Origin of the sequence: Devosia elaeis, from assembly GCF_001650025.1 — a bacterium.
In the GTDB taxonomy this organism is placed as follows: Bacteria; Pseudomonadota; Alphaproteobacteria; order Rhizobiales; family Devosiaceae; genus Devosia; species Devosia elaeis.
The window spans coordinates 53,269-96,357 of record NZ_LVVY01000067.1 but is presented as its reverse complement, the minus strand read 5'-3'; the positions used below and the strand labels follow the sequence as shown (position 1 = coordinate 96,357).

Below are 43,089 nucleotides of genomic sequence, written 5' to 3'. Positions count from 1 at the left end.
CTGAGGCGGAATCCGCCTCGGGGCTTCCATCGACGTTTCGAACCCGGAGGTTTTTATGCCGTCCGGCGCTTCGGCACGCGTTGCGGAAGGATGTTTGAAAGAGCTGGAGACGATCGGCGCCTAGCCGCTTTTCCCCGCATCCTGCGTCACCTTGACCAGTTCGGGGATGAAATCCCGCACCATGGGCTGGGGCAGGGTTTCGAAGGGCAGGGGACGGACGACGCGCATGGCAGCGATGCCGACGCGCACGGTCATCAGGCCGTTGACGACGCCCTCGCCGAGGCGGGCCGAGAGCTTGGCGGCCAGGCCCTGGCCGACGAGTTGCTCCACCACGCCATCGGTGAGCACGAGGCCGCCGGTGACGGCCAGATGCGCCAGCACCGAGCCCGACAGGCGCAGGAAGCCGAAAAAGCCCGGACGCGCGCCGTAGAGCGCGGCGATGGCGCCGGCGAGGCGGATGCTTTCATAGATGACGAAGGCGATGTCGATGAGAGCGCGCGGCGAGACGGCGGTGACCAGGGCCACCCGGCGGGCGGAGGCCGCGGTCAGCGCCTTGGCGCGGGCATCGAGCGGCGCCATGAGGCTGCGTTCGGCCAGAGTGACGACCTCGTGCCCATCGAAGAGATTGGGCAGGTGGCCATTGACGGTGTCGCGGGCGCGGGCGAGATCGGCGCGGCCGGCATAGACGCCGTTGAGATGATCGACGACGGCGCCGGCGCGCTTGCGGTCATTGTCGGCCACGGCGCGGGCGGCATCGGCCTTGAGCGCATCGAGGACGCGCAGGCGGCGCAGGGCGAGGAATTCGCGCAGGACCAGGGCCAGGATGGCGATGATGAACGCGCCGAGCACGCCCAGGCCGATATAGCCGAGATATTCATTGCTCGCGAAGAGGTCGCGGATCAGCCGGTCGGCGGCCAGGCCCAGGCCGGCGGAGACCAGGATGCCGCCCGTGGTCCAGGCGAGCCGCGATATCCAGCCCATGCGGCGGGGTGGGGGAGCGATCAGTTCCGGATCAGGCTCCGGCTCGAAGGCGATCTCGACGATTTCGGCGCGGTCGGGGGTGAAGGCGCGGGGCGCGCGCGTGGTTTCGCCGGCTTCGTCGTTCCGGGTAATGGTATGTGCCACGGGCCGCTTCATGCCATCCAGTCTCCGATGAGATAATCGAGCGCCCGGTCGAGCCTTATATGGGGCAGGACCGGATCGCCGGCGGCATTGCGTTCGAGCCGCTGCGGCGGGGCGAAGCGCAGGAAGTTGAGCGCAACGGGCTGGCCGTTCTCGAACAATGAATCCGGACGTTCGGGCAAGTCACCGGGAAAGAGAGCGATTTCGGTCTTGCCGTCATAGGTCGTCCCGTCGAGCATTTCGCCCGCGAGGGGTGTGCCGATCAGCGTGGGCAGGGTTTCGCCATGCTCGCGGATCGTGCCCTCGCTGGTGGCGCGGATGCCGGCCATGGCGATGGAGCGGGTCTGGGCGCCGGCGAAGCGGGCGCGCTTGGCCGCGCTGGCCACCAGCCGGTTGAGAATGGCTTCCAGCCGGTCGTGACTGGTGTGGTGGACGTGGTCGGCCTTGGTCGCGGCGAAAAGAATGCGGTCGATGCGGCGGGAGAAGGGGCGCAGCAGCGGATTGGCTTCGCCCTGGCGGAAGCAGGCGAGAACGGCGGTGAGCGCTGTCTCGAGGTCGCTGACAGCGGCGGGGCCGGTATTGAGGGCGCGCAGCGTATCCACCAGCACCACCTGCCGGTCGAGGCGGGCGAAATGGTCGCGGAAGAAGGGCCGCACGACCTGCGCCTTATAGGCCTCGTAGCGGTTCTCCAGCATGGCATGGAGGCTGTTCCGCGCCTGTGCCGGGCGCTGCGGCAGGGGCGCGAAGGTGAGGGCCGGGGAGCCTTCGAGGTCGCCGGGCAGCAGGAAGCGGCCCGGGGGCAGCGTCGAGAGCGCGCCATGCTCGCGGGAGCGCCGCAGATAGGTGGTGAAGGCATTGGCCAGCCGCTCGGCGTCGGGATCGTTGGCCTGCTTGCCGATATCGGTGCCGTCCAGCTCGCGCAGGAATTCGGCGGCCTCGTCGGCATGGCCGGGCTGGCGGGCCCGGTCCAGGGCCTCGGCGCTCCATTCGGCGAAGCTGAGGCCCAGCAGGGGCAGGTCGAGCAGCCATTCGCCGGGATAATCGACGATGTCGAGATTGAGCGTCGCCGGGCCGGTCATGCCGGACCACCATTTGGCCGATTGGTATTTGAGCACGATGCGGAGCTGGGAAATGCGGCGGGTGCTTTCCGGCCAGGTCGGGGGATTGGCCGTCAACGCGGCCAGGTGCTGCTCATAGGCGAAGCGGGGAATGGTGGCGTCGGGATATTCGGCCAGCCGGGCGCCGATGAAGCGGCCATCGGCCAGCGGCGCGAAGCCGGGCAGGCGCCCTTGCGTCAGCAGGTTATGGACCAGGGCGGTGATGAAGATGGTCTTGCCGGCGCGGCTGAGCCCGGTCACGCCCAGGCGCAGGGTCGGCGTGAAGACGCCGGTGGCGCTGTCGGCGAGGTTGGACAGGGCGATGCCCAGTTCGTCGGTAATATGGGTCGGCGGCTGCGGCAAGGCTGAATTCCTCTGGTTTCTGCAAGGTAGGGCCTGGCACCGGCAATGCAAGGGCGATGCGTCGTCATGCAATTGTCATTGCGCTGTTACGGGCGTGTCAGGCGCAGCGCCTACCTCCTGCCGGTCCGCCTCGACAGGCGGTTGCTGTGAGGAGCACCCGATGAACGACCAGACCCCGATCTTCAAGACCTCCCAACTCGAAGCCGCGGACGCCGAGCCGCGCAACATGTCCGCCAATCCCACCATGGGCGAGCTGATCAGCGCGCGCTTTTCGCGCCGTGGCTTTCTTAAGGGGTCGCTCGCCGTCTCGGCCATTGCCGCTACCGTGAGCCCGCTGGCCATCCTGACCGCCGGCGACGCCAAGGCCGCCGGCAATTCCGCCTTCTCGTTCACCGAGGTCGAGGCCGGCATCGACGAGACCCACCATGTCGCCGAAGGCTACGACGCCGATGTGCTGCTGCGCTGGGGCGATGGGCTGTTTGCCGATGCCCCCGAATTCGACCCGGCCAATCAGAGCGCTGCCGCCCAGGCGCGCCAGTTCGGCTACAACAACGATTATGTCGGCTATATCCCCCTGGACGGCTCGGACGAGCATGGCCTCCTGGTGGTGAACCACGAATATACCAATCCGCATTTGATGTTCCCGGGCCTTGTGACCCTTGCCGAAGGCGAGATCACCATGAACCCGCTCTCCAAGGAGCAGGTCGATATCGAGCTGATGGCCCATGGTGGTACCATCGTCGAAATCCGCAAGGTCGACGGCAAGTGGCAGGTGGTCAAGGACGGCCAGTACAACCGCCGCATCACCGCCGAAACCGAGATGCTGCTGACAGGTCCGGCCGCCGGCCACGACCGTCTCAAGACCAATGCCGATGCGACCGGCACCAAGGTCTTCGGTACCATCAACAATTGCGCGGGCGGCGTGACCCCCTGGGGCACCTACATCATGGCCGAGGAGAACATTCACGGCTATTTCGGCGGTGAACTGCCTGCGGATCATCCGGAAGCGGCCAATTACGATCGCCTGGGACTGCCGGAAGGCTCCTATGAATGGGCCAATTTCTACGACCGCTTCGATGTCTCCAAGGAGCCGAACGAGCCGAACCGCTTCGGTTATATCGTCGAGGTCGATCCCATGGACCCCAACTCGGTGCCCAAGAAGCGCACCGCGCTTGGACGCTTCAAGCACGAAGGCGCCGAGTCGATCGTCAGCAAGGACGGCCGGGTGGTGTTCTATCTCGGCGACGACGAACGCTTCGACTATGTCTACAAGTTCGTGACGGCGGGCACCTACAACCCCGACGACCGGGCCGCGAATATGGACCTGCTGGACGAAGGCACGCTGTACGTCGCCAAGTTTGCAGAAGACGGCAGCATGGAATGGATGCCGCTGGTCCACGGCCAGGGTCCGCTGACCGAAGAGAACGGCTTTGCCAGCCAGGCCGATGTGGTCATCGAAACGCGCCGCGCCGCCGACCTGCTCGGGGCAACCAAGATGGACCGTCCGGAAGACATCGAGCCCAATGGCAGCAATGGCAAGGTCTATGTCATGCTGACCAACAATACCCGCCGCGAGGCCGATCAGGTCGACGCCGCCAATCCGACGGCCAAGAACGCCTTTGGCCACATCATCGAGATTGCCGAAACCGGTGGCGATTTCGCTGCCGAAACCGGCACCTGGGAAATCCTGCTCAAGTGCGGCGACCCCTCGATTGCCGAAGTTGGCGCGACCTTCTCGACCGACACCACGGCCAATGGCTGGTTCGGCATGCCGGACAATTGCGCCGTCGACAGCGATGGCCGCCTTTGGGTTTCGACGGACGGCAACAGCCCTTCGGCTACGGGCCGCACCGATGGCCTCTGGGCCGTGGACACCGAAGGGGACGCGCGCGCGACCTCAAAGCTCTTCTTCCGCGTGCCGGTAGGCGCCGAAATGTGCGGACCGGTCTTCACCGATGACGGCGAAACCCTGTTTCTTGCCGTGCAGCACCCGGGCGATGGTGGCGACGACTGGGAAGGTTTCGGCCGTCCGTCCTATTACGAAGACCTGTCCACCCGCTGGCCGGACTTTGACGATGCGATGCCGGTTCGTCCGTCCGTTGTCGTCGTCACCAAGCAGGGTGGCGGCAAGATCGCCGTCTGATCGGCCGCATGCCGCAAAGGAGAAGGGGCCCTGCAGGGCCCCTTTTTATGCGCCGATCTCATCCAGCCTGTAGGGCGTCGTCTGGTAAATCTCGTTGATCCAGTTCTGGAACAGGAGATGGGCATGGCTGCGCCAGCGGTTTTCCGGCTCACGGCTGGTGTCGCCATTGGGGAAGAGATTGGCCGGTGGTGGCGTATCGAGCCCGGCCCGGATGTCGCGATCATATTCGTCGGCCAGGGAGCGGTTGTCATATTCCAGGTGGTTGAGGAAATAGACCGCCCGCCCATCCTTGCGTTCCAGCATGCACAGGCCAATCTCGGGATTGTCGATCAGGATATCGAGCCCGTCGCCGAGGCTGTCCCGGTCGATGTCGTTATAGCGCGAGACCGGGATCATCGGGCTGTCGGACAGGCCGCGCAGCCAGGGCGAGCCGGGCTTCAGGACCTGGTGACGGAAAACGCCGAAAGCCTTCTTGTCCATGCGGTAGCGGCGCGTGCCGTGGAAATGGTGCAGCGCCGCCTGCGCGCCCCAGCAGATGAACATGGTATGGTGCACATTGGTGCGCGTCCATTCCATGATCTCCAGCATTTCAGGCCAGTAGCGCACCTCCTCGAAGGGAATGTTGGCGACGGGCGCGCCGGTGACGATGAAGCCGTCGAACTTGCGCTCCTTCACCTCTTCCCAGGTCTGGTAGAAGGAATTGAGATATTCCTCCGGGGTGTGCTTGGACTGATGCTCGGTGATGCGCACGAGGCTGAGATTGATCTGCAGCGGGGTGGAGCCGATCAGCCGGGCGAACTGGGTCTCGGTGCGCTCCTTGTTGGGCATCAGGTTCAGGAGCCCGAATTCGAGCGGGCGGATGTCCTGCCGCGCGGCGCGGCTGGAATCCATGACATAGACGCCCTCCTGTTCGAGGGTCTTTCTGGCGGGCAGGTTATCGGGAATTCGAATAGGCATGACAGCCTCTTAGCTGGGTGCAATGAGAAAACGATTCAAGCCTGGCGCGTCTTCCGGGTGTCCCGGAAGACGCGCTAGCGCATTCGCTTCTCGATTGCAGCGGCGACCAGATCGACGAATTCGTCGCCATCGCGGACGATGGCGAGGTCCGAAGCTTCCACGACATAGCCGAAATTGTCAGCCAGCGCCTGGTAGCGGGGCAGACGGTTATGCAGCAGCGCCTCGAAACCCCAGGCGCCGAAACCGGCGGGGTTCACGTCATTGTCGTCGTGGATGCCCTGGATCAGCTTGTATTCGGCCCATTTCTCCAGGAGGAATTCCGGCCGGTAATACATCGGCTTCGGCGATTTGCGGAACCGCTTCACCAGGTCGGCCGCGTTCTCTTCCGTGCCGCGGATGTAGATCAGCGCCGTATGCTCGGCGAGGGTCCTGACCACGGGGTCTTCCGGGTCGGCGGGATCGATGACTTCGATCAGCGAACCGCCGGTATCGGCGATGAAATTGTCGTAGTCGTAGAGCGCCTTGGCGCGCTCGATGAAATAGGGCAGGTCGCCCAGGGCGGCGATCTCGGCGACGCGGTGCTGTTCCTGCCGGCGCTGATATTCGGGCAGGGGCAGGCCGCCGCGATTGGGATCGCCGGGAGTGCCGAGATAGGTCGACAGCGGGTCGAGATTGTCGAAGGTGATGTTGGACGAAATGTAGATCGAATCCGTACGCAGCAGCTGCGCCAGGAACGGCACCTTCATGGCTTCGCGCTTGAAGTTGTCGACGATGAATTCGCCCATATAGCGCGTGCCGATGCGATAATCGGCGGAATAATGGAACCAGTGATTGGCGCGCAGCATATTGGAAAGCCGCGTCTTGCCGACGCCGGCCATGCCGAACACCGTCACGGCGCGGCGCGGCGCTTTCACGAATTCATCGACGCTGGAAAACAGCATGGCGGCCCGGTTCGTCCCTTTGGCGTGTCAGCAGCCGATTTACGCGAATGGTCCGGCTTTCACAAGCAGGCGGCAAAATCTGCCCCATGGCCCGGACTCTCTTGCCGCCTTGTTGCCGCATTTTGCGCGGCGCCCCGCGAAAAGATCAATGAAATCAATGCTTGGGTCACTTGGCACTGCCTTTGCATTGATCGGTCCGAATGCGTCACGGGGCGCGACCGGGTTTACGGAGTGACAGATGGGTATCTATGGGGCTCTTTCCAGTGCGGTGACCGGCCTGCGGGCGCAGGCGCACTCGCTGGAGAATATTTCGGGCAATATCGCCAATTCGCAGACCGTGGGCTACAAGCGGATGGAGACCAGCTTCATGGATCTCATCCCCGATGCGCCGCTGAAGTCGCAGGTGCCGGGCGCCGTGCTCGCGCAGTCCCGTGCCACCAACAATCTCCAGGGCGACATCCAGACCAGCGCCAACGAGACCTATATCGCGCTCAATGCCAATGGCTTCTTCGTGGTCGAGCCCAAGGTCGGCCAGTCGGACGGCAATTCGGTGTTCGCCGGCACGAACTATTTCACCCGGCGCGGCGATTTCGAGATCGACAAGGACGGTCTGCTGGTCAATGGCGCCGGCTATTATCTCAAGGGGCTGCCCATCGATCCGGCCACCGGCAATATTTCCGGCTCCGTGCCGGAAGTGATCAAGCTCTCCAATGCCTATCTGCCGGCCAACGTCACCAAGACGATCAACTACCAGGCCAACCTGTCGCAATTGCCCAAGACGGCCAATTACAACAAGAACGTCTATAACAGCGAGCTTCTCCAGTCCGCTCATTACGGCTCCGGCCCCTGGCAATCCGCTGCCGTTGCCGGCACCACGGCCGTCGTGGGGACCGATCCGGCCATCAATCATATTGCCGATCTGAGCAATATGAGCTTCACCATCAACGGTAAGCCGACGAACTTCGTCTTCCATGACAATGCCGATCCGGTTCCGTCCGGCGGCACGGCCATCAACCTGGCCGGAAAGACGCTGGAGGAGGTGGCCGCGGAAGTTCAGACCGTGCTGCGGAATACGGGTGGGGCGGCGCAGGACGTCAATATCAGCGTGGCCAATGGTGTCTTCGAGGTCGATCTCGGATCGGATTATCACGCTTCGTTCAGCGTTTCCGGCACGGCCGCGGATGCGCTGGCGGTAACCGGCGTTTCGTCCACGCCGTCGCGACCCGACGTGCTCGCCATCACGGCTGACGAGGCCGACAATTTCGTTGCCCAGTCCATTTCGGGCGGCGCCATTACTGTCTATGCCCATAACGGCGCGCCCGTGAACGTGCAATTGCGCTGGGCCAAGGTCGACAGCGCCGCCGCCGGCGGACAAGACACCTGGCAGCTCTTCTATATGTCCGACAGCAATGCGGCTGGCTCCGGCGTCGAGTGGAAGGCGGTGACCGCCGGCGATCCGCCCACGCCCGAGCAATACAAGTTCAACAGCAGTGGCTCGCTGGTGGGCGCGGGCAAGCCTTCGGTCACCATCGAGGACCTGACCGTCAATGGCGTCTTTATCGGCGATGTCGAATTGGCTCACCAGGTCAATGGCATTACCCAGTTTGCCGACGTCAACGGCACGGTGAGCGTGTCCACGCTGAACCAGAACGGCTATGGCGCCGGCGAATTCCTTTCCGTGGCCATCACCGATTCCGGCCGCGTGGTCGCCACCTATTCCAATGGCGAACGCATCGAAATGGCGCAGGTGGCCACGGCCCAGTTCAATGGCGTGAATTCGCTGAAGCGGCTGGATGGCGGCGTCTATCAGTCGACGGCGGAATCGGGCGAACCGATCTTCGACCTGTCCGGCTCGGGCATTATCGGTGGGGCGCTGGAAGCGTCCAATACCGATATCTCGGACGAATTCACCAAGCTGATCATCACCCAGCAGGCCTATTCGGCGTCCACGCGCATCGTCTCGACTGCCGACGAGATGCTGAAGGAAGCGTTGAGCATGGTGCGCTAGGCGCGTGCTGAATAATGGGTTCGGGGCTCTGGCCCCGGACCGTCTTTGGTTCGGGGGCATGCAATGGGTCTGATTTCGTCGCTTTCCAATGCCGTTTCGGGTCTGCGGACCAGCCAGGACTCGATTTCGATCCTGAGCCGGAACGTGGCCAATGCCGGCACGCCGGGCTATCACAGGCAGACGCTGAACGTCGTCGACTACAGCTCGGCCAATTCGTCCTATGCGCGCACCGTCGGCATCAACCGGGCCTTCAATCAGAGCCTGCAGACTTATTACAATCGGCAGGTTTCCGACGCCTCCTCAGCGGCGGTGACCGGCGATTATCTCAACAAGCTGCAAGGCTTCCTCGGCAAGCCGGGTTCCAGCGGCTCGCTGGATACGATGTTCGGCTCGTTCAAGAATTCGCTCCAGGCACTGGCCACGAGCCCGGACGATTATCCCGCGCGGGCTAATGTCGTTGCCGAGGCCCAGGCCATGGCGCAACGGCTCAACATGCTTTCGGGCATGGTCCAGGAGCTACGCCAGGAGACGGAAACCCAGATCACCAACAATGTCACCGAAGTTAATGCGATGCTTGTCTCGCTCAACGAGGTGAACAACCGGCTGCTCGATCTGGGAATGACCGATACAGCGCGCGCCGCCTTGCTCGACCAGCGCGACCGGCTGGTGGCCGGCGTGGCCGGCATTATCGACGTGCAGGCCGATTATCGCGCCAACGGCACCGTGTCGCTGATGACGCGGTCCGGCGTGGGGCTGATCGACAATGGCGTCAGCACCTTCCAGTTCACCTCGGCCGGTGCCTTGTCGCCGAGCGCACTAGCTGACACGAACAGCGCCGACAGCCGCGTCGGCACGCTGCAATTGGTCACGCCGTCGGGGCTGACCATCGACCTCGTGCGCCAGGGCGTATTGCAGGGCGGCGAACTGGCCGGCCTGGTCGAGTTGCGCGACAGGACGCTGGTGGAAGCGCAGAACCAGCTCGACGAAATCGCTGCCGCTCTCGCATCGGCCTTTTCGACGATCACCACGCCTGGCAGCGCCGCCAGCGATGGCAGCGGCCGCACCGGGCTCGTGTCCGAAATTTCCCATCTCCAGCCGGGCAACGACGTCTCTCTGACCTATACCGTCAACGGCGCCGAGCAGCGGGTTCGCATCGTCCACAGCACCGATGGCGAGGATTTCATCGATTCCAGCGGGCAGCGGGTGATCTCGGTGGACTTGTCCGATGCCGGCGCTGCGGCGGCTATCCTCAATGCCAAGCTGCCTGGCCTCGAGATCACCAGTCCCGGTGCGGGGCAGTTGCAGGTGCTCGACGACGGCACTGGCGGCATTCGCGATGTGACCGGCCTCACCAGCCGCGGCACTGCGGGGGGCATGCAGACCGGCGAATTGGCCATGGCACTGTTCGTGGACCAGAGCGGCACCCCCTTCACCGGCAACCGCAACACCAATCCCCCGCAAATCCTCGGTTTTGCCGCGCGGATCACGATCAATCCCGCGGTCCTGTCGGATAATCGCCTGCTGGTGCAATACGATATCGACCATACGCTGGGCGATGCCGCCCGGCCGGAATATGTGCTCAAGCAGTTGAGCTCGATGAACTTCGTTTCGGGCACGACGCCGGCGGCCAATGCCGGGCGCCATCCGCTCAATGGCAATGTCGAGCAATTGATCGGCCAGGTGTTGAACTATCAGGGCACCACGATCGGCTCGGCCCTGTCGCAACGCGATGACCGCCTGCTGACGCTGGACACGATCACCAGCCAGATGGAAACTGAGTACGGCGTCAACATGGACGAGGAAATGGCGCGGTTGACCGAGCTTCAAAGCGCCTATGCCGCCAATGCCCGCATCGTGGCGGTGGTCAAGGAATTGCTCGATACGCTGTTCCGGTCGACCTGAGGGAGTAGGGCATCATGATCGTCAACAAGTCGATGTTTCCCCTGCAGACCGGTTTTGGGGTCATCTCCAAGATGCAGGACAAGTTCGCCATGCTGCAGATGCAGCTTGGCACGGGGATGAAGGCTCAGACCCTGGCCGATATGGGGCGCGACCTGCCGGTTTCGCTTTCGGTGCGCTCGCGGCTCAGCACCATTTCCGGATACAATGCCAGCATCGAGCAGGTGTCGCTGCGCCTGACCTTCTACGACAATGCGCTCAGCCGCATGGACAAGATCGAGAGCGAGGCGCGCAATGCCGCCCGCCAGGGTCAATACGGTACCAACAACATCAACATCTCCACCATCGCGGCTCAATCGCGGGCGCGGCTGGACGAGATGGTGACCATGCTCAATTCCGACGTCGGCGGGCGTTACCTGTTCGGCGGTGCGGTGACCGACAAGGCGCCGCTGCCCGATACCGATACGCTGCTTTTCGGCGCCGGTGGCCGGGCGGGCTATCAGACCATCGTGACGGAGCGCAAGGCAGCCGATGCCGGTGCCGACGGGCGGGGGCGCCTCGGGGCCAGCATCGACCCCCTGACGCCCCATATCGTCTCCGTGGCCGAGGATGGCGTGCACCCCTTCGGCTTCAAGCTCTCCACCATCAGCACGACGAGCGGCGCGGTGAGCGTCACCCAGCCGCAGCCGGGCGTCGCGCCGCAGGGCGACCGGGTCTCCATCACCTTCGCACCGCCGCCGGCCGAGCAGATCCGTCCCGGCCAAACCATTACCATGGGCTTCACGCTCCCCGATGGCACCGAGACGCAGATCACCCTGACCGCGACCGATGCCGCCAATGCCACCGGCGCGCCCGGCGAGTTCGTCATCGGTGCGGACGACGATCCCGATATCGCCGCGGCCCAGACCGCGCAGGCTTTCACCGATGCGTTTCACGCCAGGCTGGAACAGGTCGCCGAGAGCGAGCTGGCGGCGGCCTCGACCTTCGCGGCCGCGGAGAATTTCTTCAACGCGGCGGGCGAGCCGGTGCTGCGCGTCAGTGGCGATCCGGCGACGGCCACCGCCCTGCGCGTGGCCAGCCCGAATGACACGATCATGTGGTATACCGGCCAGAGCGCTGCCGTTTCGGCCGTAGGCATGGGACGCCTCGAGGCAGGCCGTACCTATGATGCGCTGACCGCCACGGCTCAGGTTTCGCTCACCGAGAAAGTGCCCGTTTCGGCGGCCCATGGCTTTCGGATCGCCAATGCGGTGACGACGGTTTCCGATGGCGGCACCAGCCCGGCCACCACCCATGTGGCGGGCAGCCCCGCCTCGATGTCCGTCGCCTTCGATGGCACCGAGCAGCCCGGGGATTCCATCACCCTGACGCTGCGGGAGCCTGCGCCCAGCAATCGCAGCCGCGAGGTTACCCTGACCGCCGTGTCGGGCAAGGCCGGCCCGGGCCAGTTCACCATTGGCGGCTCGGTCGAGGAAACGGCGGCCAATTTCGAAAAGGCCATGCTGCGGTCGGTGACCGAGGCGGCGGCCGATGCCGAGGGCAATCCGCGTCAATCGGTCAGCGCCTTGGTGGAGGATTCCGGTCGTGTCAATTACGGCATGCAGGCCAATGAGAGCGGCTATCTGCGCATGATGCGCTCGTTCGCGGCCATGTCAGTGGAGACCTATCCGGAAATCACCAATGCCAGCGATCCGAACGCGCCCGATCTCGATCCGGCCAAGCATCGGTTCGACGCCATGGCGCGTCGCCAGCAGCTCGAATTGTCCGAAGCGCGCAATGTCGAGCGGGGGTCGATCGAACTCGTCGCCATGGAAATCGGCGTCGCCTGGTCGGCCATGAATGCCGCCCAGGAGCGTCACACCAATTACAAGGCGCAGCTGGACAACCTGCTCAGCGACGTCGAAACGGTAAGCAAGGAAAACGTGGCCATGGAGATCATGGCGCTCCAGACACGCCTGACCGCGAGCTACCAGGTGACCGCGATGGTCAGCAAATTGAGCCTGGTGAACTTCCTCTAGCGCACCACCAAAGCCACAAATGAAAAGGCCCCGCATTGCGGGGCCTTTGTGCATTCGATGGAGGCTCGGCTCACATGCCGCGCAGGCCGGCGGCGATCTGGCGATTGAGGCGGACCAGCACCTCGAGCTGCCGGGGCTGGGGATTGATGTCGATAAGAATTTCGCGGGTCTGGTTCAGGATGAACATGCCCAGATTGGCGATGTTCTGGCGCACATCGTGGGGCAGGGGACTATCCTCGCGCGTGACCGAGGTCATGAAGATGGTCCATAATTTCCGATTGAAGGTCAGTGCCGCCTTGAGGTCCTCGTGGGTGGCGTGGTCCCACTCGTCCCGGATCTTCTGCAGGCCGGCCGCCGCCTTCATCAACAGCGCCGATTCACGTTCACGCGGGGACTCAACGACCTTCGCCGTCTGTTGGTACGCCTGAGCGCCCTGAGGATACATGATTGAGCAGGTCCTGTTCGTATTCGATAAGCTTTTGTGCGGCTTTGAGTGCCTTGTACAAAGATCCGGTTAATATCTCGTTATTGATTTGGTCGAGATAGCGGTGAGAACTGGGCACGGCTGCCAAAAAGTCCTTGGCGAGATCGAGAAGCGCCTGCCGCGCTTCGTTGGAATCCTCGTCGATATACATCAGCTGCACCGCAAGATAGATGCGCTTTGCCGGTGTATTGGCGGTCTCCGCTGTCAGGATGTCCTTTTCCCGGAGGATGGGGGCATTGCCGTCGATGAACAGGCGGGTGCGCTGATCGGAATTGGTGACGATGCAATTGCCGATAAGCAGCTTTTCGCCGGGCTTGAGTTCGACCTTGAGCGCCATACCGCATTTCTCCGGGTGAATCGGACTGGATAATGTTTCCTAGCCCTACATTGCCGCAAAAACAACGAAGGCGGGCATTGGCCCGCCTTGCTGTATAAACCGCGTTCGGGGCCCTGCGGCCTATTGGAGCAGTTGCAGGACGCTCTGGTCGGCCTGGCTGGCCAGGGACAGCGAGGAGGAGCTGAGCGACTGGCGGGTCTGCAGGGCCAGCAGATTGGCGGCTTCCTCGTTCATGTCGGCCAGCGTCAGGTTGGCTGCGCCGGTCTGCAGGGTATTGGCCATTTCCTTGGTGAAGTTCTGGCGGTTCTGCACGATCGACAGGTTGTAGCCGAAGGAAGAAGCCTGGGACCGCACGCTGGCCAGGGCGTTCTTCACCCCATTGAGCAGGCTGTCGATATCGGTGTCGGCGTCCAGGTCCTTGGCAATCAGGTCGTAGAGGCCGAGATTGGCGGAGTTCAGCGCATCGCCATCCTTGGTCTGGATGTCGATGGAAGAGGTGCCGTTCTCGTTGAACGTGATCTTGAGGTTGTCGCCACGCAGCAGGTTGATGCCGTTGAACGAGGCGTCGTCGCTGAGCTTGTCGAGCTGGTCGCGCAGCTCGTTGAACTGCTCGGCCAGGTCGGCACGGACGGTGTTGCCGGTGATCTTGGCGGCGCCGAACGACGTGCCGTCGATAATGCCCGAGGAGGTCACGCCGGCGATATCGAGTTCCTTGGTCGACAGGTTCTCGATGCGCAGCTGGCCATTGTCATTGCTGGCGCGGATCTTGGTCTTGAGATTGGAATCACGGTTGATCTCTCGAACCAGCTCATCGACGGTCTTGACGGCAAAGCTGCCGGTGCCCGGATCGACGGCGGTGCCCGAAGCGGGGATGCCATCGGTGGTCGCGCCCGCCGCGATATTCATCGTCGAGAGGCCGGTGCCGTTCAAGGTGAAGTTCTTGCCGTCGGCGTTGGCCAGCTCGATGGTGCCGGCATTATTGGTGGCGACGACGCCGGCGGCCTGTGCGGCGGCGGAATTGTTGATGGCGTCGCGAATGGCATCGCCGTTCTGGGTCGCGTCGTTCGCTGCGGCGGTGGCCGGCACGTTGACGGTCAGGCCATTGATGGTGAAGGAGAACGCGGCCAGCGCGCCGCCGGCAACCGGGCCGGTGCCGTCGCGGGTGGCAGGCGTCGCGGCTTCGTCGGTGCCGCCAAGGCCGATATATTCCAGCTCGGTTCCTGTAACGACGACTTCCTCGGCCCTGGCGCTGGCAATTTCAAGCTGGCCGTTGGAGACGCGGGCGGAGACGCCGCCATTGTCGCTCAGGGTGGCGATATGGGCGTTGATCTTGGCCGACAGGGTCTGCACCGTATCTGCGGCGGTGAAGGCGACGGTGATCGGCGTGCCGCCGTTCAGGCTGTCGGTCTGGATTTCCAGGGTGCCGGCCTTACCGGCGGTACCGCCATTGATGAAGCCGTTCTGCCCGGTCACCGCGTTCTTGTGCAGGCTGATGCTGCCGGGCGTCTCGAAGGCGCCACCGGTAAAATCGAGATTGCGCTGCAGGCCGACGCCGATCGTGTTGGGATCAAGCGTGAAGGAATCGGTCTGGAAGCTCTTGTCCTGGCGCGCCTGGCGCAGCGTGGACTGCATCGATTCCAGGGTCTTGGTGATGGCGGTGAGGCCGTTGTCGGCGGCTTCCAGCGTCTGGATGCCGTTGGCCATCGAATCCATCAGGGCATTGAGGTCGCCGGCACGGGCGTTCAGCGCCGAGGCGGTGAAGAAATTGGTGGGATTGTCCAGCGCCGAATTGACCTTGTTGCCGGTCGCGAGACGCTCCTGCGTCTTGGCCATCAGGCTGGCGGTGTTCTGGAGGGAAAGCAGGTTCGACCGAACGGCTTTCGAAAGTGAGATATCGGACATGGTGCTTCCTTGACTGCAGCGCCGACAACCGGCCCATCCTCTACTGAGGCTGCAACATTGGTACCGCATCGAATCCTAATGCAGCGTTAACCATGTTTGTTGGCGAAGCGGTAACCATGCCGATTAGGACATTTTTTGGCTTCTCGCGATGCCTGGGGCAGGGGCCTGGGCCAAAAAGAAAAGGCGGGCCGAAGCCCGCCTTTCCGATTCTTGCTGAAGCGCTTGCGCTTAGCGGATGAGCTGGAGCACCGACTGGTCGGCCTGGCTCGCCAGGGACAGCGAGTTGGACGACAGCGACTGGCGGGTCTGCAGGGCCAGCAGGTTGGCGGCTTCCTCGTTCATGTCAGCCAGCGTCAGATTGGCGGCGCCAGTCTGCAGCGTGTTGACCATGTTCTTGGTGAAGTCCTGGCGGTTCTGCACGATCGACAGGTTCGAGCCGAAGCTCGAGGACTGCGAACGGACGCTGTTCAGCGCGCCCTTCAGGCGAGCCAACTCATTGTCGATATTGGTATCGCTGTCCAGGGTGGCCTGCTGCATGAAGGTCTCGATGCCGAGATTTGCAGAATTGATGGCCTCTTCACCCTTGGTGTTGATGTCGATCGACGAGGTGCCGGTCTCGTTGAAGGTGATGGTCAGCTTGTCGCCGCGCAGCAGGTTGATGCCGTTGAACGAGGCGTCGTCGGCCAGCTTGTCGAGCTGGTCGCGCAGCTCGTTGTACTGGTCGGCCAGCCCGGCGCGAACCGAGTTGCCGTCGATGGTCGCAGCGTTGGCCGTGCCGACGGTGACGTCAAGATCCTGCGTCGAAAGGTTTTCGATGCGCAGCTTGCCGTTGTCGTTGGAGGCGCGGACGAGGCCCTTGGTGTTGCTGTTGCCGTTGATGGCGGTCACCAGGTCATCGACGCTGGCCGAGGTCGGGGCAGTGGCATCGGTGGCGGTGGTGGCAAAGCCGGTACCGGCAACGTCTGCCTGGACCGAGAGAGCCTCACCATATTTCGACACGATTTCGATGCCGTCACCGTCGCTGTTGAGGCGAGCGGTGAAGCCCTTGCCACCATCGGCCGCCTTGAGAGCGGTGTTGATGCTGGCCATGGCCTCTTCCATGGTGGCGCCCGTCTCGATGGTGACGTCGAGAGCGTCGCCGCCGTTGAGGTTGGCGCTGGTCAGGCTCAGAGTGACATCGGCAGCCGGCTCTGCATAGGTGCCGCCCGTCACGGCCAGCGGGCCGACATCGGACACGTCGCTCGCGAAGGCGCCGCCAGAGAAGGACACCGAAGCAGTCGAATTGTCGATGGTGAAGGACTGGGTCTGGAAGCTCTTGTCCTGGCGCGCCTGACGCAGGGTCGACTGCATGGATTCGAGCGTCTTGGTGATGGCGGTCAGGCCATTGTCAGCGGCTTCCAGGGTCTGGATGCCGTTGGCCATCGAGTCCATCAGCTGGTTCAGGTCGCCGGCGCGGCTATTCAGGCCGGCGGCGGTGAAGAAGTTGGTGGGGTTGTCGAGGGCGGAGTTCACCTTGTTACCAGTAGCGAGACGCTCCTGCGTCTTGGCCATCATGGCGGAGGTGTTCTGAAGGGAAAGCAGGTTCGAGCGAACGGCCTTCGAGAGCGAGATATCACCCATGGTACTCAAGTCCTTTTCTAGGATTACGCATACTAAGACACCTCTTCCTGAGGCTGGGCCAATCCTGCCCGCGCGGCCTCTAAAGAAGCGTTAAGCGGCTGATTAAGACTTAGGCAAATTCGCGCGCCATGAGCCGGGCGCGGGCAGCAAAAAGCCCCGCGTGGCGGGGCTTTGACGCGTGGCGGCTCCAGCCGCGTTCACGCGTCGTTAACTATACGAGAATGTCCCGGAGGCGGGCGGCGGATTCTGGGGGAATTTCGCTGGCGCCGATGCGGCGCATCAATTCGTTCATGGTCTTGGGCACGGGGGGCAGCGCGCCGGCGATGACGGCGGCGGCGAAACTGGCCGAACCGCTGCGGGCGGGGCGCGGTGCAGGCGGGTCGTCCTGCTTTCCGGGATGCTGACGCCGTTCTTCCTCGCGCGACAGCACATCGCGCTGCCGGGCGGCATTGCCGTCGGGCAGGGCGGGGCGACGCTCTGCTTCGGCGCGTTGACGGTAGCCTTGCAGATGCGTGGTACTCGACGAAATGGGCGTAACATGGGTCGCAGCCATGGACCTTCCCCCGAATGCACCTCTTCAGGGGAAGGCTAGGATTGCATGTCCTAGCTATGCGTGAGCATCGGCCAGGGCATTTAAGTCAAATTGGTCGCGATCACAGCGCGCGGTTGACGGTCAGGCCCCGCGCGGCGGCTGCGGGGTCGGCCGCTACCTGCCCGCCCGTGCCATAGGTCTTGGCGCGGTCCTGCTGGCCCACCAGGCGGGCGACGTCGGTGAGCACGTCCTCGGTCACGGTCTTGGCCGTGGCCAATACACGCAGGTTCTCGGCCATCTGGGTGGCAAGGCTTTCATGGCCGGCGCGCAGCCGTTCCAGCGCGGCCGGGGCTTCGGCGGCGAGGCGCTGGTTCTGGCGCTGGACGGCGCGAGCCAGGGTCACATAGTCTTGTGCGAGGCGCGTCTTGTCCGGCGTCAGCCGCCCGGCCTCGCGCATATGGCCGGCGCGCAAAAGCGTCGTTTCCTGGTTCATCACATCGACCAGGGCAGCCAATGCCGTTTCGGCATGGTTGCACAAATCTTCGGCCGGCAGGGCGTCGAGGGCGGCGAGGCGTGCGGCAGCGGTCATTTTCCATATACTCCGGTACTGGGAAACATCATTGTTCTTGAGGCATTGGCGGCTTCCTGGGCAGCAAGCATTTCGCCCATCAATTGATCGGCGATGCCGACGCCGCCGCTGCGGGCCATGGCATTGGCAAGCTCCTCGGCCTGCATGGAGCGCCAAGTCTCCTCGCCGAAGCCGCCGCCGAAATTCTCGTCGGCACCGAGGCCGGAAAACATCTGCTTGGTCAGAAGGTTGAGGAAGACGCCTTCCAGCTCCTCCGCCTGCTGACGGACCTGCAGGATTTGTTGCGGGCTGAGCGAGCCGGCCGAACCGATCGGGTTCATCACAGCACCTCGATTTCGGCCTGCAGGGCGCCGGTGACCTTGATGGCCTGCAGGATGGCGATGAGGTCGCGGGGCGAGATGCCCAGGGCATTGAGGCCGTCGACCAATTGCTGCAGCGTCACCGATTCCGGCACGACCTGGAGCGCAGTGTCGAACTGGTTGACGTTGAGCGTGGTATTGGGTTCCACCGCGGTCTGGCCCAGGCTCAGCGGATTTGGCTGCACCACTTCGGGATTTTCGGCGATGGTCACGGTGAGGTTGGATTGGGCCACCGCTACGGCCGAGACGCGCACATCCTTGCCCATGACGATGATGCCGGAATTCTCGTCGATGACGACCTTGGCCGGCTGGTCGGTCTGCACGATCAATTGCTCGATATCGGTCAGCAGGTCGACGATATTGCCATTGAAGCCGCGAGGCAGGGTGAGGCGCACCGTGGCCGGGTCTTCGGGCACGGCGGTGGGTACGCCGATAAAGTCGTTCACCGCCAGGGCGATCCGCCGCGCCGTGGTCAGGTCGGGATTGCGCAGGGCCAGGCGCAGCGAGTGTTGCGAGCCGAGATGGAAGTCGATTTCGCGCTCGATCAGTGCGCCGGCGGAAATCCGGCCGGTCGTGGGTACGCCGGAAACCACGCTGGCTGCGTCGCCCTGGGCCTTGAAACCGTTGATCGAGACCGGCCCCTGCGCGATGGCATAGACTTCGCCATCAGCGCCCAGCAGTGGCGTCACCAGCAAGGTACCGCCCTGCAGGCTTCCGGCATCGCCCAAGGCAGACACGGCCACGTCCATACGCGAGCCCTGCGTGGCGAAGGGGGGCAGGTTGGCGGTAACCATCACGGCGGCAACATTTGCCGTGCGCACATTCTCGCCCTGCGTATTGACGCCGAGCCGTTCCAGCATGGATTGCAGCGATTGCTTGGTGAAAGGCGAATTGTTCAACCTGTCGCCGGTGCCGTTGAGGCCGACCACCAGACCATAGCCGACGAGCTGGTTCTCGCGGACGCCCTCCATGTCCACGATATCCTTGATGCGCGCCGGGGCGGCCTGGGCGGCCGAGAGCGGCGTCAGCACCAGGGCCGCGCTCAGCGTTGCGGCGATAATGGATCGGAACAGGCGGTTTGGCATTTTCTTCCCCGGCTGATGCCGCTCCATCCCCATGGTGCGGCCTTCGCCAGGATCAGTGCCAAAAGCATGCCAGTCTCGGTTCTATCCTGTTAACTTATTGCAATTTCAGAGTTTTCTGTTTCGGAATGGCCGAAATTTCCGCGCGATGCCGGCTGGGTGAGCAATTCTTGCCGGGCAAGTTAAGGTCCTGTTAACCCTGCCCCGGCAGATTTTGCCCAGGTTCCCTCCGTGAGCGAGTCCGTCTTTTTGCGTATCGATGCCACCAATCGTCCCAACAGCGTTGCGGGCCGGCCCTCGGCGGGGCGGGCGGGCGGCGCGCCTGCTTTCATGCCGGCGGGGGACCAGGGCGCCGCGCGCATTGCCAGTGCCGGGCCGCTGGCGCCGGCGGCGGGACTCGATGCCATCCTGGCCCTGCAGGCGGTGGGCGATTTCCGTGAGGGGCGTCGGCGGGCGGTCAGGCGCGGAGCGACCTTGCTCGATCTGCTGGAAGAATTAAAGGCGGACCTGCTGGTCGGGCAGGTCGGAGCGGGGCAACTCGACGCCCTTGTCACCCAATTGCAGGGCCTGCGCGAGCGGGTCGAGCCGGGCCTCGACGCGATCATCGACGAGATCGAATTGCGCGTCCTGGTCGAGCTCGCCAAGCAGGGGCGCTACCCCCAATCCTGATCTTGCGTCATCAACTTGTCGTCACCTTGCCGCTATGGGCGTCTTGCGGGACGATTCAGACGTTAACGAGTCGTAACTTGCATGCTTGCCGGGGGCTTTCGACCCGCCTATATAGGCCGCCGAGGGGTATTGGAGTTGAGTCTGCTCATGTCTTCGGTTGACGTTACGGACTATCGGCCCAGCGAGGACGAGACGTTCATGAACCCGCGGCAGCGGGAATACTTCCGGAACAAGCTTCTGGGCTGGAAGGATGAAATTCTGCGCGAAAGCCGCGTCACTCTCGAAAATCTGCAGGAAGAGAGCCAGAACCATCCGGACATGGCCGACCGCGCCAGTTCGGAAAGCGACCGCTCCCTGGAATTGCGTACGCGGGACCGGCAGCGCAAGCTGATTTCCAAGATCGACGCGGCGCTCAAGCGCATCGATGACGGCACCTATGGCTATTGCGAGGAAACCGGCGATCCGATCGGCATTGCCCGGCTCGATGCCCGGCCCACCGCCACGCTGAGCCTGGAAGCGCAGGAACTGCATGAACGGCGCGAAAAGGTCTATCGCGACGAATAGGCCGAGCAGCAAGCAAATAGGAAAGCCCGCAGCGATGCGGGCTTTTATTTTGGCGCTCAGCGGCCGGCCCGCTCGCGGTTGCGATCGTGGATGGCCTGGACCTCGGGGGTCATCTGGGCGTTGAAATCGTCCAGTTCATAGACGGGGCGAATATCGATGGCGCTGTCCTCGAGCATGGGATTGGGGCAGCGCTTCACCCATTCGACCGCCTCGTCCATGTCCCGGACTTCCCAGATCCAATAGCCGGCCACCAATTCCTTGGTCTCGGCAAAGGGGCCATCGATCACCGAACGGTCGGAGCCGGAAAACATCACGCGCTTGGCGGCGCTGGTCGGCTTGAGGCCGTCACCGCCCAGCATGATGCCGGCATTGATCAGTTCCTCATTATACTTGCCCATGGCCTCGAGCATTTCGGTGGGCGGCATGCGGCCATTTTCGCTGTCTGCAGTGGCCTTTACGAATACGACGACGCGCATTTGTCGATCTCCTGTCCCGAAGGCGAAATTGCCTTCCTGCTCAACCGACGAACACGCATTGTCGGCTTCGACATTTTTTCTGCGCCATTTTTGCGCGCCTCAGGCCAAAACGAAAGGCGGGGCCGTTTGCCCCGCCCTTGCGCCGTGATCCGGTGAAGATCAGAAGCCGAAAACCGTGGTGATGCCGGACTGGCCATTGCCGTTCTGCACGCATTGGGCATTGGTCGCCTGGCCGAACTGGAACAGCCCGCAGGAATTGTTGTTGCCGTTCTGGCTGATCGTGCCGTTATGGCCGTTGCCGTCCTGGAAGATCAGGCCATGATTGCCCCAACCGTTCTGGCTGATGCCGGCCGAATTGCCGGAGCCGTTCTGGTAGGCATTGGCGCCGGTGCCCGAGAGGCCCTGGAACAGCGAGAATATCTTGAGGCCGGTGCCCAGCGCCTGGGCCTGGTCCGGGTCGGATGGCGAAAAGCCGATGGCGATCTGGCCGCCGGCCATGGCGGGGGCGGCGGCGAGGCCCAGCATGGCGGCGGTGAGGGCGGCGGCGATGTTGCGGGTGAAGCGTGTGGTCATTTCTCTCTCCGAAGTGGTTTCGTTCCCTGTCTGCTGGTCTCTCCAGCGCATGGTGAGAGATTGCCCGGGCGCGCCTGAACTCATCCGGAGTGGCGTGTTCAGACGGCGTTCACCATTTTCGCCCGGCAAGAAAAAGCCCCGCTCGATGGCGGGGCAGGTGGTGAGGCGCGTGAGAAAGCGATTCAGGTCTGGGTCGCAAATTGCTGGGAGCAATCGTATTTCTTGCCGCCGGTGGTGATCGTGAAGTCCACCTCGATATTGGCGCCGGCATTGACGCTGACCTTGCCGAGCGAGACCGGCATGCCGGGCGTGGCGGAAAACTGTCCCCCCTGGTTGATATTGCTGGAGCCCCCCGCACCCTGGCTCTTGAGGGCAAAACGATAGTCGCCGGTCAGTGCCTCGGGGCTTTGCAGCACGCCTTCGACCGACAGCATGCCGTTCGCATTGCTGGTGCTGACGCCGCAGGCCAGGCCGTCGGCGGCGGTGCCATAGGCATTGGCGGCCATGCCGGCGCCGCCCAGGGCCAGAAGGGCGATCAGGCCAAGTTGAGCCGTGGAATGAAGCATCTTTTCCTCCTCTGGGAAAAAGCAGGCCGGCTATGCGCCGGCCCGGTTCGGTGCTGTTACGGGCAGGCCTGCACGAAGGCGCTGACATTGCCCGAGCCATGCTGGACCACATTGGCCGAGCAGCCATTGCCCACCTGCACGCCGGCCGCGACATTGCCGTTGCCGTCCTGGGTCAGGATCGAGGTGTGGTTGCTGCCGAACTGGCCGATACCGGCGGCATTGTTCCAGCCGTCCTGGCTGACGTCGCCATAATTGTTGTTGCCCTGCTGGCCGATGGCCGAGGTGTTGTTGCCGCCATTCTGCTGGCTGATTGCATTGTTCCACCAGCCATGCTGCATGGTGCCGAAGGTATTATTCCAGCCGGACTGGCCGCCACCGACCTGATTGCCGAAGCCATATTGGTCGATGAAGATGTCGTTGGACATGGCGGGCGCAGCCGAAACGGCGATGGCGGTGGCGGCCAGGGTGGTGATGATGAACTTGCGGATCATTTTGGTCTCCTGTGTTGCGGTCCCTCCGACCGCGTTGATGGAGACGTTTCTAGAGGGGTGATTTGGAACCGGTCCTGAAGCGGGGCTTCAGAAAGTGTTCATCATCGTGGCGACCGGGCGGCCTGCCGCCCAAGCCCTGTCAGCGGTTTTCCGCCTGCTTGAGTCCGAAGATCGTGCCGTTGGGGTCGCTGGCATAAGCCAGCCGGCCCTGGCCGGGAATGGCGTTGATGTCGCCGGCCTGCCGTCCACCCGCCGCCACGATCGCGGCCAGGCTCGCCTCGATGTCCTCGACCCCGAACCACACGATGGTCGATTGGCTCTGGAATTTCCGATCCATGACCGCGCCCAATGGCCCGGCCGCATTGCCGAGCAATGTATAGCCGGGCAGGAAGGGCGATGGCGTGGCCACGAGGCCGAGCGCTTCGGCATAGAAGCCGGCAATGGCCTCGACATCGGCGGCGGTGATTTCGAAATGGACGAAAGTGGTCATGGCGATCTCCTGATTGGAACCGGAGACAGCCTAGCGGCCTAGCCATCCGCCTTCTTGGATAAATCCGGGCCGTCATGCATCATCCGGGCGATGCCGTTGAGCGTCTGTCGGAACTGGCGGGGCGAGACGCCGGTGAAGCGCCGGAAATCGCGATTGGCATGGGCCTGGTCGTAATAGCCTTCCAGCAGCGCCAATTGCGCGAGGCCGCCGCCACGCTCCTCCCCCAGCACCGAACCGACCAGGGCCTGGTAGCGGGCAATCATCAGGGCAGTCTTGGGCGAAATGCCGATATGGACCTTGAACAGGCGATAGAGCCGGTCTTCGCTCACCCCGGTCCTGTCCGCCCAGCTCCGCGCATCGGCCGGCTTTTCGCCGAGCAGGGCATAGGCACGACGCAATATTTCCACGATCCCGACAGGGATGGGGTTGAGCCGGGCCAGCAGCATGGTGTCGAGCCGCTCCACCGCGGCGCGCGAAATGCCTGCGGCGCGGATGCCCGCCAGCAGCGGGGCTCCATCGGGCAAGGTGTCGAGCGCCATATGCCGGTCGATCGCGCAGGGCAGGCCAAGCGCGGCCGGGCCGAACGGACTGAGTTGGGCGGCCACAAGATGCACCTGTCCGGTCTGCCCGATCAGCACCGGGCCCGTGGCGATGCCGGTCAGGCCGCTGCAATTGGGCTCTTCGCCGCCGGTATGCGGGTCCTTGCGCCAGCCCTCGTCGCCGAGGCTGAGCAGCAGGGTCGGCCTGCCATTGGGCACCAGGATTTCCTCGTGCCGGCGTTCGCCGAGATCGGCTTCGATCAGCCAGAAATGCTCGACATAATCGGCCAGACCCGGCGACGGCGGAAACCGCTCATAGCGCATCGGCCCTAGCCGCCATAGCGCCGGATGAGATGCGCCTTGAAATGATCGGCATTGAGCGCTTCGCCGGTGGCGCGGGTGATGAGGTCGGGGGTGGAATAGCGCGAGGCCTGGTTCCACACCTTGTCGGCGCGCCATTGATTGATGGCGGCGAAATCGCCCTGCCGCATCTGCGCGCCCATGTCGGGAATATCCTTGGCCATGGCGGCCCCCAGTTGCGCGGCGATCATGGCGCCCAGCGTATAGCTGGGGAAATAGCCGAAGGCGCCGCCGGGCCAGTGCACATCCTGCATCGGGCCGTCCTTGGGATCGTTGATGGTGGAGATGCCCAGATATTCGGTCATCTTGGCATCCCAGGCCTCGGGAATCTGGCTGGCCTCCAGCTTGCCGCTTACCAGATCCTGCTCCAGCTCGTAGCGCAGGATGACGTGCAGCGGGTAGGTCACCTCATCGGCATCGACCCGGATATAGCCGCGCTCGACGAAGTTGACCTCGCTCAGGATGTCAGCGATGTCCCAGCCGGGAATGGCGTCTTCGCCCAGATGCTGATGCACCAGTGGCAGCATGAATTCCCAGAAGTCGCCGCTGCGGGCGATCTGCATTTCCACGAACAGGCTCTGGCTTTCGTGCATGCCCATGCCGCGCGCCTTGCCCAGCGGCCAGTGCGACCAGTCTTTCGGCAGGCCCTGCTCATAGAGCGCATGTCCGGTTTCGTGCAGCACGCCCATCAGCGAGGACAGGAATTCGTCGGTGCGGTAGCGCGTGGTCATGCGCACGTCTGTCGGCACGCCGCCGCAGAAGGGGTGGTGCGATACGGCCAGCGAGCCATGGGTGAAATCGAAGCCGGTGGCGCGCATGGCGGCCAGCCCCAGTTCGCGCTGCTTCTCGATTGGATAGGGGCCGTTGAGGGGCTTGCGCGGGCGCCGGGACAGGCGCTCCTGCTGCACGTCGAGGGCCCTGGGCACGAAGTCCTTGAGGAAGGTCTTGAGATCGGCAAAGACCGCGTCGATGTCGGCGGTCCTGTTGCCCGGGTCATATTGGTCCATCAGCGCGTCGTAAGGCGCAAGGCCCGTGGCGGCGGAACGCAGCGCGGCTTCCTCGCGCACCAGCGCCACAACCCCTTCCAGCGCGGGCAGGAAAGCGTCCCAATCCCCCTTGGCGCGCAATTCGCGCCAGAGCTGTTCGGAGCGCATCGTAGCGGCGGTCCGGCGCTGCACGAATTCGGTGGGGAGACAGGTGGCGTTGATGTAATTGCGCTCGAACTCGCCCAGGGCCAGCTTCTGATCCGTGTCGAGATCCTCGGATCTGGCAGCCGCGATCCAGTCGGCTATCTCGGGGGCCGTGGCCTGGGCGTGATACATGCCGGCCAGATGCGACATGGCCTCGGCCCGCTTCTCGCCGCCGCCGACCGCCATATGGGTCGCCTCGTCGGCCCCGAGAATGGACAAGGCATGCTCTAGCGCCTCCAGCCGGCGGCCGAGATCGTCGAGTTTGGCAAAGGACATGGAACGCTCCTGACAACAGAGCCCGATGTCTCCCACAGGCGTTTCAGGGGATCAAGCTCAAGGATCGGACTCGTCCTTGCGCTTCTTGCCGTCGTCATCGCCGACCGCGAAATAGAAGGCGACGGCCATGGCGATGCCGAACCCGATACCGACGCCGACATTGTCGAACAATAATGTGCCGGCCCCCACGCCCACTGCGATGCCGATAGCGATGGCGCCGCCCAGTCTCATGCGCTTTCCTTTCCGGTGCTCAAGGTCAATCCGGAAGCGGGCTGGGGGTTCCCGTCGGCCTGAACGGAGAGAGGCGCAGCCGGGGAGCTGCGCCTCGTGGGGAAAGGGACCGCCATTGGGGAATGAAGGGCCTTGCTGTCTGGTCCGGCGCTTTCTGCGGCCCGGACCATGCCGGTGCCTCCTGGCGCCGGCCGGTAAAGCGGCGATGCCACGGGGATGAGGCATCGCCGGATGGGGGGGGACCTCAGAAGGGCAGGATGGCGTCCATGACCTGCTGGCCGTAGCGCGATTGCTGCACATCGGTGATCTGGCCGCGGCCGCCATAGGAGATGCGGGCCTCGGCGATCTTGCTGGACAGGATCGTGTTATTGGCCTGGATGTCCGAGGGGCGGACGATGCCGGCCACGATCATGTCGCGGACTTCGAAATTCACCCGCACTTCCTGGCGCCCCTCGATGACGAGATTGCCATTGGGCAGCACCTGGGTCACCACGGCGGCGACGGTGGTTTCGAGGCTTTCCTTGCGGTTGACCGAGCCATTGCCGGCGTCGCGGATGCCGGAATTGAAATCGATGGCTGCCGCGGGATCGACACTGGTGCCGACCACATTGGTGAACCCGGCGCCGAAGATGCCGCCCATGCCCATGGAATTGGTCGAGGTGCGGTTGCGCTGGGTCTGGTTGTTGATCTGGGCGCTGTCGTCGATGGTGACCAGGACCGTCAGGATGTCGCCGATGCGATGGGCGCGCTCGTCCTTGAAGAAGCCCTTGGCCGAGGTGCGGTAGAGCGAGTTGGGCTGGTAGGTGTCGGCGATGGGCTCGGGCATAGGCATCCGCACCGGCTGGTAGCCCGCCATCGTGGTGGGATCGTTGATGGCGGTCAGGGCAGGGGCCTGGCCGACATTGGCGAGGCGATCCATGGTGCTGCAGGCGCCGAGGGTAGCGGCGAGGGTCAGGATGGTGGCGATCTTGGCGATGTTCATTTCGTGCGATCCCGAATTAGAGGCCGGCCAGGGCGATCGGCCCGGAAGAGACTTCCACGGCGCCCGGGGCGATTGCTTTGGCGGTGATGACGCGGCGGGAGCTCAGATTGAGCACCTGGAGCGGCGCGCCCTCGGCGGCGCCGGTGACGGCCTGGCCGCGAACGGTGAGGGTCATGGGACCCTGGCGATAATAGATGGTGACGAGGTCGTTCTTGGCGACGGCCAGCGGTTCGCTGACATCGCTGGCCCGCACCAGCATGCCTTCCCGGCTCTGGCGGTTGAGGGCCATGCCGACCAATTGGCCCTGCGGCGCGACGCCCTGCGCGTCGGCCTGCTGCACCGGGACCGGCCGCATGACGAAGTGGTCGGGCCGCAGGACCGTGCCGGCCGGCAGGTTGGCGGACAGATGCGGCGCGTCCACGACCAGCTCGATCGTGCCGGCGATTTCCAGCGGCCGCTCCACACCCTCGATGAGGAAGCGGGCGGAGAAGGAGCCGTTGCCGGGCAGGTAGCGCAGGCTGTCGAGCCGGGCGGGCTGATCGCCTGCGGCGGCGCGGACCGGCTCGAGGGCATAGGAAAGATGCACATTGGCGCGCAGATCGCCCGTCAGGATGCCGCGGCTGCGCAGATTGTCGGCGATCAGGCCCGAAAGCAGGGCCTGATCCACCAGGATGGCGGCGCGCGAGACCCTGACCTGGCTCAGGCCATTGGTTTCGAAGGCATCGAGGCCGATACGGGCGGCGGCGGCGCGAATGGCCGAAAGCTCGACATTGCCGGTCGTGCCGGGCAGGGGAGAGCGGAACAGTGGCTTTTCGGCCAGCGCGCCGGCATCCTCGAACATGTCGCCCATCGTCACCACGGCGGCACTCACCGTGATATCCGCCCTGAGCAGGGGCGCGGCGAGCGCGGTGCCGGCACTGAACGCCAGGGCCAGGACCGAAAGGAAGGGGCGGGACATTTTCATGATCATCCTCCCGATCAACGAAGCTGGCTCGTGGCCTGCATCATCTGGTCGGCGCCGGAGATGATGCGGGCATTCATTTCATAGGCGCGCTGGGCCGCGATCAGGTCGGCAATTTCGGTCACCGAATTGACATTGGCCAGTTCCAGATAGTTCTGCAGCAGGTCGCCGGTTCCATCGACATTGGGCACGCCCACCTGGGCCGGGCCGCTGGCGGCGGTTTCCAGGAACAGGTTGTCGCCCATGGATTCGAGGCCCGACTTGTTGACGAAGCGGGCGAGCTGGAGCTGGCCGAGCTGGGTCGGCACCGTGTCCGTGCCGATATAGGCCTCCACCGTGCCATCGGGCGAAATCGAGACGCCCCGGGCATTGCCGGGAATGGCGATGCCGGGATTGACCGTATAGCCGGACGAATTGACCAGGGTGCCTTCCGCGTCGCGCTCGAAGGAGCCGTCGCGGGTATAGGCGGTGCGCCCATCGGGCAGCTCGATCATGAAGAAGCCTTCGCCGCGAATGGCCACGTCCAGTTCACGTTCGGTCAGGTTGACCGAGCCCTGGCTCATCACCCTAGGCGTCGAGACCGTGCGGACGCCCGAGCCGATCTCGAGCCCGGCGGGGACCATCGTGCCCTGGTCCGACGTCTGCGAACCGGCGCGGGTGACCTGTTGATAGAGCAGGTCCTGGAATTCGGCGCGCTGGCGCTTGTAGCCAGTGGTGCGCATGTTGGCGATGTTGTTGGAAATGACTTCGACATTGCGTTCCTGGGCGCTCATGCCGGTCGATGCGATATAGAGTGCTTTCATGGCCTTGGCTCCTCAGGATCAGGAATTGGTGTCGCCGAGGCGCTGGATGGCAGTGCGACGAAGCTCGTCCTGCTTCTGCGTCAGCGAGGCGATCGATTCATAGGCGCGGGTCACCCGGATCAATTCGGCCATTTCCGAGACGCCCGAGACATTGGAGCGCTCGACATGGCCCTGCATGACGCGGGTATTGGCGTTGGCGACGGGCGTGCCGCCGGAAAACAGGTTGCTGCCCTCGCGGACCAGCGCCTGGGGATTGTCGAACTCGACGATGCGCAATTGCCCCCTCGGGCCGGCATTGGTGGAGATGGCGCCGTCGGTGGCGATGGAAATGCCGGTTTCCTCGGGGCCGAACTGGATCGGCCCGCCAATGCCCATGACCGGGTTGCCGGAGGCGTCGACCAGGGTGCCGTTATTGTCGATCTGGAAGGAGCCGGCGCGGGTCCAGCGCTCGCCGGCGGCCGTCTGCACGGCGAAGAAGCCGCCGCCATTGAGCGCCACGTCGAGCTCGTTGCCGGTCTGGGTCATGGCGCCGCCGGAAAGGTCGTGGATCGTCGCCCAGTCCTGAACATAGGAGAGGGGCTGGTCGAGGCCGGGAAAGGTGCGGTCCCGCGCCACCGGCATCTCATATTCTTCGAACAGGATTTGCTCGGCCTTGAAGCCGGTCGTGTTGATATTGGCGACGTTGTGGGCCACCACGTCCATCTGCCGCTGCAGGGCGATCTGCCGTGACAGGCTGATGAGTTGCGCGTTTCCGATCATGACAATCCCCGTATCGGTCCCCGAAACGCCCTGCTTCCCCAAGCCGGTCGCCTCGCCATTTACTTTGCATCAACCATGCCAGTGCGCGAATGTGAGTTAAATCAAAGGCTTAGATGGAAAGTGGTGCGTCAGCCCGGCAGAGAATGTCCGCCCTGCCGGCAAAAGCTGCCCGGCAAAAACTGCCGGGCCAGGGCTTAATCGTAACTATTCGTTAACCAAGTGGCCCTTAGCTGGATGCCGAGCCGGAATCGTCCGGAACTGCTGGGTTTGGTGGGGCACGCAATGGCTGCGGATGCAGAAGTGGGATCCGAAGCGCCTGCCAAGAGGGGCGTTCCCAAACTCTTCCTTATCATCGGTGCCGCCGTGATCGTCGTGCTGCTGGGCGGGGCGGGCGCGTTCTTCTTTCTGTCCTCGTCCGCGTCGGGCGATGGGGAGGCGGCGTCGGCTCCGGCCGGGCACGACACGTTTATTTTCAACCTTCAACCCATGATGGTGAATCTCAACAGTGAAGATGGCGCGTCCGCCGTCATGAAGCTCACCATTGCCCTGGAGGTGGCGGATGAGCAGATGATGAATGAGATCCAGCCGCGCCTGCCCAAGGTGATCGACGCGTTCCAGGTCTATCTGCGCGAATTGCGCAAGAGCGACCTCGAAGGCTCGGCGGGCATCTATCGCCTCAAGGAAGAGCTGCTGCGGCGGGTCAATATCGCCATCTATCCCGCGCATGTGCAGAGCGTGCTCTTCCGCGAAATCCTGGTGCAGTGATGGCCGGGCCGAGCGACCAGGACAAGCTGAGCGAGGATTGGGGCCTGGAAGGCCTCGATATCGCCGCACCCGACGAAGCGGCCATGTCCGAAGAGGAACGCGCCGCCGCTGCCGCCGCCGAATGGGCGGCCATGCTGGAAGGCGGCGATGGCGGCGAGGATGGCGGGCCGGACCGGGTGCTCAACCAGGATGAGATCGACAGCCTCCTCGGCTTCGATGCCAGCGCGGCGGGCAATGTCGAGCTGTCCGGCGTCCAGGCGCTGATCAATTCGGCGCTGGTGTCCTATGAACGCCTGCCGATGCTGGAAATCGTCTTCGACCGGCTGGTGCGGCTGGCGACGACATCGCTGCGCAATTTCACCTCGGACAATGTCGAGGTGACCATGGATTCCATCTCCTCGGTCCGCTTCGGCGATTACCTCAATTCCATTCCGCTGCCGGCCATCCTCTCGGTCATCAAGGCCGAGGAATGGGAGAATTACGGCCTGCTCACCGTCGATTCCAATCTCATCTATTCGATGATCGACGTGTTGCTGGGCGGCCGCCGCGTCGGCGGCAATATCCGCGTCGAGGGGCGGCCTTACACGACCATCGAAATGGCCCTGGCCCGCCGCATGATCGAGGTGATCCTCGATGATACGCACCGCGCCTTCGAGCCGGTGACGCAGATCAATTTCAAGCTCGAGCGCATGGAGACCAATCCGCGTTTCGCCGCCATTTCGCGGCCGGGCAATGCGGCCATCCTCATCGAACTCCGGATCGAGATGGACGACCGCGGCGGCAAGATCGAAATCCTGTTGCCCTATGCGACGATCGAGCCGATCCGCGAACAGCTCCTGCAGATGTTCATGGGCGAGAAATTCGGCCGCGATCCGATCTGGGAAGGGCATTTGGCCACCGAGATCTACCAGGCCGATGTCGAGATCGAAGCGGTGCTGCACGAGCAGGATCTGCCGCTCTCCAAGGTGCTCAATCTCCAGCCTGGCCAGACGCTGATGTTCGAGCGTGCGCCGACCGATCCGATCCGGCTGCGCTGTGGGGATGTCGAACTCACCGAGGCCATCATGGGCCATATCGGCAAGAACGTTTCCGTGCGCGTCACGCGCCCGCTCAACCCGCCCAAGGTCACCATGGCGGCCTTCGAGGCAATCGACGAAACGATGGAAGGACGATGATGTTCGGGCTGCCGCTGGGAATTTTCGTGGAAGGCGCCGTAGCGATCCTGCTGGCCCTGACGATCGGTTATTGCGTGGTGCTCAATCAGCGCCTCAAGCGCCTGCATCAGGACAAGGATGCGATGCGGCAGATGGTGGCCGATCTGGTGGGCGCTACCAATCTGGCCAATCAGGCCATTAAGGAACTCAAGTCCAGCGCCGTCGAGGCCGACCTGGCCCTGACCGCGCGGCTGGAAGAAGCGGAACGCTTCGGTATCGAGCTGGCCAATCACGTTACCGCCGGCACCGCGCTGATGGAACGCATTGCGCGCATCACCAGCGTGGCGCGCCATAGCCAGGCGGTGGAGCAGGTGGAGGAGCCCAACAAGGTGCAGTCCGCGCTGCAGCAATTGTCTTCGCGCGTGCGCAATCGCGGAGCCGCCGCGTGACCAATATCCGCCTGTTGCCCATCGTCATCATGGCGGTCGCGGCCCTGCTGGTCCTCAAGACGCTGGGCCTCGCGACCAATGGCGGCTATGTGCTGACAGGCGTAGCCCGGGCACAGGCGGCTGGCGATGGCGCCTCAGGCGGTGATCCGGGGCAGGGCGAGCCCATTACCTTGCCGGCCGAGCCGACGCTTGCCGACACCACCCCCACGCTGAGCGATGGTGCGCCCACGATCGGCGAGGTGCTCGATGCCGCCGGCGGACATGGCGCGCCTGGTGTTGCCGAGGGCGACGATACAGGCGGCTACGTGGCCAACAGCGTTGCGGCCGAGAATGCCTGCGATCCGCTGCCGGTCGCCGGAGCCGAGCTCGAGGGCGGGGAATTGCTGGCTATCGCCGCCGATTGTCCGCCGCTGGCCGATGCGATGCCGCTTCTGGTGACCCCGGAGGGGCCGGCGCCGCTCATGGCGGGCGATGCCACGCAGACCGAACAGGCCGTGCTGGAGCGGCTGGCGGCGCGGCGCACCGAGCTTGAATCCTACGAACAGCAATTGGCCATGCGCGCTTCGCTCGTCGAGGCGGCCGAAAAGCGGATCGAGGAACGCCAGACGACCCTGCAATCCATCGAGGATCAGATCGCCTCGCTGGTAGAGCAGCGCAAGCAGATGGAAGAAGGCCAGTTCGCCGCCATCGTGGCCATGTATGAATCGATGAAGCCCAAGGATGCGGCCAAGATTTTCGACAATCTGGACATGGACGTGCTGCTGCGCGTCACCCGGATGATGAGCCCGCGCAAGATGTCGCCCATCCTCGCCGAAATGAACACGACCCGCGCGCAGGAGCTGACGGTGCGCATGGCCTCGGCCGATTCCGACCCGCTCGAAAGCATGAGCCCCGACGATCTGGCCGCCCTGCCGCAGATCGTCGGACAGTAAATGTCGCCGATCGCCTTAGGGGGACGTTAAGCCGGGCTGATTAGGGTGACGCTGAAACAAGCGTGTAATCCTCGCGTTTTGAGGCTTTGGGGGAAGAATACCCCGTCCGCAAAACGTGTCATCTTGGCGTCGGGCGGGCAGAAAGCCGGTGAAGACCGCATTGATCGCAGGTTGGCGACGGGCAAGAACTGCCTTGGTCGCGGCGGCATTGGCCAGCGTGCTGGCAATGACTGCCTCTGCGCATGGCCAGGAACAGGGCCAGCTTTTTGCTGCCGAGCAGGAAGGCTATGGGCGGCTGATCCTCAGCTTCCCCGGGCGCGATGAATTGCCCCGCCACGATTTCCGCGTCGAAAACGGCGTTCTGTCCCTGCAATTCGACGATCCTGTCGATATTCTGCTGCCCGATGTCGGGCTGACCATGCCCAATTACCTGACCATTGCCCGGGTCGATCCGGATGGCCGGGGCCTGCGCATCGGGCTGCGCTCCAGCTTCAATTTCAACCGCATCGATGCCGGCGAGCAGCTTTATATCGACCTGATGCCGCCGAGCTGGCAGGGCATGCCGCCGCCGCTGCCGCAGGACGTCATCGACAAGCTGGCCGAACGGGCGCGCCAGGCCGCGATCAGGGCCGAACGCGACCGCAAGGCGCGCATGGCGGCCGAACTCGATCCCCGAGTCGATATCCGCGTCGGCCAGAACGCCACCTTCCTGCGTCTGCAATTCGACTGGTCGGTGCCGACCGACGCGCAATTCACCAAGAAAGGCAATATCGGCGCCGCCACCTTCGAATGGCCGGTGGACATGGATATCGGCGCGCTGCTGGGCGGGCTGCCGGACGAGGTAGTGTCCGTGCAGGCGGGGACTTCGCCCGATGGGGCGGTGGCCACCTTCCTCTTCGCCGAAGGAGTGGAGCCGCGCTTCTACGAGATTTCGCCCAGCCAATATGTGCTCGATATCGACATTGCCGGGCAAGGCCTGCCCGCGTTGATGCTGGCCGACCTGGCCGCGACGGCCGAGCAGGAGGCGCCCGCCGAAGCCGAGCCACCACGCATCGCCGCCCTGCAACCGGAGGCCGCCGAGGCCGTCACGCCGTTCGTGAACGTGCTGGGCTCCACCGTCCGGCTGGTTTTTCCCTTCGAGCAGGATATTCCTGCAGCCGTGTTCCGGCGTGGCGACACGGTCTGGATGATCTTCGATACCGTCACCGGCATCCGGCCGCCGCAATCCTCGGACGATCTTGGTGCCGTGGCCTCCGAATTCGCCGTCATTGCCTCGGGCGACACCCAGGTGGTGCGCATCGATCTGGCGCAGGAGCGGCTTGCCACCCTGGGTTCCGAAGGCATGGCCTGGGTGCTCTCGCTCGGCGACATGATGCTGAGCCCCACCGAGCCGATGAACCTGTCGCGCCGCCGCGACATCGAGGGCGCCTTCGAAATGGTCGCCGACGTGGCCCGGCCCGGCCGCATCCACGATTTCCGCGATCCGCTGGTGGGCGATGTCCTCAAGGTGGTGACGGCCTATCCGCCGGCGCGGGGGCTGACGCGCAATCTCGATCATGTGGATTTCACCGCGCTGCGGAGCGTGCATGGCCTGGTGGTCAAGCCGAAATCGGCCGGGCTTGAAGTGGCGCTTGAAAGTCCCTTGGCGGTGATTTCCAGCAATGGCGGGCTGACCGTTTCCGCCTCCGACACCTTGCGCAGCGCCGGCAGCCAGGCGCAGGAAGCCGTCCGCGCCGGATTTATCGACCTGGCGGCGCTCGAACAGCGCGACCCGCAGCAATTCATCGCGACCCGCGATGCGCTGGAAGCGGCGGCGGCGGCCAGCGAAGGCGGCAATCGCGATGCCGCCCGCCTCGACCTGGCGCAATTCTACTTGGCCAATCGCATGGCTTTCGAAGCCCTGGGCGTGCTGCGGGTGCTCGAGGCCGATCTCAAGGCGGAGGATCTGACCAGGCAGGTCCGCATGACGCAGGCGGTGGCCAATGTGATGGCCGGGCGCCCGCGGGAGGCCCTGCAGACTCTCAATGCCGCCGTTGTGGCGCAGGAGGTCGATGCGCTGTTCTGGCGGATGCTTGCCCGCGCGGCGGAGAACGATTATCGCGGTGCGCGGCTCGATGCGCTGGAAGCCCAGCCCTTTGTGGATGCCTATCCCGAATGGCTGCGCAACATGTTCCACCTGGCCGCGAGCCGCGCCGCCGTGGAGGCGGGCGATGCCGATTTCGCCGAAAGCCTGCTGGAAAAGGTCGAATTCGCCGCCCTCAGCGTCGAGGATGCCTCGCTCTATCACCTGCTGTCCGGGCGCATCGACGAGGCCGAAGGGCGCAACCAGGAGGCGCTCGACCTCTATGGCCAGGTGATCGCCTCGGAAGTGCGGCCCACCCGTGCCGAGGCCGTCTACCGGACCCTGTTGCTGCTGGACCGGGAAAACCGGCTCGACCTGGCCAAGGCCACGCAGACCCTGGCGGCGGAAAGCCTGCTCTGGCGGGGCGGGGCGCTGGAGGCGGAGATGCAATCGCTGCTGGCCGACCTCTATTTCCGCAATGGCGATTACCGGCCCGGTTTCGAAACCGTCCGCGCCGCGGTGGCGAGCTTTCCGGAAAGCCAGGCGGTCAATGCCCTGCGCGACCAGGCGCAGTCGATGTTCGCCGATCTCTTCCTCAATGGCATGGCCGATGCCCTCGGGCCGGTGGAAGCCCTGGCCATCTATTACGATTTCCGCCACCTGACCCCGCCCGGCGCGCGCGGCGACGAAATGATCCGCAATCTGGCGCGGCGGCTGGTGCGCGTGGATCTTCTGGCCCAGGCTGCCGAATTGCTGCAATACCAGCTCGACAACAGGCTGCGCGGCGTGGCCCGCACCCAGATTGCCGCCGACCTGGCGGTGATCTATCTGGCCGACCGCAGGCCGCAGGACGCCATCCGGGTGCTCAACGACACGCGCCTGCCCGAGATCCCCGAATCCCTGGCCCGCCAACGGCGCATCCTGGAGGCGCGGGCGATGATCGATGGCGGGCGCGACCAATTGGCCCTCGACATCATCAGCAATATGGACGGCAAGGATGTCGCGCTGCTGCGGATCGACGCCCATTGGAAGGCCAGGCGCTACAGCCAGGCAGGAGAAATGCTCGAAGCCCTCTATGGCAATGAGCCGGCGGGGCAGACGCCCAGCCGCGCCACGCGCATGAACCTGATCCGCGCCGGGGTCGGCTATGTGCTGGCCGGCGACACGTTTGGCCTGTCGCGGCTGCGGGCCAAGTTCGGCGAGCAGATGGTCAATTCCCCCGAATGGCCGATGTTCGATTTCGTCACCGGGCCGATCCAGGCGACCAGCCTCGAATTCAAGAAGGTCGCGGCCGAAATCGCGGCGCAGGACAGCCTCACCGCCTTCCTCGCCTCCTATCGCGAGACCTATGCCGGGGATGGGGCGCTGGCGCCCGCCAATCCCAGCCAGCCGAGCGCGGACCTGGCTTCGCTCCGCTAGAGCCGGCCATCGCGCCTGCGGACAATTGCGTGCCTGTCATGTTGAAAAGCCGCTTCACCCTCCCAAGCGGGCGGAGCATTTGGTAGACCTTTCCCGATGTCCCGATTCGGGACGGCCTCTGCCTTCTGGAGCAAGTGACCATGGCATCGACGCCGCTCGGCGAGGACAGCTATCCTGAACCGGTCCTGGATGCGGCCCGCTCCGCCGTGGGAATATGGCGCGTCGTGCTGCTCGGCGTGGCTCTGGTGCTTGCCGCCGTGGGCTTCTCGTTTTTCGGCGATCGCATCCCCTCCGAGATGGTCATGGCCTTTGTCGGCATGCTGGCCGTGGCGGGGGTCTTCTTCCTGTTCGGGCTCGCTGCGGGGCTTTTCCGCTTTCCCTCGTCCGAGGAGCGGCGCACCGTTTCGCATGCGGTGGTCGACAGCCTGCCTTTCGGCACGGTGATCGCCGACCAGGACGGCAAGATTTCCTATGTGAACCAGCATTACGGCAATTTCGCCGGGGCGGTGAACAATGGCGTGCCGGTGGGCGTGCCGCGCCTCTTCGCCGGCCATGCCGATGCCAGCGAGGCCATCTACCGGCTGTCGCGGGCGGCCAAGGACGGGCGCAGCGCCATCGAGGATATCCGCGTGCCCGGCGGGCTGGGCGGTTCGCAGGCCGAAGCGGGCCGGGCCTTCTGGTATCGGGTGGCGGTCCGGCCGCTGCCGCAGACCGAGGATGCCCGCAAGGCGCTGATCGCCTGGACCATCGAGGACATCACCCGCGATCGCGAGAACAACGAGACGGCCTTCCGCGACCTGCAAAGGGCGATCGACTATCTCGATCATTCCCCTTCCGGCTTCTTCTCGGCCGATGCGCAGGGGCATATCCAATATCTCAACTCGACCCTGGCCGATTGGCTCGGTTACGACCTGGCCGAGTTCAATTCCGGCCAGCTCAATCTACGCGATATCGTGCGGGGCGATGGCGCTTCGCTGTTGATGCGGGGCCGGGGCGATGGGGAAATCCGCACCGAGATCATCGATATCGATCTCGTGCGCCGCAACGGCACGGCCCTTCCGGTGCGTCTGCTCCACCGCGCCGCGCGGCTTGCCGATGGCGAATTGGGCGAGACACGCACCCAGGTGCTCGACATGTCGAGCGCCCCCGATACCGAGGAGGAATTGCGCGCCGCCGAAGTGCGGTTCTCGCGCTTCTTCAACGACACCCCCTTCGCCATCGCGACCCTGGACGGGGAGGGGCGCATCGTGCGCACCAATGCGCCGTTCGGCCGCATTTTCCGCTGGTCGGGCGAGGACAAGAGCCTCGAATTGCAGCCTTTGCAGGACTTGGTCGGCGAGGCCAGCCGCGACAAGCTCAATCGCGCCGTCGCCAATGCCATTGCCCAGCATTCGGAAGTCGAGCCCGTCGATGCCCTGCTCAGCGTCGAGGGCGACCATGCGGTGCGCCTCTATATCTCGGCGTCCGAGATCAGCGCCGGCTCGCCCGAGCAGGTCAATGTCTACGCCCTGGACATGACCGACCAGCGCAAGCTGGAGGCGCAGTTCGCCCAGAGCCAGAAGATGCAGGCCGTGGGCCAGCTCGCCGGCGGCGTGGCGCATGATTTCAATAATCTGCTCACCGCCATTATCGGCTTTTCCGACCTGCTGCTGCTCAAGCACAAGCCGGGCGATCCGTCCTTCAACGAGCTGATGCAGATCAAGCAGAATGCCAATCGCGCCGCCGGGCTGACCCGCCAGCTCCTGGCCTTTTCGCGCCGGCAGACCCTGCGCCCGCAGGTGCTCGAACTGCCGCTGATCGTCGATGACCTCACCGTCCTGCTCAAGCGCATGATCGGGGAGAAGAACACGCTTTCGGTCGAGCATGGCCGCAATATCTGGCCGGTCCGCGCCGATGTGGTGCAATTGGAACAGGTCATCATCAATCTCGTGGTCAATGCGCGCGACGCCATGCCCAATGGCGGCGCCATCGCCATCCGCACCGCCAATGTCAGCGCGGCCGAAGCGGCCGGCATGAAATTCGAAGGCATGGTGCCGGCCGATTACGTGCTCATCGATGTCGAGGACACCGGCACCGGCATGAGCCAGGAAGTGCTGGAGAAGATTTTCGAGCCTTTCTTCACCACCAAGGAATTGGGCAAGGGCACCGGCCTCGGCCTCTCGACCGTCTACGGCATCGTCAAGCAGACCGAGGGCTTCATCTACCCGGTTTCGACGCTGGGCGTGGGCACCACGTTCAAGATTTTCCTGCCCCGTCATGTCCCCAGCCCCGAGGAGGCCGCCGCCAAGGCCGGCGCCGCCGCCGCGCCGGCCAAGGACCTGACCGGCCAGGAGCGCATCCTGCTGGTCGAGGACGAGGAGAGCGTGCGCGCCTTCTCCGCCCGCGCCCTCAAGGCCACCGGCTACGAGGTGTTCGAGGCCGATGGCGGCGAAGAGGCGCTGGAAGTGCTGGAAGACCTCGATTACCAGGTGGATCTCATCATCTCCGACGTGGTCATGCCGGAAATGGACGGTCCGACCATGCTCAAGGTCGTCCGCGAGAAGATGCCCAATCTCAAGATCATCTTCGTGTCGGGCTATGCCGAGGAAAGCGTGCGCCGCGATATCGAGGACGACCAGAGCGTGGATTTCCTGCCCAAGCCCTATTCGCTCGATCAGATCAATTCCAAGGTCAAGGAAGTGCTGGGTCGGCTGGACAAGGGGGAATAGGCTCCCTTGTCCCGCTCCGGCGAGCGGCCCCGCGCGGAGGTAGAACATGAATGTCCATCCGCGTTTCGAGGGGCCGGCCGAATACAATGTCCTGGATGAGCCGCTCCAGCCCTGCTCCAACGACCCGCTGACCGGCTTCTTCCGCACCGGCTATTGCGCGGCGGGGCCGGACAATGCGGCCGTGCACCTGGTCTGCATCGAGGCGAGCGCGGACTTCCTCGCCTATTCCGCCAGCGTCGGCAATGATCTCTCCACGCCCCGCCCGGAAATGGCGTTTCCCGGCCTGGTGGCCGGTGACCGCTGGTGCCTCGTCGCCGCCCGCTGGGCGCAGGCCCACGCGGCGGGCAAGGCCCCGCGCGTCTTCCTCCGCGCCACCAACCGCAATGTCCTGCCGCTGATCCCGCTCGAAATCCTCAAGGCCTATGCGCTGGATCTCGATTAGGGCGGTTCAGGTCCGGATTGACGCCCAAGAGCTTCCACCCGCTTGTGGTCATCCCGGCGGAGGCCGGGATCCATCTCGCCATCTCAGGATGGGCCCAGGTTGGGGTGTTGCGTCAGGGGCTCTCGGAAGACCTCATGATGAGCCTGTCGAACCACGAGGTCGGCAAACCGAAGCCCGTGTGCCACGACCTCGCCTTCGACAGGCTCAGGATGAGGTCTACGGGGGGCTAGCCGCGCTGCTCTTCCGCCAGCAGGCGGTCCAGGCTTTGGAAGCTGAATTCCATGCCCTCCGCCATGCCGGTCGCGACGACCATGTCGCGGTGCGCCAGCGAGGTATAGGTGAAGGTATTGGTGACCAGCGTGCCTGTGTCCTTGAGCTCGAAAGCCAGTTCGCTGCGATAGGCGGGGCCCATCACGCCGCCGTCGAATTCCTCCTGCGCATCGATGTAGCGGATGGCGTCGATCCGCGTGATGGCGCCCTCGACGGCCAGGAAACCCTCGCCGCCGGGGCCATGCCATTCGAAGCGATAGCCGCCGCCTATCCGCGCATCATAGGTACAGACCGGCATGGTCCAGCCATCCGGCCCGGTTAGCCAGCGGCGGATCAGGCTGGGCTGGGTATAGCAGGCATAGACCAGGTGGGGCGGCGCGGCGAAGGCCCGCTCGACGACCACCTGGTCGTCGGCTGGCGTGGTCACGGAAAGCGGATCACCGAATGTCATGACATGTCTCCCTGGATTTTTGCCACTTTGGAATTCTCACTGCTTTTTGGCGGCGCCGTCGCCTTCCTCCCCTCACCGGGAAGGGTGGGAGAACCGGGCCTGCACTTGTGAGAAGGTCCTAATTCCGACCCGCCGCCTCTTCCAGCTTCTGCAATTCGTCCAAGAGGTCATCCAGCCGCCCGAATTGCGCCGACCAATATTTGCGGTATTCGATCAGCCAGCCCGTCGCTTCGGCCAGCGGTTGGGCTTCCAGATGCACCGGCCGTTTCTGCGCATCGCGGCCGCGCGAGACGAGACCGGCTTTTTCCAGCACCTTCAGATGCTTGGAAATGGCCGGCTGGCTCATGGCGAAGGGCTCGGCCAGGTCCATGACCGCCACGTCGCCCTCCTGCGCCAGCCGCGCGAGAATGGCCCGGCGCGTCGGATCGGACAGGGCGTGGAATGTGGCGTCTAGGCGTTCTGTGTCGATCATCAAAAAACTGTCTGGTTACAAAACCATATAGTTATTTATAGGATCGACGGTGGGCGCGCGTCAAGCCGTGCCGCCGGGGATCGGGCTGCCGGGCTCCAGCAGGCCGCGTTCCGCCAGTGCGGTCCAGAGGCCGTCGGGGATGACGGTGTCCCACCAGCCGAGAATGCCATCCAGTTCGGCCGGGGACCTGGGCCCGGGCAGCACATTGCACACGGCCGGATGGTGCAGCGGGAATTGCAGCGCGGCCGCCGGCAGCGGCACGGCGAATTCGCGGCAGACAGCGTCGATGGCGCGCACTTTGGCCACCACTTTTTCCGGCGCCTTGGCATAGTTGAACCTGTCGCCACCCACCAGAATGCCGGAATTGAACGGGCCGCCGATGACGACGGAGGCGCCGCGTTCGAGGCAGGTGGAGAGGAAAGGCGTCAGCGATGTCTGTTCCAGCAGCGTATAGCGCCCGGCGAGCAGGAACACGTCCCAGTCGCCCAGGGCGAAGGCGTCCATCAGCACCTGCCATTCATTGACGCCCAGCCCGATGGCCTTGACCACGCCATTGTCCCGCAATTGGCGCAGCGCCTTGTAGCCGCCGGTTTCGAGCTGCGCCCAGAGCGGCCTGTTGCCCGCTTCGCCATGGGTCATGGTGCCGATATCGTGGACATAGAGAATATCCACCCGGTCGAGCCCAAGCCGTTGCAGGCTGTCCTCGAAGGAGCGCATGATCCCGTCATAGGAATAGTCGTAGTGCTGGTTGAAGGGCAGGGGATGGGCCCAGGCGCCCTTGTCCACCGCCTCGGGCGGCATGGGCCGCAGGAGGCGGCCCACCTTGGTGGAGAGGATCGGCCGAATGGCGCGCTCGCGCAGCACCTCGCCGACCAGATGCTCGGACCGTCCCAGGCCATATTGGGGCGCGGTATCGACGTAATTGATGCCGATATCGAGTGCATGGGCGATGGTGGCCCGCGCCTGCTCGGACGAGACGGGATCGAAAATGCCCGCCAGCGTTGCGCCTCCCAGGCCCAGGCTGGTCACTTCCAGATCGGTTCGGCCGATGCGGCGTTTTTCCAGGCGCTGCGGGCTCATGTCATCCTCCTCCAAGGCGAAGAGATAACTGACATGTCAGTATGCCGGCGTAAAGGTGGCGGGGGGCGCAGGAGATCGTCCACCCGCCTTGTCGCGCTTCCGCCTAATAGAGCCCGCCGACGATCACCGGCTTTTCGGCCTCGGTGCGGACCGGGTTGCGCAGGGCCAGGCCGAACTGGCTTTCCTCGATCTCGAAAATGTCGTCGGGGCGGGTGGAAATTCCGTCTGCAAAGCTCAGCGTGGCCGTGCCGAACATGTGCACATGCACGTCGCCGGGCTGGCAGAACAGCTCGTACTTGAAATGGTGATATTCGAGATTGGCGATGGTGTGGCTCATATTGTCCTCGCCGGAGAGGAACGGCTTTTCCCACAGCACCTGGCCGTCGCGGATGATCCGCGACATGCCCTCGATATGGCGCGGCAGGTCGCCCACGCGCAGTTCCGGGCCGAAGGAGCAGGCGCGCAGCTTGGAATGGGCCAGGTAGAGGTAATTGATCCGCTCGGTCACGTGGTCGGAAAATTCGTTGGCCAGGGTGAAGCCGAGCCGGCGCGGCTGGCCATGCTGGTCGATGACATAGATGCCGGCGATTTCCGGCTCCTCGCCGGCATCGAGCGCAAAGGCGGGCGAGGGGATCGGATGGCCCGGATTGGCCACGATATGGCCATTGCCCTTGTAGAACCATTCCGGCTGCACGCCCTTTTGCCCGGCCTGGGGCTTGCCGTTTTCCAGCCCCATGCGGAACATCTTCATGCTGTCGGTCAGTTCCTCGACCGGCTTGTCGTTCTTCTTGTGCATGGAATCGCGTGTCGCGGCCGAGCCGAGATGGGTGAGGCCGGTGCCGGTGACATGCAGGTGCGCCGGATCGGGATGGTCGATGGGCGTCAGCAGCCGGCCTTCGCGCGCCAGCACGCTCTTGTCCAGGGCCTCGCCCAGGCCGCGGGCTTCGATTGCCGCCGGCAGGCCGCCGATCTGCTGCATGGCGGCCTGCGCCAGTTCATAGACGCTGCCGGCCCCGTTCACCCGGCGGGTTTCGCCCTGCTGCGTCACCCCGACGGCGCGGGTTCCGTTGTCGTCGTAAAACTGGATCAGATGCATGGGCAGTCCTCGGCTCGGGGCCCGGTTCGGGCGTTGAGGCATAAAACGCATCGCGGGCAGGGCTGTCCAGATAAAAATCATACTTTTAAGCGCACGGTTCGCAACCGGCGAGAATCGGCCTATCCCAAGGCCGGTCGCGTCTCCGGCGCCGTGTGGCTTTGTTCTCATTTTGTCTCTTGACGTCATGGAAACAAAATGAGAACAAATAAAGCACGGATATCGCACAAATAGCTGAACGCTCCTCTCGTTGCGTGGCCTTCGAGAGCGTGAAATAAGGAGACAGCATTATGGCAGCTTCGCCGCTTCGCGTCGTTGAGGGTGGATCGATGGATAAGGACAAGGCTCTCGCAGCGGCGCTGAGCCAGATCGAGAGGAATTTCGGCAAGGGCTCGATCATGCGCCTTGG

At 64.2% G+C, this 43,089-nt stretch carries 42 protein-coding genes (1 of these 42 only partly in view); 14 read left to right on the top strand and 28 right to left on the bottom strand.

The genetic code is table 11. The features are described 5' to 3' along the window. Window positions 1-120 precede the first annotated feature (120 nt). Both A3840_RS05395 and A3840_RS05390 read right to left on the bottom strand, forming a co-directional pair. Window positions 121-1,125 (bottom strand): YcjF family protein, encoded by a 1,005-nt coding sequence (locus A3840_RS05395; protein WP_245676552.1) that lies wholly within the window; start codon window positions 1,123-1,125, stop codon window positions 121-123. A gap of 8 nt (window positions 1,126-1,133) precedes the next feature. Next, window positions 1,134-2,582: a YcjX family GTP-binding protein gene (locus A3840_RS05390; RefSeq protein ID WP_067453038.1), complete on the bottom strand. Its 1,449-nt coding sequence runs from the start codon at window positions 2,580-2,582 to the stop codon at window positions 1,134-1,136. A gap of 160 nt (window positions 2,583-2,742) precedes the next feature. On the opposite strand from A3840_RS05390, the gene A3840_RS05385 reads away from it, so the two are divergent. Beyond that, window positions 2,743-4,725 carry a PhoX family protein gene (locus A3840_RS05385; RefSeq protein WP_067453035.1) on the top strand — a complete coding sequence of 661 codons (1,983 nt, stop codon included), beginning with the start codon at window positions 2,743-2,745 and terminating at the stop codon, window positions 4,723-4,725. Window positions 4,726-4,770: 45 nt separating this feature from the next. Here A3840_RS05385 and A3840_RS05380 read toward each other — a convergent pair whose 3' ends face one another. Together A3840_RS05380 and A3840_RS05375 are read right to left on the bottom strand one after the other, a co-directional pair. Then, window positions 4,771-5,682: a homoserine O-succinyltransferase gene (locus A3840_RS05380; protein ID WP_067453032.1), complete on the bottom strand. Its 912-nt coding sequence runs from the start codon at window positions 5,680-5,682 to the stop codon at window positions 4,771-4,773. Between the two features lie 74 nt (window positions 5,683-5,756). Next, a complete protein-coding gene (locus tag A3840_RS05375) occupies window positions 5,757-6,623 on the bottom strand; it encodes an ATPase (RefSeq protein WP_067453029.1) in 867 nt (288 codons plus the stop codon). Between the two features lie 238 nt (window positions 6,624-6,861). Here A3840_RS05375 and A3840_RS05370 point away from each other — a divergent pair, with 238 nt between their 5' ends. The 3 genes from A3840_RS05370 (at window position 6,862) to A3840_RS05360 (ending at window position 12,548) form a co-directional block, all read left to right on the top strand. After that, complete coding sequence (locus A3840_RS05370) at window positions 6,862-8,631, top strand: flagellar hook protein FlgE (RefSeq protein WP_067453027.1); 1,770 nt, start codon at window positions 6,862-6,864, stop codon at window positions 8,629-8,631. Between the two features lie 63 nt (window positions 8,632-8,694). Then, the gene (gene flgK / locus A3840_RS05365) at window positions 8,695-10,533 is read left to right on the top strand and encodes a flagellar hook-associated protein FlgK (RefSeq protein ID WP_067453025.1); all 1,839 of its coding nucleotides are present in this window, start codon (window positions 8,695-8,697) and stop codon (window positions 10,531-10,533) included. A gap of 14 nt (window positions 10,534-10,547) precedes the next feature. After that, complete coding sequence (locus A3840_RS05360; RefSeq protein WP_067453022.1) at window positions 10,548-12,548, top strand: hypothetical protein; 2,001 nt, start codon at window positions 10,548-10,550, stop codon at window positions 12,546-12,548. Between the two features lie 70 nt (window positions 12,549-12,618). Here the strand turns inward: A3840_RS05360 and flaF are convergent, their stop codons facing one another. The 8 genes from flaF to A3840_RS05320 all read right to left on the bottom strand — a co-directional run bounded on the left by flaF (window position 12,619) and on the right by A3840_RS05320 (window position 19,456). After that, complete coding sequence (flaF, locus tag A3840_RS05355) at window positions 12,619-12,993, bottom strand: flagellar biosynthesis regulator FlaF (protein WP_067453019.1); 375 nt, start codon at window positions 12,991-12,993, stop codon at window positions 12,619-12,621. Then, window positions 12,944-13,369 carry a flagellar biosynthesis repressor FlbT gene (gene flbT / locus A3840_RS05350; RefSeq protein WP_067453016.1) on the bottom strand — a complete coding sequence of 142 codons (426 nt, stop codon included), beginning with the start codon at window positions 13,367-13,369 and terminating at the stop codon, window positions 12,944-12,946. Before flbT ends, flaF begins: the two co-directional genes overlap by 50 nt. A gap of 120 nt (window positions 13,370-13,489) precedes the next feature. Then, on the bottom strand, window positions 13,490-15,271 hold the full coding sequence (locus A3840_RS05345) for a flagellin N-terminal helical domain-containing protein (protein ID WP_067453014.1): 1,782 nt from the start codon (window positions 15,269-15,271) through the stop codon (window positions 13,490-13,492). A 228-nt stretch (window positions 15,272-15,499) separates the two neighbouring features. Beyond that, window positions 15,500-16,891: a flagellin N-terminal helical domain-containing protein gene (locus tag A3840_RS05340; protein WP_067453011.1), complete on the bottom strand. Its 1,392-nt coding sequence runs from the start codon at window positions 16,889-16,891 to the stop codon at window positions 15,500-15,502. A gap of 211 nt (window positions 16,892-17,102) precedes the next feature. Further along, window positions 17,103-17,444, bottom strand: a complete 342-nt coding sequence (locus tag A3840_RS05335; protein ID WP_067453008.1) for a hypothetical protein — start codon at window positions 17,442-17,444, stop codon at window positions 17,103-17,105. A gap of 100 nt (window positions 17,445-17,544) precedes the next feature. Then, window positions 17,545-18,012: a hypothetical protein gene (locus tag A3840_RS05330; protein WP_067453005.1), complete on the bottom strand. Its 468-nt coding sequence runs from the start codon at window positions 18,010-18,012 to the stop codon at window positions 17,545-17,547. Next, on the bottom strand, window positions 18,009-18,332 hold the full coding sequence (locus A3840_RS05325) for a rod-binding protein (RefSeq protein WP_067453002.1): 324 nt from the start codon (window positions 18,330-18,332) through the stop codon (window positions 18,009-18,011). Before A3840_RS05325 ends, A3840_RS05330 begins: the two co-directional genes overlap by 4 nt. Beyond that, on the bottom strand, window positions 18,332-19,456 hold the full coding sequence (locus tag A3840_RS05320) for a flagellar basal body P-ring protein FlgI (RefSeq protein ID WP_082903671.1): 1,125 nt from the start codon (window positions 19,454-19,456) through the stop codon (window positions 18,332-18,334). The genes A3840_RS05325 and A3840_RS05320 overlap by 1 nt, the downstream gene beginning before the upstream one ends. Before the next feature lie 228 nt (window positions 19,457-19,684). Between A3840_RS05320 and A3840_RS05315 the strand changes: the two genes are divergently transcribed. Together A3840_RS05315 and dksA are read left to right on the top strand one after the other, a co-directional pair. After that, window positions 19,685-20,122 carry a flagellar assembly protein FliX gene (locus A3840_RS05315; RefSeq protein ID WP_082903668.1) on the top strand — a complete coding sequence of 146 codons (438 nt, stop codon included), beginning with the start codon at window positions 19,685-19,687 and terminating at the stop codon, window positions 20,120-20,122. Window positions 20,123-20,269: 147 nt separating this feature from the next. Next, entirely contained in the window at window positions 20,270-20,686 is a 417-nt protein-coding gene (gene dksA, locus A3840_RS05310) for an RNA polymerase-binding protein DksA (protein WP_067452999.1), read from the top strand. Between the two features lie 56 nt (window positions 20,687-20,742). On the opposite strand, the gene A3840_RS05305 is transcribed toward dksA, so the two are convergent. From A3840_RS05305 to flgF, 12 genes are all read right to left on the bottom strand, one after another. Further along, on the bottom strand, window positions 20,743-21,162 hold the full coding sequence (locus tag A3840_RS05305; RefSeq protein ID WP_067452998.1) for a YciI family protein: 420 nt from the start codon (window positions 21,160-21,162) through the stop codon (window positions 20,743-20,745). A gap of 159 nt (window positions 21,163-21,321) precedes the next feature. Then, on the bottom strand, window positions 21,322-21,735 hold the full coding sequence (locus tag A3840_RS05300; protein WP_067452995.1) for a hypothetical protein: 414 nt from the start codon (window positions 21,733-21,735) through the stop codon (window positions 21,322-21,324). A 182-nt stretch (window positions 21,736-21,917) separates the two neighbouring features. Further along, window positions 21,918-22,301 (bottom strand): curli-like amyloid fiber formation chaperone CsgH, encoded by a 384-nt coding sequence (gene csgH, locus A3840_RS05295; protein ID WP_067452992.1) that lies wholly within the window; start codon window positions 22,299-22,301, stop codon window positions 21,918-21,920. A gap of 56 nt (window positions 22,302-22,357) precedes the next feature. Beyond that, window positions 22,358-22,792, bottom strand: coding sequence for a curlin (locus A3840_RS05290; RefSeq protein ID WP_067452989.1), 435 nt, complete (start codon window positions 22,790-22,792; stop codon window positions 22,358-22,360). Between the two features lie 139 nt (window positions 22,793-22,931). Further along, window positions 22,932-23,282, bottom strand: coding sequence for a VOC family protein (locus A3840_RS05285; protein WP_067452985.1), 351 nt, complete (start codon window positions 23,280-23,282; stop codon window positions 22,932-22,934). A gap of 38 nt (window positions 23,283-23,320) precedes the next feature. Then, window positions 23,321-24,145 (bottom strand): helix-turn-helix domain-containing protein, encoded by an 825-nt coding sequence (locus A3840_RS05280; protein ID WP_067452982.1) that lies wholly within the window; start codon window positions 24,143-24,145, stop codon window positions 23,321-23,323. 5 nt (window positions 24,146-24,150) lie between these two features. Further along, on the bottom strand, window positions 24,151-25,647 hold the full coding sequence (locus A3840_RS05275; protein ID WP_067452980.1) for a carboxypeptidase M32: 1,497 nt from the start codon (window positions 25,645-25,647) through the stop codon (window positions 24,151-24,153). A gap of 57 nt (window positions 25,648-25,704) precedes the next feature. After that, window positions 25,705-25,878: a hypothetical protein gene (locus A3840_RS19615; RefSeq protein WP_165603127.1), complete on the bottom strand. Its 174-nt coding sequence runs from the start codon at window positions 25,876-25,878 to the stop codon at window positions 25,705-25,707. A gap of 244 nt (window positions 25,879-26,122) precedes the next feature. After that, window positions 26,123-26,860 (bottom strand): flagellar basal body L-ring protein FlgH, encoded by a 738-nt coding sequence (gene flgH, locus A3840_RS05270; protein WP_067452977.1) that lies wholly within the window; start codon window positions 26,858-26,860, stop codon window positions 26,123-26,125. Window positions 26,861-26,876: 16 nt separating this feature from the next. Continuing rightward, on the bottom strand, window positions 26,877-27,824 hold the full coding sequence (flgA, locus tag A3840_RS05265) for a flagellar basal body P-ring formation chaperone FlgA (RefSeq protein ID WP_165603126.1): 948 nt from the start codon (window positions 27,822-27,824) through the stop codon (window positions 26,877-26,879). A 14-nt stretch (window positions 27,825-27,838) separates the two neighbouring features. Next, on the bottom strand, window positions 27,839-28,624 hold the full coding sequence (gene flgG / locus A3840_RS05260; RefSeq protein ID WP_067452971.1) for a flagellar basal-body rod protein FlgG: 786 nt from the start codon (window positions 28,622-28,624) through the stop codon (window positions 27,839-27,841). 18 nt (window positions 28,625-28,642) lie between these two features. Continuing rightward, window positions 28,643-29,383, bottom strand: a complete 741-nt coding sequence (gene flgF, locus A3840_RS05255) for a flagellar basal-body rod protein FlgF (protein ID WP_425388836.1) — start codon at window positions 29,381-29,383, stop codon at window positions 28,643-28,645. 219 nt (window positions 29,384-29,602) lie between these two features. Here flgF and A3840_RS05250 point away from each other — a divergent pair, with 219 nt between their 5' ends. The 7 genes from A3840_RS05250 (at window position 29,603) to A3840_RS05220 (ending at window position 39,314) form a co-directional block, all read left to right on the top strand. Then, complete coding sequence (locus A3840_RS05250) at window positions 29,603-30,148, top strand: flagellar basal body-associated FliL family protein (RefSeq protein ID WP_245676551.1); 546 nt, start codon at window positions 29,603-29,605, stop codon at window positions 30,146-30,148. Further along, a complete protein-coding gene (gene fliM, locus A3840_RS05245; RefSeq protein WP_067452965.1) occupies window positions 30,148-31,323 on the top strand; it encodes a flagellar motor switch protein FliM in 1,176 nt (391 codons plus the stop codon). The genes A3840_RS05250 and fliM overlap by 1 nt, the downstream gene beginning before the upstream one ends. Further along, window positions 31,320-31,751, top strand: coding sequence for a DUF6468 domain-containing protein (locus A3840_RS05240; protein ID WP_067452962.1), 432 nt, complete (start codon window positions 31,320-31,322; stop codon window positions 31,749-31,751). The genes fliM and A3840_RS05240 overlap by 4 nt, the downstream gene beginning before the upstream one ends. Beyond that, window positions 31,748-32,683 carry a MotE family protein gene (locus A3840_RS05235; protein ID WP_067452959.1) on the top strand — a complete coding sequence of 312 codons (936 nt, stop codon included), beginning with the start codon at window positions 31,748-31,750 and terminating at the stop codon, window positions 32,681-32,683. The genes A3840_RS05240 and A3840_RS05235 overlap by 4 nt, the downstream gene beginning before the upstream one ends. A gap of 226 nt (window positions 32,684-32,909) precedes the next feature. Next, window positions 32,910-36,164, top strand: a complete 3,255-nt coding sequence (locus tag A3840_RS05230) for a hypothetical protein (RefSeq protein ID WP_131798254.1) — start codon at window positions 32,910-32,912, stop codon at window positions 36,162-36,164. Window positions 36,165-36,304: 140 nt separating this feature from the next. Then, window positions 36,305-38,872: a cell cycle histidine kinase CckA gene (gene cckA, locus A3840_RS05225; protein WP_067452954.1), complete on the top strand. Its 2,568-nt coding sequence runs from the start codon at window positions 36,305-36,307 to the stop codon at window positions 38,870-38,872. 46 nt (window positions 38,873-38,918) lie between these two features. Then, window positions 38,919-39,314: a DUF2237 family protein gene (locus A3840_RS05220; protein ID WP_067452952.1), complete on the top strand. Its 396-nt coding sequence runs from the start codon at window positions 38,919-38,921 to the stop codon at window positions 39,312-39,314. A 226-nt stretch (window positions 39,315-39,540) separates the two neighbouring features. On the opposite strand, the gene A3840_RS05210 is transcribed toward A3840_RS05220, so the two are convergent. The 4 genes from A3840_RS05210 to araD1 form a co-directional block, all read right to left on the bottom strand. Further along, window positions 39,541-40,035, bottom strand: coding sequence for an SRPBCC domain-containing protein (locus tag A3840_RS05210; protein WP_067452940.1), 495 nt, complete (start codon window positions 40,033-40,035; stop codon window positions 39,541-39,543). A gap of 118 nt (window positions 40,036-40,153) precedes the next feature. Further along, window positions 40,154-40,507 (bottom strand): ArsR/SmtB family transcription factor, encoded by a 354-nt coding sequence (locus A3840_RS05205; RefSeq protein WP_067452937.1) that lies wholly within the window; start codon window positions 40,505-40,507, stop codon window positions 40,154-40,156. 60 nt (window positions 40,508-40,567) lie between these two features. After that, window positions 40,568-41,587 carry an aldo/keto reductase gene (locus A3840_RS05200; RefSeq protein ID WP_067452934.1) on the bottom strand — a complete coding sequence of 340 codons (1,020 nt, stop codon included), beginning with the start codon at window positions 41,585-41,587 and terminating at the stop codon, window positions 40,568-40,570. Between the two features lie 103 nt (window positions 41,588-41,690). Further along, window positions 41,691-42,683: an AraD1 family protein gene (araD1, locus tag A3840_RS05195; RefSeq protein ID WP_067452932.1), complete on the bottom strand. Its 993-nt coding sequence runs from the start codon at window positions 42,681-42,683 to the stop codon at window positions 41,691-41,693. Window positions 42,684-42,970: 287 nt separating this feature from the next. Here araD1 and recA point away from each other — a divergent pair, with 287 nt between their 5' ends. Continuing rightward, a protein-coding gene (gene recA, locus A3840_RS05190) for a recombinase RecA (RefSeq protein ID WP_067452928.1) crosses the window boundary here: on the top strand, window positions 42,971-43,089 show its 5' end (the start). Its footprint extends 955 nt past the window's final position; the window shows 119 of its 1,074 coding nt (coding positions 1-119); its start codon is at window positions 42,971-42,973; the stop codon falls past the right edge of the window.

Coding starts and splice junctions, on each gene's coding strand:
- A3840_RS05385 (WP_067453035.1), top strand. CDS start 2,743: ATGAACGACCAGACCCCGATCTTCAAGACCTCCCAACTCGAAGCCGCG.
- A3840_RS05380 (WP_067453032.1), bottom strand. CDS start 5,682: ATGCCTATTCGAATTCCCGATAACCTGCCCGCCAGAAAGACCCTCGAA.
- A3840_RS05375 (WP_067453029.1), bottom strand. CDS start 6,623: ATGCTGTTTTCCAGCGTCGATGAATTCGTGAAAGCGCCGCGCCGCGCC.
- A3840_RS05370 (WP_067453027.1), top strand. CDS start 6,862: ATGGGTATCTATGGGGCTCTTTCCAGTGCGGTGACCGGCCTGCGGGCG.
- flgK (WP_067453025.1), top strand. CDS start 8,695: ATGGGTCTGATTTCGTCGCTTTCCAATGCCGTTTCGGGTCTGCGGACC.
- A3840_RS05360 (WP_067453022.1), top strand. CDS start 10,548: ATGATCGTCAACAAGTCGATGTTTCCCCTGCAGACCGGTTTTGGGGTC.
- flaF (WP_067453019.1), bottom strand. CDS start 12,993: ATGTATCCTCAGGGCGCTCAGGCGTACCAACAGACGGCGAAGGTCGTT.
- flbT (WP_067453016.1), bottom strand. CDS start 13,369: ATGGCGCTCAAGGTCGAACTCAAGCCCGGCGAAAAGCTGCTTATCGGC.
- A3840_RS05345 (WP_067453014.1), bottom strand. CDS start 15,271: ATGTCCGATATCTCACTTTCGAAAGCCGTTCGGTCGAACCTGCTTTCC.
- A3840_RS05340 (WP_067453011.1), bottom strand. CDS start 16,891: ATGGGTGATATCTCGCTCTCGAAGGCCGTTCGCTCGAACCTGCTTTCC.
- A3840_RS05335 (WP_067453008.1), bottom strand. CDS start 17,444: ATGGCTGCGACCCATGTTACGCCCATTTCGTCGAGTACCACGCATCTG.
- A3840_RS05330 (WP_067453005.1), bottom strand. CDS start 18,012: ATGACCGCTGCCGCACGCCTCGCCGCCCTCGACGCCCTGCCGGCCGAA.
- A3840_RS05325 (WP_067453002.1), bottom strand. CDS start 18,332: ATGAACCCGATCGGTTCGGCCGGCTCGCTCAGCCCGCAACAAATCCTG.
- A3840_RS05320 (WP_082903671.1), bottom strand. CDS start 19,456: ATGCCAAACCGCCTGTTCCGATCCATTATCGCCGCAACGCTGAGCGCG.
- dksA (WP_067452999.1), top strand. CDS start 20,270: ATGTCTTCGGTTGACGTTACGGACTATCGGCCCAGCGAGGACGAGACG.
- A3840_RS05305 (WP_067452998.1), bottom strand. CDS start 21,162: ATGCGCGTCGTCGTATTCGTAAAGGCCACTGCAGACAGCGAAAATGGC.
- A3840_RS05300 (WP_067452995.1), bottom strand. CDS start 21,735: ATGACCACACGCTTCACCCGCAACATCGCCGCCGCCCTCACCGCCGCC.
- csgH (WP_067452992.1), bottom strand. CDS start 22,301: ATGCTTCATTCCACGGCTCAACTTGGCCTGATCGCCCTTCTGGCCCTG.
- A3840_RS05290 (WP_067452989.1), bottom strand. CDS start 22,792: ATGATCCGCAAGTTCATCATCACCACCCTGGCCGCCACCGCCATCGCC.
- A3840_RS05285 (WP_067452985.1), bottom strand. CDS start 23,282: ATGACCACTTTCGTCCATTTCGAAATCACCGCCGCCGATGTCGAGGCC.
- A3840_RS05280 (WP_067452982.1), bottom strand. CDS start 24,145: ATGCGCTATGAGCGGTTTCCGCCGTCGCCGGGTCTGGCCGATTATGTC.
- A3840_RS05275 (WP_067452980.1), bottom strand. CDS start 25,647: ATGTCCTTTGCCAAACTCGACGATCTCGGCCGCCGGCTGGAGGCGCTA.
- A3840_RS19615 (WP_165603127.1), bottom strand. CDS start 25,878: ATGAGACTGGGCGGCGCCATCGCTATCGGCATCGCAGTGGGCGTGGGG.
- flgH (WP_067452977.1), bottom strand. CDS start 26,860: ATGAACATCGCCAAGATCGCCACCATCCTGACCCTCGCCGCTACCCTC.
- flgA (WP_165603126.1), bottom strand. CDS start 27,824: ATGAAAATGTCCCGCCCCTTCCTTTCGGTCCTGGCCCTGGCGTTCAGT.
- flgG (WP_067452971.1), bottom strand. CDS start 28,624: ATGAAAGCACTCTATATCGCATCGACCGGCATGAGCGCCCAGGAACGC.
- flgF (WP_425388836.1), bottom strand. CDS start 29,383: ATGATCGGAAACGCGCAACTCATCAGCCTGTCACGGCAGATCGCCCTG.
- fliM (WP_067452965.1), top strand. CDS start 30,148: ATGGCCGGGCCGAGCGACCAGGACAAGCTGAGCGAGGATTGGGGCCTG.
- A3840_RS05240 (WP_067452962.1), top strand. CDS start 31,320: ATGATGTTCGGGCTGCCGCTGGGAATTTTCGTGGAAGGCGCCGTAGCG.
- A3840_RS05230 (WP_131798254.1), top strand. CDS start 32,910: ATGACTGCCTCTGCGCATGGCCAGGAACAGGGCCAGCTTTTTGCTGCC.
- cckA (WP_067452954.1), top strand. CDS start 36,305: ATGGCATCGACGCCGCTCGGCGAGGACAGCTATCCTGAACCGGTCCTG.
- A3840_RS05220 (WP_067452952.1), top strand. CDS start 38,919: ATGAATGTCCATCCGCGTTTCGAGGGGCCGGCCGAATACAATGTCCTG.
- A3840_RS05210 (WP_067452940.1), bottom strand. CDS start 40,035: ATGACATTCGGTGATCCGCTTTCCGTGACCACGCCAGCCGACGACCAG.
- A3840_RS05205 (WP_067452937.1), bottom strand. CDS start 40,507: ATGATCGACACAGAACGCCTAGACGCCACATTCCACGCCCTGTCCGAT.
- A3840_RS05200 (WP_067452934.1), bottom strand. CDS start 41,587: ATGAGCCCGCAGCGCCTGGAAAAACGCCGCATCGGCCGAACCGATCTG.
- araD1 (WP_067452932.1), bottom strand. CDS start 42,683: ATGCATCTGATCCAGTTTTACGACGACAACGGAACCCGCGCCGTCGGG.